Genomic DNA, 57671 nt, shown 5'->3' on the forward strand with positions numbered 1-57671 from the left:
CAGGGCGCGACCCGCGAGTACCTCCTCGTCGAGTACGCGCCGGCCAAGCGCGGCCAGCCCGGCGACCGCCTCTACATCCCCACCGACCAGCTGGAGCAGGTCACCAAGTACGTGGGCGGCGAGGCCCCGACCCTGCACCGCCTCGGCGGCGCCGACTGGACCAAGACCAAGGCCCGCGCCAAGAAGGCCGTCAAGGAGATCGCCGCCGACCTGATCAAGCTGTACTCGGCCCGGATGGCGGCCCCCGGCCACACCTTCGGCCCGGACACCCCCTGGCAGCGCGAGCTGGAGGACGCCTTCCCGTACGCGGAGACGCCCGACCAGCTCACCACCATCGCCGAGGTCAAGGAGGACATGGAGAAGTCGGTCCCGATGGACCGGCTGATCTGCGGCGACGTCGGCTACGGCAAAACGGAGATCGCCGTGAGGGCGGCCTTCAAGGCCGTCCAGGACGGCAAGCAGGTCGCCGTCCTCGTCCCGACCACGCTGCTCGTCCAGCAGCACTACGGCACCTTCACCGAGCGGTACGGCCAGTTCCCGGTCAACGTCAAGGCGCTCTCCCGCTTCCAGACCGACACGGAGGCCAAGGCGACCCTGGAGGGCCTGCGGGACGGCGCCGTCGACGTCGTCATCGGCACCCACCGCCTGTTCTCCTCCGAGACCAAGTTCAAGGACCTGGGCCTGGTCATCGTCGACGAGGAGCAGCGCTTCGGCGTCGAGCACAAGGAGCAGCTGAAGAAGCTCCGCGCCAACGTCGACGTCCTGACCATGTCCGCCACCCCGATCCCCCGCACCCTGGAGATGGCGGTCACGGGCATCCGCGAGATGTCCACGATCACCACCCCGCCGGAGGAGCGGCACCCGGTCCTGACCTTCGTCGGCCCCTACGAGCAGAAGCAGATCGGCGCCGCGATCCGCCGCGAACTGCTCCGCGAGGGCCAGGTCTTCTACATCCACAACCGCGTGGAGTCCATCGACCGCGCCGCCGCCCGCCTCCGCGAGATCGTCCCCGAGGCCCGGATCGCCACCGCCCACGGCCAGATGTCGGAATCCGCCCTCGAACAGGTCGTCGTCGACTTCTGGGAGAAGAAGTTCGACGTGCTGGTCTCCACGACCATCGTCGAGTCCGGCATCGACATCTCCAACGCCAACACCCTGATCGTCGAGCGCGGCGACAACTTCGGCCTCTCCCAGCTGCACCAGCTCCGCGGCCGGGTCGGCCGCGGCCGCGAGCGCGGGTACGCGTACTTCCTCTACCCGCCCGAGAAGCCGCTGACCGAGACCGCCCACGAGCGCCTCGCCACCATCGCCCAGCACACCGAGATGGGCGCCGGCATGTACGTCGCCATGAAGGACCTGGAGATCCGCGGTGCGGGCAATCTCCTCGGCGGCGAGCAGTCCGGCCACATCGCGGGCGTCGGCTTCGACCTGTACGTGCGGATGGTCGGCGAGGCGGTCGCGGACTACCGGGCGTCGTTGGAGGGCGGCGTGGAGGAGGAGCCGCCGCTCGAAGTGAAGATCGAACTCCCCGTCGACGCGCACGTCCCGCACGACTACGCCCCCGGCGAGCGGCTCCGCCTCCAGGCGTACCGTGCGATCGCTTCCGCGAACTCCGAGGAGGACATCGCCGCGGTCCGCGAGGAGCTCACCGACCGCTACGGCAAGCTGCCCGAGCCGGTCGAGAACCTCCTGCTCGTCGCCGGCCTGCGGATGCTCGCCCGTTCCTGCGGCGTCTCGGACATCACCCTCCAGGGCGCCAACATCCGCTTCGGCCCGGTCGAACTCCGCGAGTCCCAGGAACTCCGCCTGAAGCGGTTGTACCCCCGTACGGTCCTGAAGCCGGCCGCTCAGCAGATCCTGGTTCCGCGGCCCACCACGGCCAAGATCGGCGGCAAGCCGGTGGTGGGGCGTGAGCTGCTCGCGTGGGTGGGCGAGTTCCTCACGACGGTTTTGACCTAGCCGTACGTCGTCGGCTTTCCCGCCGTGGGGGTCGCTGTTTCTTTCGCCTTCGGCGGGGTGGGGTCAGGGCCGGGGCGCCTGGTGGGTGGTGGGTCGCGGGGGCGGCCCTCCGGCACCACGACGAAAGCGAGCGCCCCGGCCCGGCCAACCCCGTCCCGCCGCAGGCGGCCGTGGTGCCGCAGCCGACGCTGGTCAGCGGGCCGACGTACGGCGGAGTACCAGGACGTCCGCGGCGCCGCCCTGCACGACATAGTGCGCCCGCGGATGCCGGGCCACCGCGTCCGCGACCGCCTGGCGCACCGTGTGCCCGTCCCGTAGCTGGACCGCGATGTAGCCGGGCGCCAAGCCTCCCGTGTTGCCGAGCCAGAACACGCGCGTGTGGTCGGTGAGGCGGCTCAGAGGGCGTATGTCGGATTCGACGGTGGCGCCGTCGGGGATCCGGGAGAGCAGCCGCGCGGCGGCCGCGACGTCCGGCGGCGTGCGGTACGTCGCGGATTCGGTGAGCCGGGCCAGCGGCAGGTTGGCGGTCAGCGCGAGGGCCGCGGCGAGGGCGGCGGCCGGCAGGTGGTGGGCGTAGGAGCGCAGCCAGGGGCGGGCCGAGACCCGGGCGCCGGGGAGCGCGTCGATCAGGGCGAGGAAGACCACCGGCATCAGGACGGCGTTGTAGTGCCAGTCGATGCCCCAGTAGTGGGGTTCGTGGGAGAGGAACCGCCAGCCCAGGGTGGGCAGCGCGACCAGGAGGAGGGGGGAGCGCAGGGCGAGCAGCCCGGTGGTGGGGAGCAGCACCCACAGCGTGGTGCGCAGCGCGGTGTCGAGGGGGATGGTCGCGCCGCCGCCGTCGGCGCCGAACTTGCTCCAGTAGTCGTACGAGCCGGAGCCGTTGAAGGCGGGGATGAGGACGCCGAGGGTGAGGGCCGCGGCGCCGAGGCCGAAGCCGACCAGGGCGATGGGGAGCGGGCTCGCCCGCCGGGTGCGTATCAGGGCGAGGGCCCCGATGGCGGCGGCGGTGACGCCCAGGTCCTCCTTGACCAGGACCAGCGGCGCCGCCCAGCACACCGCCGCGGTCCAGCGGCCGCGGAGCACCGCTTCGAGGGCGAAGGCCAGCAGCGGCACGGCGAACGCGATCTCGTGGAAGTCGAAGTCGACGGCCTTCTGGAGACCCCAGGAGGTGCCGTACGCGATGCCGAGGGCGAGGCCGGGGAGGCGGCCGAGGGCGCGGGCCGCGGCGCGGGTGACCGGTATGACGGACACCGCGAACAGCGCGGCCTGGGCCATCAGCAGGGTCAGTGAGGAGGGGAAGAGGCGGTAGAGGGGGGCGAGCAGGACCAGTACGGGGCTGAAGTGGTCGCCGAGGATGTTGGTGCCGGGGCCCTTGAGGTCGACGATCGGCGCCTTGAAGTGGGCGTAGCCGCGTATCGCCTGTTCGAAGATGCCCAGGTCCCAGGAGGACGTGGACAGGGTCTGGAAGCGGTGGAGGCCCAGCAGCGCGAAGGCGAGGAAGAAGAGCAGGGCGGCCCAGTACGGGTCGAGGCGCGGGACCCGCAGCGGGGCCGTGCGGTCCCGCAGGCGGCGGGCGGTGTGCCGGAGGGGGCCGGGGGGCGGCCCGGGGGCGGCGGTCGCGGCCGGGTCGGCGGCGGTCCGGGGCGACGGCACGGTGGGGCCGTCCTGCCCCAGGTCCGGTCCGGGGGCACCCCCGGCCGTTGCGGCGGCCGTGTCCATCAGGGTCCTCGCTCACTCTCAACTGCCGGAAAGGTACCTGACGCGGCCGGCCCGGAGGCCGGGTGCCCGTCGGGCAGTGAGTCAGACGCCGCGCCGGCACGGTCCGTTCCCGTCGGCCGGCCGGCCGGACGGCGGCCGGCCCGGCACCGCGGGTCGCGGTACCGGGCCGGGAGGAAGGGGCGGGACGCCGTTGCGTCAGAGCGCCAGCTTCCAGTTCGCCGGGTCGAGCAGCAGATCCGGCGTGATCTTGATGTCGAGCTGCTTGGCGGTCGGCGGGGCGTCGAAGACCATCTCCACGCTGTCGGACTCGTTGGGGTCGAGCTGCTTCTCCCAGTCGTGGTGGAGGATGCCGTGCTTGTCGTCGTCGACCTCCTCGGCCTTCTTGCCGTCGGCCTCCGCCTCGGTCGTCATGAGGGGGTTGGTGGCCGCCTTGGAGCCGGTGTTCTTGAGGGTGACGGTGACCTTCCAGGCCTTGTTGCCCTCGGTGTGGCCGCTGATGAGGGTGTTCTTGTCGACCGTGTACGGGGTCGGCTTCGAGACGGACACCTCAAGGCCGTTGTTGTACTTCGCGGCGGCGCCCGCGCCCAGGTCCTTGATGTTGTTGCTGCTGCCCGACTGCTTGTCGAACTCCTTGTGCACCTCGTCGACGGCCTTGTTGACCGCCATCAGGGTGACGATGACCCCGACGACCGCGAGGATGAGCGCGAGGGCGCCCAGGATCGTGCCGGTGATCGCCACGCCCTTGTTGGTGGCCTGGCCCTTCTTGGCCCGGCTCATGCCCACCAGGCCGAAGATCAGGGCCAGGATGCCCAGGGGCCCGGCCAGCCAGAACAGGATCATCGGGATGCCGCTGAGGGCGCCGATGATGCCGAGGATCAGGGCGGCGATGCCGAGACCGTTGCGGGCCTGCTGCGGGGCGGCGTGCCCCTGCGGGGCGGGCTGGTAGTGCATCTGCTGGGACATGCGTAGGAGCCCCTTCCGGGCTGGTTGATCGAAGACCGTTGCGGTGATGGGTCAATAACAGCAGAGGCTGTGAACCGAGTCAACATGAATGAAAGGAGGGGATTGGTTCACGCTGTGAAAGGGGAGGAACTTGACGGATGGGTATGCTGGCCGACACAGCGTCGGGGGTCACAGGAGGTCGGGGGTTCACGGAATGGGAGTCAGCCAGGTGCCGCACAACGCGTCAGCGGACCAGGGGGCGGACGGCCGCCCGACCGAGGTGACCGCCGCCGGCATCGCCCGGCTCGCCGGCGTCGGCCGGGCCGCGGTCAGCAACTGGCGGCGCCGCCACGCCGACTTCCCCAAGCCCGTCGGCGGCACCGAGACCAGCCCCGCCTTCGCCCTCCGCGACATCGAGCAATGGCTGCGCGACCAGGGCAAACTCGCCGAGGTCCCGCTGCGCGAGCGGGTCTGGCAGCAGCTCGTGGGGCACCCCGCGGGCGCCGCGGCCGCGCTCCGCCAGGCCGGCGCCGTCCTGCTCCTCGCCCACGACCGGCCCGCCGCCTGGCAGCAGCTGCGCGGCGCCGCCGACGACACCGAGCTGACCGGCGTGCTGCCCGCGATGCTCGACTCCGTGCTCGCCGCCCGGCTCGGTCCCGGCCACCCCGTCCGCGGCCTCACCCGCGAGGCGCTCGCCCCCTCCGCCGCGCTCGTCCGCTCCACCGGCGAGCTCGCGGCCGTGGACGGCGCCCCCGAGGCGTACGCGTTCCTGCTCGGCCGCCACCTCGACGCCAACCCCCGGCAGTACACCCTGACCCCGCCGGGACCGGCCGCGCTGATGGCCGAACTCGCCGCCGTGGCAGGCCCGTTGACCACCGTCCTCGACCCGGCCTGCGGCGCCGGCGCGCTGCTCGCCGCCGCCCGCGAGCGCACCGCCGACGAGACCGACGGCGCCCCCGTCACCCTCCACGGCCAGGAGTCCGACCCCGACCTCGCCGCGCTCGCCGCGCTCCGCCTCGCCCTCGGCGCCCCCGATGCCGAGGTCCGGGTGCGCGCCGCGGACACCCTGCGCGCCGACGCCTTCCCTGAACTCGCCGCGGACGCCGTGCTCGTCCACCCGCCGTTCAACGAACGCAACTGGGGCCACGACGAACTCGCCTACGACCCGCGCTGGGAGTACGGCTTCCCGGCCCGCACCGAATCCGAACTCGCCTGGGTCCAGCACGCCCTGGCCCGGCTGCGCGAGGGCGGCACCGCCGTCGTGCTGATGCCGCCCGCCGCCGCGTCCCGCCGCTCCGGCCGCCGGATCCGCGCCGACCTGCTGCGCCGCGGCGCCCTGCGCGCGGTCATCGCGCTGCCGGCCGGCGCCGCCCCGCCCAACGGCGTCCCGCTGCACCTGTGGGTGCTGCGCAGGCCCGGCGGCGCCACCCCGCCCACTCCCCAACTCCTCGTCGTCGACACCGCGGGCCCCGCCGCGGGCCCCGCCGCCGGCGCCGCCGCCGGCGCCGCCGCCGGCCGGGACCGGCCCGACTGGCAGACCGTCCGGGACACCGCCGTCGAGGCCTGGCGGGCCTTCGACCGCGACGGCGAGATCGAGGAACGGCCCGGCGTCCGGCGCTCGCTGGCCGCCATCGACCTCCTCGACGACGACGTCGACCTGGCCCCGGCCCGGCACCTCCCGCCGCCCGCCGCGGCCGGCGGCCCGGCCGCACTCGCCGAGGTCCACGACCGGCTGACCGAAACCCTCGCCCGGACCACCCAGCTCACCCCGCGGCCCGCCGACGCCGACGCCGGACCGGCCCGCTGGCCGCTGACCACCGTCGGCGAACTCGCCCGCTCCGGCGCCCTGGTGCTGCGCACCGGCGGCCCCGGCACCGCCCCCGCCGAGGCCGCGGACGCACCCCCGGTCCTCACCGACCACGACGTCATCGCCGGCGGCGCCCCCTCCGGCGCCCTGCCCGAAGCCCCCGCCTCCGGACCCGCCGAGGAACCCGTCCTGATCCGCGAGGGCGACATCATCGTCCCGGTCCTCGGCGGCGGCGCCGTCGCCCGGGTCGTCGACGCGGCCACCGCCGGCGCCGCCCTCGGCCGCAACCTCACCCTGCTGCGCCCCGACCCGGCCGCCCTCGACCCGTGGTTCCTCGCCGGCTTCCTGCGCGGCACCGCCAACAACCGCCAGGCCAGCAGCTACGCCTCCACCGCCACCCGGCTCGACGTCCGCCGCCTCCAGCTGCCCCGGCTCCCGCTGGCCGAACAGCGCCGCTACGGCCACCGGTTCAGCGACCTGGCCGCCTTCGAAAGCACCCTGCGCCAGGCCACCCGGCTCGGCGAACAGCTGGTGCAGGGCCTCTACGACGGACTGACGGACGGCTCGGTCACGCCGGAGTGACGGACGGCCCGGCGGAAGGGCGGGACCCGGGGCGGTTCCCGGCCCGCCGCAGGTCGCAGAATGGGCCCGGCACATCGCCCGGCCCATTCCGTACAACCCCGCACACGCGCCCGGTGTCGTATATACGCTCGCAAGGCACGTGCGGCGACGGGCGCACCACCGTCGGCGTGCCAGGCCGCCGTGTCAGCACGGCCCCACCGGCCACGAACCGATCCGTCAGGAGCACTGATGCACGGCCCCGTCCCGGCCCACCCCCCGCACCGTCCCCCGGCGCAGGGGACGGTCATCCTGCTGCGGGTGGTGTTCGTGGCCATCGCGGTGCTCAGCCTGGGGCTGCTGGCCTGGGTGCCGATGCTGCGGGCCGCGTTCGTGCAGCGCGGGCAGCTGGGCTGGTGGCTGTTCTGCGGGGACCTGGTGGCCGTCATCGGAGCCTGCGTGCTGATCGTCAGTTACGCCGAGACGGACTGGCGCACCAACGTCGGCGTGGGCCTGCTGCTGATGCAGATCGCGGCGGCCGTGGCCTACTACCTCGTCGTCGACACCCGCGCCCGGCGCACCGCCGTCCCCGCCACCGGCCATGCCCCGGCGGCCTACCCGGGCACCCCGGCCACCCCGGGCGCCCCCGGCCTCCCCGGGGTGCCGCCCCTCGCGCACCCCTACGGCCCGCCGCAGCCGGCCGCCCCGGGCGCCTTCCACAGCCGGGAGACCCAGCCGTACCAGGGCGCCCGCCCGGCCAACCCGTACGCGGTGACCGAGACCCGGCTGCCCCCGCCGCCGGCGCCCGGCCACCACCCCGCGCCCTACCTCCCCGCGCCCGCCCCCCAGGAGCGTCCGCAGCCGCAGCGCATCGACCGGGTACGGGCCGAACTCGACGAACTCAGCGACTACCTCCGCAAGGAGGAAGGACGGTGAACGGCCGGGTCATCGGCGACCGGTACGAACTCTCCGCGCTGCTCGGGCAGGGCGGGATGGGCCAGGTCTGGATCGGCTACGACCGCCGGCTGGACCGCCGGGTCGGCGTCAAACTGCTGCGCCCCGACCGGGTGGCCGGCACCCCCGACGGCGAGGAGATGCGGCGCCGCTTCGTCCGCGAGTGCCGGGTCACCGCGCAGGTCGACCACCCCGGGCTGGTCACCGTCCACGACGCCGGCAGCGACGGCGAGGACCTCTATCTGGTCATGCAGTACGTCGAGGGCGCCGACCTCTCCGACCACCTCGCCGAGCACGACCCCTACCCCTGGCCCTGGGCGGTCTCGGTCGCCGCCCAGCTCTGCGCCGTGCTCGCCTCCGTGCACGCGGTGCCGATCGTCCACCGCGACCTCAAACCCCGCAACGTCATGATCCGCCCGGACGGTTCCCTGGTCGTCCTCGACCTCGGCATCGCCTCCGCGCTGGACACCGACACCACCCGCCTCACGCACACCGGCTCACCCATCGGCAGCCCCGCCTACATGGCCCCCGAGCAGGCCATGGGCGGAGCCGTCGGCCCGTACACCGACCTCTACGCACTGGGTGTCCTGCTGCACGAACTCCTCAGCGGCGAGGTCCCGTTCGCCGGCTCGACGGCCCTCGGCGTGCTGCACCGCCACCTCCACGAGGAGCCCGTCCCGGTGCGGAAGCTCCGCCCCGACGTCCCCGAGGCCCTCGAAGCGCTCGTCCTGCACCTCCTCCGCAAGGACCCGCAGGCCCGCCCCGCGGACGCGCAGGAGGCCTACCAGGCCCTGGCCCCGCTCCTGCCGACCGCCACGGTGGGCTCCCCGGCGAACCCGCCCGCACCACTCGCCCCGATGGACCCCACCCGTCCCTTCCGCCACCCCCAGGCCCCCTGGCCTCTCCGTTCCTCCCAGACCCCGACCCCCACCGCCCTCGCCACCCCCCAGGTCCCGGCACCCGCACCCGCACCGGCTCCGGCCGCCGGCCCCGCCGACCCCCGCGTCTCCGCCCTCTCGGGTGCGCTGACGCCGAAGTCCGCCGGAAACCCCGACGGTGGCGGATGGGACCGCACCCCCCACACCTCCCGCCCACCCGGCGCCTGGACCTCCGCCGCCACCCCCCTGGTGCCCCCGCCCCCGTCGTCTCCCCCCTCCACCGGACCGGATGTCGCGGCCGCCGTCGACGAGGTCAAGAACCTGCTCGACCAGGGCCGGATCACCCACGCCGTGGACATCCTCGGCAACATCCTCCCGGCCGCCGCCGAACGGCACGGCGCCCACTCCCCGGTCGTCCGCACCCTGCGCAAGCAGTACGCCGCGACCCTCATGGACGACGGCCAGTACCGCCGCGCGCTGCCCGAACTCCGCCTGCTGGCCGAGGAGTACGCCAAGGAATCCGGCGCCGGCGCCACCCGCCAGGCCCTCCAGTTCCACTACGAAGCAGCCCAGTGCCTCGAACAGCTCGGCGAGGTCACCCAGGCCCTGGAGGAATTCCGCGCCCTGCTCCCGTACTTCGAGCACTACGCCGACGACCCCCTCCGCCCCCTGGAGATCCGCCGCTCCATCGGCCATCTGCTGCTCGCCCAGGGCGAACGCGGCGCCGCCCAGGAAACCCTCTCCCGCCTCCTCTACGACGCCGAACGCCTCCACGGCCCCCACCACGCCTTCCCCACCGAACTCCGCCGCACCCTGTACTGGCTGAGCCAGGTCCAGGGCTAGGACGGGCCGGGAGGAGAGCGCGCCTGGCCTCCCCACTACGGGCACCTCGGCGCCCGGCGGGGGCTACGGCTCCGGGGCCGCCGCCGCCACGTCGTCGACGGTGCCCGACATGATCGTGCGCAGGTGCGCGGTGAGGCCCGGCATGGGGTGCAGGACGGTCGGGTCGGCGGGGACAGCGGTCATGGGCCTCACTCCTCGGGCGGTTGCGCGCGCGACGGCTCACGCGACGCGGCGAAGGGGGCTTTGCGGCAGTGGCTCCGCGCGCGGGCCGTGACCGCCTACTTGGCCGCCGGCCGCCCCGGGTTCTCAGAGCCCGGCCGGCTCACAGGTGACCAGGTAGTCCGCGGTGTCCAGGGGCTGGTCGGTGAAGAACCGGACGACCAGGTCGACCACCGCCTGGGCGCGTTCGAGGGCGACCCAGTGGTCGGACTCGGCGATGGTCAGGAAGCGGCTGTCCTCGATGGTGGCCGCGAACGCCCGCTGCTTCTCGGGCGAGGAGACCGTGTCGTGCTCACCGCAGAAGACCAGCGCGGGCACCCCGGTCAGCCCGCCCGACGGGTTCAGCTCCTCGGTCGCGGAGCGGTCCAGGACCGTGAAGCCGTGCGGGATGTGCGTGACGGCGTGCATGATCAGGCGCTTGACGTAGCGGTGCACCAGCTTGCGGTGGCGTACGAAGCGGTTCTCGTCCTGGCACAGCCACAGTTTCAGTGCCAGGTCGACGAACTCCTCCGGCTCACCGGCCGCCATCCGGGCCGCGGCCTGGCGCCACAACGCCAGCTGGGCGTGGGTCACGTGCGCCGGCACGCCGCCGAGCAGCAGCCGCGCGATCCGGTGCGGCCGGCGTTGCGCGAAGGCGAAGGCGATCGCCGAACCGAAGGAGTAGCCGAAGAGGTTGACGCGGGCCACGCCGAGGTGGTCGAGGACGTGCTCGACCGCCCGGCACATGGTCTCCAGGCCCTGGTCGGGCCGGAGCGGATCGGCGTTGCCCGAGCCCGGCAGGTCCAGGGTGATCAGGCTCGCCACCGGCGACACCGGCTCGTCGAGGTGCTGCCAGCCGTATTTGTCCTGCAGCGCGCCGCCCAGCACCATGACCGGTTCGGTCCGGGGAGCCGGCTGCCGCACCAGCCGGTAGGAGTAGGACAGCCCGTCCACCCTCAGGGCGTGGACCGCTTCGTTGGTCATGCGTCTCCTTCGCGTGGGTGCCACGCCGGGACCGGCGGTGGGTTCACCCGCGGCTGACGACCAGGGCGGCGTTGTGCCCGCCGAACCCCAGTGAGGTCTTCACCGCGCAGTCCAGCCGCGCCGGCCGGGCTTCCTTTGCCACCACCTCGACGGGGATGTCGAGGTCGGGCGAGGCGAGGTTCGCCGTCGGCGGCACCAGCTGGTGCTGCACCGCCAGCACGGTGAACGCGGTCTCGATGGCGCCGGCCGCGCCGAGGGTGTGGCCGGTCATGGCTTTGGTCGAGGTGACCAGGGGGTGTTCGCCGAGCACCCGGCGCAGCATGGTGCCCTCGATCAGATCGTTCAGGACGGTCGAGGTGCCGTGCGCGTTGACGTGCCCGACGTCGGCGGGGCCGGCGCCGGCATCGGCCAGCGCGGCGCGCAGCGCGCGTTCGGCGCCGGCGCCGTCGGGATGCGGGGCGACCGGGGCGTATGCGTCGTTGGACGAGCCGTAGCCGGTGATCTCGGCCCTGATCCGGGCGCCCCGGGCCCGGGCGTGCTCGGGCCGCTCCAGGACGAGCAGCCCGGCGCCCTCGCCGAGGACGAAGCCGTCCCGGTCGGCGTCGAACGGGCGGCAGGCCGCGGCCGGGTCGTCCCGCCGGGTCGAGAGACCCTTCATCTTGCACATGCTCGCCACCAGCAGCCGGGAGCAGGCCGATTCGGCGCCGCCGGCCAGGGCGATGTCGCACATGCCGGCGCGCAGCAGCTGACGGGCCAGGCCGATGGCGTCGGTGCCGGAGGCGCAGGTGGTGTTCACCGCGAGGCTCGGTCCGCGGGCGGCCAGATCGCGGCAGACGCTCGCCGCGGCGCTGTTGCCGGTGGTGAGCGCGGCGAGTGTGGGGGAGACCCGGCGCGGCCCGCGCTCCAGGAGGGTGGTGTGCTGCTCGTCGTAGGCGGGGAGCCCGCCGTTGGCGGTCCCGATGAGGACCGCGACCCGGTCGCCGTCCCACTCGGCGGGGTCCAGCCCGGCGTCCGCCACGGCCTCGCGGGCGGCCAGCACCGCCAGTTGGGAGAAACGGTCCATCAGGCGGCGGGCGGCCACGTCCAGGGCCTGGTCGAGGTCCAGTCCGTCGACGAGGTACATGAAGTCCGTGGGCAGATCGCGCAGTTCAGCCGGCCGCCGCACCCCGGACGGCGTGGTGGCGCGGGTGATCTCCCGCCAGCTGGCGTCCGCCCCGGCGCCGGCGGCGGTCAGCATGCCCAGACCGGTCACGGCGGCCGCGTACGGCTGCTGCGCGGGACCGGGCGCGTACCCGCCCGGGCCCGGGCGGGGCTCCCGGTCCGGGCGGCTCATGCGGCCGCCACGTGCACGGCCGCCAGCAGCTGGCCGTAACTGTCCCGGGGCGTCAGCTCGACGTCCTCCAGATCGACCTGGAGACCGTCCTCGATGAGCAGCCGGAGCTCCTCCAGCGCCAGCGAGTCGACCCCCAGCTTCCGCAACGGGATCTCCGGGCTCATGGAGAGGGGATCCACTCCGAATTTCGTCGTCAACAGGGTCCGCACCTGTTCCGCGATGTCCACTCCAGCCACCTTTCTCACCGGTTGGGGCCCGCCGGACTATGGGGACAACGCCACAGACGCCCGTTGAGTCACGCCGCGCCCGGCGTTCGTGCGGTGCGCGGTGAGGGGCCGGCCGCGGTCCGTGCGGAGCGGGCGGGCGGGGGCCGGGGGCGGGACGCAGAAACCGAGCCGGGCGCAGATCGTTGGCCGAAGCAGTGGCCTGGGCCACGCCGACTTCATAGCATCGATCACTCAAGGTCGTAACTCCGTCGCACGATCTGCCGGGAGGCCATGTGTTCCGCCGTAGGACAGCGCTCTCCGTATCCACCACCGCCGCTCTGCTGGCCGCGGCCCCGCTGCTCGCCGCCTGCGGGAGCGGGGCGCACCCCGGTGCCGCCGCCATCGTGGACGGGAAGCGGATCACCGTCGCCCAGCTGCAGGCGAAGGTCCGGGACGTCCGGGCCGCGCAGGCGAAATCCCCGCAGGGCGGCCAGCTGATCATGAACACCGGCCGGCTCAGCCTGGCCACCCTCAACGGCATGATCTTCGACGAGGTGCTGGCGCGCGGCGCCGAGGACGCCGGCGTGACGGTCACCCGCAAGGACGTCCAGAGCTGGCGCGGCAAGGCCGAGAAGCAGGCCGGCGGGGCCGAGCGGCTGAAGGCGATGTGGCTGCAGCAGGGCATCGCCCCCGACGAGGTCGACGGCATGGTCCGCAACCAGCTGCTGCTGGACGGGATCGCCGAGCACCTCGGCGCGGACCGCGGCAAGCCGCAGGGCCAGCGGAAGCTGGCTCAGTCGCTGGCCCGGACGTCCCGGTCGATGGGGATCGACGTCAATCCGCGCTTCGGCAAGTGGGACGACCAGCAGGTCATCCTCGGGGAGACCAAGGACCCGTGGATCGCCACCACCCCGGTGCGGCAGCAGGCCTGATCCGGGCCGGCGGCGGCGCGGGCGCCGGGACGGCTGCCGGCCGGACCGGGCGGCCCTCGGGCCCGCCATGGCCCACGGGGGCCACCGCCGCCGGGCGGTGCCGACGGGGCTGTCGGTGGGGTGCGTTACGTTCGATGGGTGAACGCTGACGCCTCCGCCGCCGCCTCCGCCGCCGCCCGCCCCGAGGGCCCCGGCACCGGACGCCTGGTCCTGCTCACCACCAGCCACCGGGTCGCTCCCGGGCTGCTGTCCTGGCCCGCGTGGCAGGTGCTGCGCGCCGCCGAGCGGGTGCTGTGCGCCGATCCGGACCATCCGCAGCTGCCGTATCTGCGCGAGGCCGGCATCGCGGTGGAGACCGCCGCCCCGACGGCCCGCGAGCTGGTCGACTACTGCGTGCCCGAGGACCGTACGGCCGTCGTGCTGACCTCGGCGGAGGGCGAGAGCGCGCTCACCGACGGGCTGGCCCGGCTGGCCGGCTCGGGCCGCGAGACCATGCCCGACCTGGAGCTGCTGCCCGGCTCCTACGACCTGCCCGGTGCCCGGCTGCTCGACCTCGTCCAGGTCATGGACCAGATCCGCGCCGAGTGCCCCTGGAGCAGCATCCGGACCCACCAGGACCTCGCCAAGTACAGCCTGGAGGAGGCGTACGAGATGGTCGAGGCCATCGAGGCCGGCGACCGGGTCGAGCTGCGCGAGGAGCTGGGGGACGTCCTCCTCCAGGTCGTCTTCCACGCCCGGATCGCGCAGGACGATCCGGAGGAGCCGTTCTCCATCGACGACGTGGCGGGCACGATCGTGGAGAAGCTGATCCGCCGTCATCCGCATGTCTTCGGGGAGGCGGAGGCGGCCACCCCGGAGGAGGTCAGGGCGCACTGGATGCGGACGAAGGCCGTGGAGAAGCAGCGGGAGTCGGTGACCGAGGGCGTTCCGCTGGCCCAGCCCGGCCTGGCCCTGGCGGCGAAGCTGGCGTCGCGGGTGCGCACGGCGGGCCTGGACGTGCCGCTGCCGGCCGGCCGGGGGATCGGGTACGAGCTCCTGGCGATGGCGGTCCGCGCCGAGGCGGAGGGCACCGACCCGGAGGCGGCACTCCGCGCGGCCGCCCGCGCCTACCGCGACGCGGTCCTCGCGGCGGAGGGCGGTACCCCTTAGTACCGTTGGCGCAGGGCGTGTTGAGGGGGCGGGTGTGGAAGCGGAGTTGGCGGCGCTGGCGGGTTCGGGGGCGAGCGCGCTGGTGCAGGCCATGGCGACGGACGCCTGGGCGGACGTCCGGCTGAGGGTCTCGGAACTCTTCCGGCGGGCGGCGGCCGACGCGCCGTCCGAGGCGGCGCACGACAGTCCTCACGAGGCGGCGCACGACAGCCCTCACGAGGCGGCGCACGACAGCCCTCACGAGGCGGCGCACGCGCCGGAGACCGCTGCGCCGCCGCGGCCGGCGAAAGAGCCGTCCACCGGTACGGCGCCGGAGCCGTCGGAGGAAACCACCGCGCGCTGGCAGGCCAGCCTGCGCAGCCTGCTGGAGCAGCACCCCGAGGCCGCGGGTGAACTCCGCGCGCTCTGCGAGGAGTTGGCCGACGGGCCGGCCGTCCGGCCCGCCCCCCGGGTGCGTAACTCCGTCACCGGCGGCAGCCAGGGCCACCTCATCCAGGCGGACACCATCAGCTCGCTGACCGTGCACACCAGCCCGTACCACGGCGCGCTGCCCGACCCCGACGACTGGCCGCGGGCCGAGGACGTCGACCGCGTCGCGCTGGGCGTGCGCCCCGCACACCGGATCCCGGACCTCCCGGCGCTGCCGCCCTACGTCCTCCGGGACCGCGACGACACCCTCCTCGCGGCGATCACCCGGGCCCGGGACGCCGGCGGGCTGGTGCTGGTGCTCGGCGAGCCGTTCGCCGGCAAGTCGCGTACCGCGCTGGAGGCGATGGCCCAAGGGCTCGCCGGATTCCGGGTGTTCGCGCCCGCCCGCGGCGCGGACCTGCGCGGTCTGCCCGCCCTGTTGCAGGGGCGCCCGGGCCGCTACGTGCTCTGGCTGGACGACCTCGACGGGCATCTCGGGGACGCGGCCGGCGGTGGGGGCGGCAGCCTGGAGCCACGGCTGCTGGCCCAGCTGACCGCGCTGGGCGTGATCGTGCTCGCCACGATGCGCGAGGACGCCTACGACGAGCACCGGCACACCCCGCACGGCCGGGTGCTGGACCTGGCGACCGTCGTCGAGCTGGCCCGCGAGTGGAGCCCGGCCGAGCGGGCCCGGCTGGCGCACCGGGGCGGGGAATCCGGGGACCCGAGGCTGGTCGACGCGCTCTGTTCCAGCGGCCCCGAAGGCGCGGCCGCCTATCTGACGCTCGGGCCGCTGCTCTGGGACGAGTGGTGGCGGGCCCGCCGCGCCGACCGCCACCCGCGCGGCCACGCCCTGGTCCGCGCCGCCCTCGACCTGGCCCGCTGCGGGCTGCACGGCCCGCTGCCGATGGACCTGCTGGTCAAGGTGCACGAGTGCTACGCCGGCGTCACCGGCATGGACCGGGAGCCGCTGGCGGACGCCCGCGCGTGGGCCACCGAGCGGCGCCACGGCCTGCTGCGGTTCCTCGTCCGCGGCACCGGCGACACCTGGCGGGTCGCGCCCTTCCTGCTGGAGGCGGCCGAGTGGCACGACACCCTGCCGCCGGTGGACGGCCAGGTCTGGGGCTACGCCCTGGCTGTGGCGCGGGCGGACGACGCATACGACTACCCGGCGTTCGCGGCCGTGGCCCGCGAGGCGTTCCGGCGGGCCGCCGAGGCGGGGGACGGCACCGCGTTGCACAACCTCGGGGTGCTGGCCGAGTCGCTGGGGGAGCGGGCGGAGGCCGAGGAGTGGTTCCGGCGCGCGGCGGACGACGGGCAGCCGCAGTCCGCGTGGCGGCTGGGCCGGATGCTCGCCGACCGGGGCGAGGACAAGGCGGCCGAACCGTATCTCGAACTCGCCGCGGAGGCCGGGGACGCGGAGGCGGCGACGCTGCTGGGAAAGCTGCTGCGAGGGCGGGCGGAGCGGTGGCTGGCCGCCGGGAGGGCCGGCGGGAGCGCGGAGGCGGCGTATCTGTGGGCCGATCTGCGGGTGGCCGCGGGGGACACGAACGAGGCCTTCGACGGCTACTGCGAAGCGATCGAGGCCGGGTGCGCCGACGTCGCGGCCCGCTACGGCAGCCTCCTCCTGCTGTGGAACCACGGCAGGGCCGCCGAGGTGTGGTTGCGGCGCGCCGCGGACTCCGGCGACGAGCGGGCGGCGCAGCGGCTGCGCGAAATCTCGGAGACGATCGCGCCCGGGGAAACCGAAGTGGAATTCCGGTGGGACGCCAACGAGGGCAGACCCCTCGCCGCCGCCAACTACGGCGTCTTCCTGGAGACCAAGGGCGATCCGGAGCGAGCCCGCCCCTGGTACCTCAAGGCCTACGAGTCCGGCGACCCCTACGGCGCCTTCCGCCTCGCCGAGTTGCACAAGAAGGCCGATGAGCCCGGCGAGGCTCAGGCCTGGTACCGCAAGGCCGCCGCCATGGGCCACCCCGGTGCCAAGCGGGCCCTCGACGAGGAGGACGGCACCATCATCGTGTGACCGTTACCGTCACCGCGGCCGGCTCCTGCGCCCGCGCCGCCCGGTCCCGCCGGGGACGGCGGCGCGCCGGCCGGTCCAGCAGCCAGACCGCCACCACGGCCGCCGCCAGCCCGGCCCCCATGGCGCACACCCCGGCCCAGCCCCCGGCGGACCACACCACCGAGGTCAGTGCCGAGCCGGCCGCGCCGCCCGCGAAGTAGCTGGTCATGTACGCGGAGTTGAGGCGGTTACGGGCCTCGGGGCGGACGCCGTAGACCAGGTTCTGGTTGCTGACGTGCAGGGCGTGCGCGGCGAGGTCCAGCACGATCACCCCGGCCAGCAGCGCCGCCAGCGACCAGCCGCCGCCCGCCCCGCCCAGGGCCAGCAGCCCCCAGGAGCCGAGCAGCAGGAACGCCGCGGCGCCGGCGACGTGGTGGACCAGTCCGCGGTCCGCCAGCCGGCCGGCGGCGGAGGCGGAGAGCGAGCCGGCCGCGCCGACCAGTCCCAGCAGACCGATGGCGGACTCCTGCCAGCCGTAGGCCGGCCCCGACATCAGGAACGCCAGTGCCGTCCACAGTGCGCTGAAGCCCGCGAAGGTCAGCGCGCCCAGCGCCGCCCGCCACCGCAGCACCGGCTCGTGGACGAACAGCGCGAGGATGGAGCGCAGCAGTGCGGGGTAGCGCAGCCCGGCCGTGGTGCGCAGGGCCGGCAGCCGGAGCCGCAGCAGGACGGCCGTCAGCGCCATCAGCCCGGCGTTGACCCAGTACGCGGTGCGCCAGCCGCCCAGTTCGGCGAGGGTTCCGGAGGCCGTACGGGCGAGCAGGATGCCCAGCAGCAGACCGGTCATGACCGTGCCGACGGTCCGGCCGCGCTCCTCGGGGGCGGCGAGGGTGGCCGCGTACGGCATGACGACCTGCGCCGCGACCGAGGTCAGGCCGGTCAGCGCGGTGCCGGTCAGCAGCAGGGCGGCGTTGGTCGCGCTCGCCGTCACGGTGAGGAAGACGGCGGTCGCCGCGCACAGCGTGACGGCGAGCCGGCGCCGCTCCAGCAGATCGCCGAGCGGGACGAGCAGCAGCAGTCCGAGGCCGTAGCCGGTCTGTGCGACGGTCACCACCAGCGCGGCGGTGGATGCCGAAAGCCGCAGGTCATGGCCGATGACGTCGAGCAGCGGCTGGGCGAAGTAGTTGCCGGCGACGGACAGACCGGTGGCGACGGACATCAGCAGCAGCGTGCCGCGGCCCAGCCGTCCCGGTCGGTGCTGCGCGGACCGGTGTGCGTCCTCGACCGTCATGCCTGACCTCCCCCTTCGTTGCCCGCGGCCACCGTGGCGGCGGGCACCCCCAGCCTCGGCCCGGCAGTATCGATGAGTCCAACACATCGTTTTCATGGCATCCATCGCGTATCACGATCGATGGCCTCCGTCGGTGGCAGGATCGGCGGACATGGAGCTCCAGCAGATGCGCTATGCCGTGGCGGTGGCCGAGACCGGCGGGTTCACCCGGGCCGCCGAGCGGTGCCACGTCGTGCAGTCGGCCCTCAGCCACCAGATCGCCCGGCTGGAGAAGGAGCTCGGTGCGCGGCTCTTCGACCGGACCAGCCGCAGCGTCCGGCTGACCGCCGCCGGCGAGGCGTTCGTGCCCGTGGCGCGGCAGGCGCTGGCGGCGGCCGAGCGGGCCCGGGCCGAGGTGGCGGCGGCGACCGGGGAGGTGCGCGGCCGGCTGGCGGTGGGTGCCATCTCGACCGTGGCGGCCGTCGATCTCGCCCGTGAGCTGGGCGATTTCCGCGCTCGCTATCCGCAGGTGCGGGTCGGCCTGCAGACGGAGATGAGTGATGCACTCATCGAGAAGGTGCGGGAGGGGACGCTGGACGTCGCCTTCGTCGGGCTGGTGCCCGCCGCCCGCCCGGCCGGCGTACGGGAGCGGGTGCTGGCCCGCGGGGAGCTGGTGGCCGTCGTACCGCCGGGGCATGCTCTGGCGGGGCGGGAGTGGACGACGCTGGCCCGGCTGGCGCGGGAGACCTTCGTGGACTTCACCGCGGGCTCGGCGGCCCGGCGCCAGCGCGACGAGGCGTTCCGGGCGGCCGGGTTGGCGTCGGAGGTGTCCTTCGAGGTGACCACCGTGGAGTTCCTGGCGAAGCTGGTGCGGGCCGGGTTGGGCATCGGCATGGTCCCGGAGGCCATCGCCTCCGAGCTGTCCGGGCTGCGCATCGTGCGGGCGCGGCCGGCGCCGGAGCGTACGGAACGGGTGGTGTGGAGCGCCCTGGGGCCGTCACCGGCGGCGGTGGCCTTTCTGGAAGGGCTGGGGGTGGATCCGAGCGGGTCCTAGCGACGGCCGCCGGGAGGCCCCGGGGCCGGTCCGCCGTCCGTGCGCGGGGCGTCTTCCGGGGCGGTTACGGTCAGAGGGTGCACGACAAGCCTCGCCCCGCCCCTACGGACCCGGCCCCCGCGGACGCCTCCCCGGACCGTCCCGCCGGCTGCCCGGCCAACCGGTCGGTCCCGCCCGCGCCCGAGCTGTTCACCTGGGAGTTCGCGTCCGATCCGTACCCGGCGTACGCCTGGCTGCGCGAGCACGCGCCGGTGCACCGCACGGAGCTGCCCAGCGGGGTCGAGGCATGGCTGGTGACCCGCTACCCCGAGGCGCGGCAGGCGCTGGCCGACGCCCGGCTGTCCAAGAACCCGGTGCACCACAGCGAGTCCGCGCACGGCAAGGGCAAGGTCGGCATCCCGGGCGAGCGCAGCGCCAACCTGATGACGCACCTGCTCAACATCGACCCGCCGGACCACACCCGGCTGCGCCGGCTGGTCAGCAAGGCGTTCACGCCCCGGCGTGTCGCCGAGTTCGCGCCCCGGGTGCAGGAGCTGACCGATCACCTCATCGACGGGTTCGCCGCTCGCGGCGAGGCCGACCTCATCCACGAGTTCGCCTTCCCGCTGCCCATCTACGCGATCTGTGACCTGCTGGGCGTCCCGCGCGAGGACCAGGACGACTTCCGGGACTGGGCGGGCATGATGATCCGGCACGGCGGCGGCCCGCGCGGTGGCGTGGCCCGCTCCGTGAAGAAGATGCGGGGCTATCTCGCCGACCTCATCCACCGCAAGCGGGAGGCGCTGCCCGACGGGCCGACGCCGGGGGAGGACCTGATCTCGGGTCTCATCCGGGCCTCGGACCACGGTGAGCACCTCACCGAGAACGAGGCCGCGGCGATGGCGTTCATCCTGCTCTTCGCCGGTTTCGAGACCACCGTCAACCTCATCGGTAACGGCATCCACGCCCTGCTGGGCCACCCCGCCCAGCGGGAGCTGCTGCAGAAGGCGCTGGCGGCGGGCGACACCGAGCTGCTGACCACCGGGGTCGAGGAACTCCTCCGCTTCGACGGCCCGGTGGAGCTGGCGACCTGGCGGTTCGCCACCGAGGAGCTGGCCCTCGGCGGGCAGCGGATCGCCGAGGGGGACCCGGTCCTGGTCGTCCTGGCCGCCGCCGACCGCGACCCGGCGCGCTTCGCCGAGCCGGACGTGCTCGACCTGACCCGGCGTGACAATCAGCACCTGGGATACGGGCACGGCATCCACTACTGCCTGGGCGCCCCGCTCGCCCGGCTCGAAGGTCAGACCGCGCTCGCCACCCTGTTGACCCGGCTTCCGGACATCCGGCTTGCGGTGGAACCGGATGAATTGCGGTGGCGGGGCGGGCTCATCATGCGCGGACTGCGGTCGCTGCCGGTGGAGTTCTCGCCCGAGCGGTCCTGACCAGCGGCGGAGGCCGGTGGTGACAGAGCGTCAGGACGTAACCTGCGCGTGATCTCCGCTACACCGACTTGTGACTACCCGTGACCCCCGCTACCTTTCGATCCACGATCGACGGTCCCTCGAACACATTGCCGAGGAAGGCCGCCGGTCGGGACAACTCAACCGCCGCGCGAAAGGCATCCGCATGCGTTCCGGGAACGGCCGACACCGTCGCCCCCGTCAAGCACCGGCCATCTTTGTCACGGCGGGAGTGACCGGCTCGGCACTGGCACTGCCCCTGCTCTCCGCCAGTGGCGCCCACGCCGCCGACACCGCGACCTGGGACCGGGTCGCCCAGTGCGAGAGCGGCGGCGTCTGGAGCTCGGACGCCGGCAACGGCTTCTACGGCGGGCTCCAGCTCACCCAGGAGATGTGGGACCGGCACGGCGGCGGGGCCTACGCCTCGCGGCCGGACCTCGCCAGCCGCGCCCAGCAGATCGCGGTGGCCGAATCGATCCTCGACGACCTCGGGCCGGACGCCTGGCCGAGCTGTGCGGTGAACGCGGGCCTGAAGAAGGACGGCCGGGCGCCGCAGGTGAACCCGGGCGGCACCAGCACCCCGATACCCGACCCGTCGGACGATGACGACACCGCCGGCCGCGGCTCCTCCGGCTGGCACGACGGCACGGCCGACGACCCGGGGGGCGACGAGGGTGACGAGCCGGCCGGTGACGAGCCGTCGCGGACCACGCCGTCCCCGTCCACTCCCGCCCCCTCGGACTCCACCGGGACCGACGAGACGTCCCCCGACCCCGACCGGACCTCCGGGCCCTCCGGTGACGCCACGCCGGGCGACCGTGACGAGGACCCGTCCGGCACCCACGGTCCTTCCGGCACCACCGACCCCTCCGACGACGGCAACGGCGACGGCCGGGGTGCCGGTGACGGCAGCGGTACGGACAACGGGGGCGGCGCGTCCTCCGACGGGACCCAGGGCGGTACGGCGACGGACAGCGTGCCGGGCGGTACCGGCCGGCACCGCGGCGGCGCGGACCCGGGCGAGGGCGAGGGCGACGGCGGCGGCCGGACGTCCGGCGGGCGGCACGCCTCGCGCGGTGACGACGCGCACCGGACGCCCCCGGCGGACGGTGGCGGGTACACCGTGCGGCCGGGTGACAGCCTGTCAGCGATCGCCCGGGCGCACCGGCTGCCGGGTGGCTGGCCGGCGCTCTACGACCGCAACGAGGACGTCATCGGGTCCGACGCGGACCTGATCCAGCCGGGTCAGCAGCTCGATCTCGGGCAGTCCGCAGGGTAGTTCGCCGGTTTCGGCCCGCTTTGGCGAAAGTGAGACAAGCGTCTCGTTGTGGGGCGGTGGACCCCAAAGGGTCCACCGCCGTCACACCGGTCCCCACCTGCGGCTTTACGTCCCCTCCGTGATCAAAAACGGTCAACTCGGTTCAGATGAGGGGGTTTGAACCCCACGGGATTCCTGTTTACGGTCATCACCGCTCGCCAAAGCGGGCCCCTTCGACCACACGCCGAATCCTGCCGGTGGCCGGAGGCAGTTGACGCGCAAGCGCCGTAGGCAGGAGCGGGGGAACCAAGGTAGGCGCCGGCCCGGCCCGTGAAAGCGGGTCAGCCGGCTTGGGGTGAAGCCCGGTGCTCACGGCACCGGCCGGGCGACTCATCAGTCCGAACCCGACAGCTCACCTCGCAGGCGTCGGTGAGGAAACGAACGAACCATGCTGATCAACAAGGGCAAGCACCGTCGTCCCTCCAAGGCCGTCCGCGTCGCCGCGCTCGCCGGTGTCGCCGGTGCCGCCGTCGCCGCCCCGCTGATGGGCGCCACCTCCGCTTCCGCCGCTTCCGTCGCCACCTGGGACAAGGTCGCCCAGTGCGAGTCCGGCGGCAACTGGTCGATCAACACCGGTAACGGCTACTACGGTGGCCTGCAGTTCTCCAACTCCAGCTGGGCCGCCGCCGGCGGCACCAAGTACGCGCCGCGCGCCGACCTGGCCACCAAGGCCCAGCAGATCACCGTCGCCGAGAAGCTCCTCGCCCTCCAGGGCCCGGGCGCCTGGTCCTGCGCCGGCGCCGGCGGCCTGACCTCCGGCGGCCCGTCCCCTGACCTGGACACCAGCACCCCGGTGGCCAAGTCCGCCCCGCAGAAGAGCGACGCGGCCGTCAAGCGCACCCCGGCCGCCCCGAAGCACGAGAGCGCCCCGGCGGCCCCGAAGAAGAACCAGGGCCACGGCAACTACACCGTCAAGGCGGGCGACACCCTCGCCAAGATCGCCAAGGCGCACGGCACCAACTGGAAGGCCGTCTACGCGGCCAACAAGTCCGTCATCGGCGGCAACCCCAACCTGATCTTCCCGGGTCAGAAGCTCCACGTCTGAGCCGTCCCCGCACCGGGACAGCTCTGGTGAGACCGGCCCCGTCCGGCGCGCCCCTCCCCCCGGCGCGCCGCGGCGGGGCTTCTCCGTGTCCCGCCGCCCGAGCCGCCGCCGGCCGGGCCCGCCGCCGGACTTTCCCCGCTTGGCGAACATCGCGGCAAACCTCCCGTGACCTGGTCCTTTGTTCTGCTTGTGGGGTTATTCCGTCCCACGGAGCGGGCCAAGGGGAGGCGGACGCTCCCCGGGCCGTTAGGCTCGTGCTGCAGAACTCCAGACACCCATGAAGGAGACAACGTGCCGTCCATCGACGTCGTCGTAGCCCGCGAAATTCTCGACTCGCGAGGTAATCCCACGGTCGAGGTCGAGGTCGGCCTCGACGACGGCAGCACCGGCCGTGCCGCCGTGCCGTCCGGCGCCTCGACCGGCGCCTTCGAGGCCATCGAGCTTCGCGACGGCGACCCCAACCGCTACCTCGGCAAGGGCGTGGAGAAGGCCGTCCTGGCCGTCATCGAGCAGATCGGCCCGGAGCTCGTCGGCTACGACGCGACCGAGCAGCGGCTGATCGACCAGGCCATGTTCGACCTGGACGCCACCGACAACAAGGGCTCGCTCGGCGCCAACGCCATCCTCGGCGTCTCCCTCGCCGTCGCGCACGCCGCCTCCGAGGCCAGCGACCTCCCGCTCTTCCGCTACCTGGGCGGCCCGAACGCGCACGTCCTGCCCGTGCCGATGATGAACATCCTGAACGGCGGCTCGCACGCCGACTCCAACGTGGACATCCAGGAATTCATGATCGCCCCGATCGGCGCGGAGTCCTTCTCCGAGGCCCTGCGCTGGGGCACCGAGGTCTACCACACCCTCAAGAAGGTCCTGAAGGAGCGCGGTCTGTCGACCGGCCTGGGCGACGAGGGCGGCTTCGCCCCCAACCTCGGCTCCAACCGCGAGGCCCTCGACCTCATCCTGGAGGCCATCAAGCAGGCCGGCTACACCCCCGGCCAGGACGTCGCGCTCGCCCTGGACGTCGCCGCCTCCGAGTTCTACAAGGACGGCCGCTACCTCTTCGAGGGCAAGGAGCGCTCCGCCGCCGAGATGACGGAGTACTACGAGGAGCTCGTCTCCGCGTACCCGCTGGTCTCCATCGAGGACCCGCTGTTCGAGGACGACTGGGCCGGCTGGAAGGTCATCACCGACAAGCTCGGCGCCAAGGTCCAGCTGGTCGGCGACGACCTGTTCGTCACCAACCCCGAGCGCCTGGCCCGCGGCATCGAGGAGGGCTCCGCCAACGCCCTGCTGGTCAAGGTCAACCAGATCGGCTCGCTGACCGAGACCCTGGACGCCGTCGAGCTGGCCCAGCGCAACGGCTTCAAGTGCATGATGTCGCACCGCTCCGGCGAGACCGAGGACGTCACCATCGCCGACCTGGCCGTCGCCACCAACTGCGGCCAGATCAAGACCGGTGCCCCGGCCCGCTCCGAGCGCGTCGCCAAGTACAACCAGCTGCTGCGCATCGAGGAGATCCTCGACGACGCCGCGGTGTACGCCGGCCGCTCCGCCTTCCCGCGGTTCCGCCAGGGCAGCTGACCCGCGGCGCGAAAGGGCTGATCGGGCGAGCAAACCGCCCAGCACCCCGTACGTCCCCGGTGACGGTCCCGTACCGTTGCCGGGGACGTACCTGCTTGAAGCAGACCGGCGTCCGTCAGTGAAGGGGAGACGACGTGCCCGCGGACCGGTTCTCGACCGCGACCCGACTCAAGGCGCTCGGCGAGCAGGCCGCCGCCCGCGTCTACCGCGCCCGCCCGGCCCGCCGCAACCGCCTCACCGGCCGCGCCGCCCTGCTCGCGCTGGTGATGTGCTCCCTGGTGGTGGCGCTCGCGTACCCGATAAGGCAGTACGTCTCCCAGCGCTCCGACATCGCCGACCAGCGCCGCAAGGCCCGGGACGCGGGTGCCGAGCTGGACCGGCTGCGCGAGCAGAAGGCCCGCTGGCAGGACCCGGAGTACGTACGCCAGCAGGCCCGCCGCCACCTGCACTACGTCATGCCGGGCGAGACCGGATACATCGTCCAGGACGGCTCCGGCACCGCCGCCGCCCCGAAGGGGACACGGGCGGCCGAGCGCCCCTGGTACGACAATCTGTGGCAGGCGGTCGACGCGGCCGACAAGCGGTAGCGCCGGCCCCGGCCGTGCCGCCGCGGTGCCCGGCCCGTACCGCCGGCGCGCGCGGCCCCGTACTGTCGACAGGGACGGCGCGCACCGCCGTCCCGCCGTCCCGTCGTTTCATCCATCACCTCACCGAAAGCGCACATGGAAACCCCTCCGCCCCAGACCGAGCCCACCGAGCCCACCGCCGCGGACATCGCCGCCTTCAAGGAGCAGCTCGGCCGTCCGCCGCGCGGCCTGCGCGCCATCGCGCACCGCTGCCCGTGCGGCCAGCCGGACGTCGTCGAGACGGCGCCGCGCCTTGAGGACGGCACGCCCTTCCCCACGCTCTACTACCTCACCTGCCCGCGCGCGGCCTCCGCGATCGGCACGCTGGAGGCCAACGGCGTGATGAAGGAGATGACCGAGCGGCTGGCGACCGACCCCGAGCTCGCCGCCGCCTACCGCGCGGCCCACGAGGACTACATCCGGCGGCGGGACGCCATCGAGGTGCTGGAGGGCTTCCCGAGCGCGGGCGGCATGCCCGACCGGGTCAAGTGCCTGCACGTCCTCGTCGGCCACTCGCTGGCGGCCGGGCCGGGCGTCAACCCGCTCGGCGACGAGGCGATCGCCATGCTGCCGGAGTGGTGGAAGAAGGGCCCGTGCGTGAGCCCGTGCGGCGAGAACGACACCAGGACCGACAGCGGGACCGACGAGGGAGAGTCCGAGTGAAGCGCGTCGCCGCCGTCGACTGCGGTACGAACTCCATCCGCCTGCTGGTCGCGGACGTCGACCCCGCGACCGGCGAGCTGAAGGAGCTCGACCGCCGGATGCAGATCGTCCGGCTGGGCCAGGGCGTGGACCGCACCGGGCGGCTGGCGCCGGAGGCGCTGGAGCGCACCTTCGCGGCCTGCCGGGAGTACGCCGCGGTGCTCAAGAGCCTGGGCGCCGAGCAGGTCCGTTTCGTGGCGACCTCGGCCTCCCGGGACGCGGAGAACCGCGCCGACTTCGTGCGCGGCGTGGTGGACATCCTGGGCGTGGAGCCCGAGGTGATCACCGGTGACCAGGAGGCGGAGTTCTCGTTCAACGGCGCCACCAAGGAGCTCACCGGCCGTGCGGATCTCGCCAGGCCGTTCCTGGTGGTGGACATCGGCGGCGGCTCGACCGAGTTCGTCCTCGGTGACGGCTCCGTCCGCGCCGCGCGCTCGGTCGACGTCGGCTGCGTCCGGATGACCGAGCGGCACCTGGTGCACGAGGGCGGGATCAGCGACCCGCCGACCGCCGGCCAGATCGCCGCCATCAAGGCCGACATCGCCAGGGCCCTGGACCACGCGGAGGAGACCGTCCCGCTGTCCGAGGCCGGCACCCTGGTGGGCCTGGCCGGCTCGGTCACCACCGTCGCCGGGATCGCCCTGGACCTCGACCACTACGCCTCCGAGGCCATCCACCACTCCCGCATCCCCCTGGCGAAGGTCCGGGAGATCACCGACCGCCTGCTCACCGCCACCCACGCCGAACGCGCGGCCCTCCCGGTCATGCACCCCGGCCGGGTCGACGTGATCGGCGCAGGCGCCCTCGTCCTCCTCTCGATCATGGAACGCACCGGCGCCGAAGAGGTCGTGGTCAGCGAACACGACATCCTGGACGGCATCGCCTGGAGCATCGCGGACTGAGGCCGGGACGGGGCGCCCCGGGACCGTACGGACGGTCCGGCGGACGACCGGCAGAGGTGCGGCAACGCCCTCTGCCGAGCGGCTTTTTGAGTCGGTGTTGTGGCGGCCGGGCGGCGTTCGCGGGCGCCCGGTGAAAGAAAGTTCGTGAAATCCTTCACATGAAAAAACCTCCTGTCGGGCGAACAATCGGTCCCTGGGACGCTCATTCGAAGGCTTCAGGGCCCTTCGACCCGGAGGATGCGCGGGTTCCGGCGGTTCGGTGATGCGCTCCCGCAGGGCCTGGTTCGCCACTCGGATGGCCTACAAGGCCTGATCAACGGGGGTCTCCAACGCCTGGCGTACTACGGTGGTTCCACCCCGCGCTATGGCGTCCGTCACGAAGCCGGCGGAGTGTAGCAGATGCCCCTCCGGTCCTTGTGAAGGGGCTCACGAGCGACCCCCCATGTGGGGGTGGATACTCGATTGCATGAGCACCACGGAGCGTCCCAGGATCCTCGTAGTAGGCGGTGGGTACGTAGGCCTGTACGCAGCTCGGCGCATCCTCAAGAAGATGCGCTACGGCGAGGCGACCGTCACGGTCGTCGACCCGCGGTCGTACATGACCTATCAGCCCTTCCTCCCCGAAGCCGCCGCCGGCAGCATCTCCCCCCGGCACGTCGTCGTCCCGCTGCGACGCGTGCTGCCGAAGGCGGAGGTCCTCACCGGCCGGGTCACCACCATCGATCAGGACCGCAAGGTCGCCACGATCGCCCCGCTGGTCGGCGAGGCGTACGAGCTGCCCTTCGACTACCTGGTCATCGCCATGGGCGCGGTCTCCCGCACCTTCCCGATCCCCGGCCTCGCCGAGAACGGCATCGGCATGAAGGGCATCGAGGAGGCCATCGGCCTGCGCAACCACGTCCTGGAGCAGCTGGACAAGGCCGACTCCACGACCGACGAAGAGGTCCGCCGCAAGGCGCTCACCTTCGTCTTCGTCGGTGGTGGCTTCGCCGGCGCGGAGACCGTCGGTGAGGTCGAGGACATGGCCCGCGACGCCGCGAAGTACTACAACAACGTGAAGCGCGAGGACATGCGCTTCCTGCTGGTCGACGTCGCCGACAAGATCCTCCCCGAGGTCGGCCCGAAGCTCGGCTCGTACGGCAAGGACCACCTGGAGTCCCGCGGTGTCGAGGTCTACCTCAAGACCGGCATGGACTCCTGCGTCGACGGCCACGTCAAGCTGAACAACGGCCTTGAGGTCGACTCCAACACCATCGTGTGGACCGCGGGCGTCAAGCCCAACCCGGCGCTGGCCCGCTTCGGCCTGCCGCTCGGCCCGCGCGGTCACGTCGACACCGCCCCGACCCTCCAGGTGCAGGGCACCGACTACATCTGGGCCGCCGGCGACAACGCCCAGGTCCCGGACCTGGTCGGTCGCAAGAACGGCAACGAGAACGCCTGGTGCCCGCCGAACGCGCAGCACGCGCTGCGGCAGGCCAAGGTCCTCGGCGACAACGTGGTCTCCGGCATGCGGGGCTTCCCGCAGAAGGAGTACAGCCACGCCAACAAGGGTGCGGTCGCCGGTCTCGGCCTGCACAAGGGCGTCGCGATGATCGTCATGGGCAAGATGAAGATCAAGCTCAAGGGCCGTCTCGCCTGGTACATGCACCGCGCGTACCACGGCATGGCGATGCCGACGTTCAACCGCAAGATCCGGGTCTTCGCCGACTGGACGCTGGCCATGTTCCTCAAGCGCGAGGTGGTCTCGCTCGGCGCCATGGAGAACCCCCGCGAGGAGTTCTACGAGGCGGCCAAGCCGGCCCCCGCACCGGCCGCGGCCGGCTCCGGCGACAAGCCGAAGGCCAAGGCAAGCTGATCCACCGGTCGGGTACGGGAGTACTCCGACCAGCCCGAAGGGCGTCCGCCATCCGTGGGGCGGGCGCCCTTCGGCATGTCCGCAAACGTGTCCGCTCTGGCGAAAAGCATCCCGGGTGCTGTTCTCTTACCAGCGAACGGGACTAACGGGACGCCCCGTTGGCGTTTACGTGGTGGGTGAAACTTCTTTGCCCGACTCGTCAACACGGAGGTGTGCGACATGGCCGACGCCGCTGGACGGCTCACCAAGCTCGCCGAGGAGGTGCTGGGAGCCCCGCTCCCGGTGCGCATCCGCGCCTGGGACCGCAGCGAGTCCGGCCCGCCGGGGGCACCCACGCTCGTCTTCCGCAACCGCCGCGCGCTGCGCCGGCTGCTGTTCAAACCCGGCGAACTCGGTCTGGCCCGGGCCTGGGTGGCCGGCGACCTCGACATCGACGGCGACCTCTACGCAGCGCTCGACCTCCTCGCCGGACTGGTCTGGGAGCGCGGCACCGCCGCCCCCAAACCGCAGCGGGCCGCCGTCCTGCGCGCCCTGGCCCGCCCGGAGGTCCGCACCGCCGCCCGCGAACTGCTGACCCTGGCCGGCCCGCCGGTCCCACCCGCACCGCCCGCCGAGGAGGCCCGCCGGCGCCGCGGACCGCTGCACACCCTGCTGCGCGACAAGGAAGCCATCAGCCACCACTACGACGTCGGCAACGACTTCTACGAGCTGGTCCTCGGCCCGTCCATGGTCTACTCCTGCGCCTACTGGGCGGCACCGGACGCGACGCTGGAGGACGCCCAGCGGGACAAGCTCGACCTGATCTGCCGCAAGCTCGCCCTGAAGCGGGACCAGCGGCTGCTGGACGTCGGCTGCGGCTGGGGCTCGATGGTGCTGCACGCGGCCCGCGAGTACGGCGTACGGGCGGTCGGCATCACCCTCTCCGAGGAACAGGCCACCTACGCGCGCAAGCGGATCGCCGAGGCCGGGCTCGCCGACCGGGTCGAGATCCGGGTGCAGGACTACCGCGAGATCAAGGACGAGCCGTTCGACGCGATCTCCTCGATCGGTATGGCCGAGCACGTCGGCCATACCCGGTACGCGGAGTACGCGGCCGCGCTGTACGCCCTGCTGCGCCCCGGCGGGCGGCTGCTCAACCACCAGATCGGCCGGCGGCCGCTGGCGGACGAGGAGGCGTACCACGTCGACGAGTTCATCGACCGGTACGTCTTCCCGGACGGCGAGCTGGCGCCGGTCGGCCGGACCGTGGCGCAGCTGGAGGAGGCCGGGTTCGAGGTGCGGGACGTGGAGGCGATCCGCGAGCACTACGCGCTGACGCTGCGCCAGTGGGTCGCCAACCTGGAGCGGCACTGGGACGCGGCGGTACGGCTCACCTCGCCCGGCCGGGCCAGGGTGTGGCGGCTCTACATGGCCGCCTCGGCGCTGTCGTTCGAACGCAACCGGATCGGGGTCAACCAGGTGCTGGCGGTGCGTACCCCGGAAGCCGGCGCCTCCGGTCTGCCGCTGCGGGCGCGGACCTGGAGGGGCTGACCCGCCGTGCCGCGAGCGCGTGTGCCGGGCCCCGCACGGGACCCGGCACACCCGCTTCCTCCTGCGGCTAGTCCGCCTTGATCGACGCCAGCATGTTCAGCCGGGCCGCCCGCCGCGCCGGCCAGAGCGCGGCCAGGGCCCCGATCAGCGCCGCCGCCGCGAGGAAGAGACCGAGCCGGCCCCAGGGCAGCACCAGCTCGAACCCCGTGACCGACTTGCTGAGCACGTCTCCGCCCGCCCAGCCGAAGAAGACGCCCAGGCCGACGGCGAGCACCCCGCCGAAGAGCGAGATCACCAAGGACTCCAGCCGCACCATCTGCTTGATGCCGGGGCGGTCCAGCCCGATGGCGCGGAGCATGCCGATCTCCTGCGAGCGCTCGAAGACCGACATCGCCAGGGTGTTGATGACGCCGAGCACCGCGACGATCACGGCCATGGCGAGCATCGCGTACAGCAGGTTCAGCATCTGGGTCATCATGTCGGCGATCTCCGCGGAGACCTGCTGCTTGTCGGCGACGGAGATCGCCGGGTTCTTGCCGAGCGCCGTGACCAGCGCGTCCTTGGCCGTGTCGGTGGCGCCGTCCTTGGTCTTCACCAGCACCTGGGTATCGACGGTCTGCTTCTGGTGCGGGGCCACGGTGGCGTTGTCCACGACGACGCCTCGGAGCAGGTCCGTGCCCTGGTAGACACCCGAGACGGTGAGGGTGCTCTTGGTGCCGTCCTCGAAGGTCACCGGGAGGCGGGAGCCGGGGTGCAGGCCGTTCCGCTTGGCGGAGGCGTCGTCCACAATCACCCGGCCGCCCCGGAGCTCGCCCAACGAGCCCTGGACGAAGTCGAGTTGGGTGAGCTTGCCGAACTCCTTACCGTCGACCGCGGTCAGGAACTGGGGGTCGGTGCCGGTGGTGGTGGACCGGCGCAGCGGGCTGACGGCGGCGACCTCGCCCAGCGGGCGGAGATGCTTCGCCACATCGGGGGAGAGTGGCCGCATGCCCTGGCCGGCCATGGAGACCACGTAGTCGGCCTTGAGCGAGGCGACGGCCCTCTTCTCGATCGTGGTCTGGGCACTGACCGCGATCACCGTCAGTCCGGTGATCATGGTCAGTCCCACCATCAGCGCGGAGGCGGTGGCGGCCGTCCGGCGCGGATTGCGGACCGCGTTCAGCCGGGCGAGGGTGCCGGCGACCCCGAAGGTCCGCAGGACGGGCGCGGCCAGAGCGATCAGCGGGCGGGACAGCAGCGGCGTCAGGATGAACACGCCGACCATCACCACTGCCGCACTCAGGCTCAGTGCGTTCATGCTCGCCTGGTCGTCGGTGATCCGGATGGCGGCCAGCACTCCGGCCGTACCGGCGCCGGTGATGAGCGCACCGAGGGTGTTGCGCAGCACCAGGGACTTGGTGGTGGGGGTGGCGTGCACACTGCTCATCGCGGCGACCGGCGGGATCTTCGCGGCGCGCCGGGCCGGCAGCCAGGCGGACAGGACGGTGATGAGGGTGCCGACGAGCAGGGAGGTCAGCACGGCCGAGAACGGGACCACCAGGGGGCCGTCGGGATTGCTGCCGCCCAGGCTGCCGACCAGGGTGCGCATTCCGGCGCCGACGCCGATACCGGCGACCAGGCCGATGACGGAGGCGATCACGCCGACGACGGACGCCTCGATCAGCACCGAGCGGGTGACCTGGCGACGGCTGGCGCCGACCGCACGCAGCAGCGCCAGTTCCTTGGTGCGCTGAGCGACCAGCATCGTGAAGGTGTTGACGATGAGGAAGATGCCGACGAAGAGCGCGATGCCGGCGAAGACCAGGAAGAACTTCTGCAGGTCGGCGGCCTTCTGGGCGATCATCTCCGCCAGGTCGTCGGCGAGTTGCTTGCCGGTGCTGGCCTCGGCGTGGCCCTTGGGCAGCACGGTCTCGACCGCGGACCTCAGGGCCGACTGGGACGTACCGGCGGCTGCCTTGATCCGGATCTCGCTGAATCCGCCGGGGGTGCCCAGCAGCTTCTGGGCGGTCGGGGTGTCGAACAGGGCGAGGCTGCTGCCGGCCGCTACCTCGCTGTCGTCGGTGGAGAAGATGCCGGTCAGCTTCATCTCGCGGACCGGTCCGTTGGTGGAGATCCGTACGGTGTCGCCGACCTTGTAGCCGGCCTGGTCCGCGGTGTGGGCGTCCAGGGCGAACTCGTGCGGGCCGTGCGGTGCCGCGCCGCCGCGCATCGGGTAGCGGGCGTCCTTGCCGTCGGCGCCGGGGAAGTAGTTGCCGCCCCTGCTCCGGTCGGCGTCGCCGACGAGCTTGCCGTTCTTGTCGGCGACGGCGGTGAAGCCCGAGACGATGCCGGTGGCGGAGGCCGCGCCGGGCACCCGGGCGGTCTTGTCGAGGAGCTTCTGGCCGAGCACGGGCGCTGCCCCGGAGTCGCCGTCGGACTGCGGCCGGACGGCCACGTCGACGTTGCGGAAGCTCCGCTGCATCTCGGCCTGGGAGGCGTGGGATGTGGTCGAGGTGAAGACCAGGGTGCCGGAGACGAATGCCACGCCGAGCATCACGGCGAGGACGGTCATCAGCAGCCGGGCCTTGTGCGCAAGCACGTTGCGCAAGGCGGTACGGAACATGAGTGGGTCAGTCCTGGAGGAGAGGTCCGGAAGGTCCGGGGTGCGGGTGGCGGCTGCTGCGGATCAACTCGTACGCCCCTTGGCGTCGAAGCCCTTCAGGCGTTCCAGCACCAGGTCGGCGGTCGGGTTCGGCATGTCGTCGACGATCCGGCCGTCGGCGAGGAAGACGACCCGGTCCGCGTAGGAGGCGGCGACCGGGTCGTGGGTGACCATCACCACGGTCTGGCCGAGCTCGCGCACGGAGTTGCGCAGGAAGCCCAGCACCTCGGCACCGGCGCGCGAGTCCAGGTTGCCGGTGGGCTCGTCGGCGAAGATGATCTCGGGCCGGGAGGCCAGTGCGCGGGCGACCGCGACCCGCTGCTGCTGGCCGCCGGAGAGCTGGCTGGGGCGGTGCTTGAGGCGGCCGGCCAGGCCGACGGTCTCCACCACGCGGTCCAGCCAGGCGCGGTCCGGCTTACGGCCCGCGATGTCCATGGGCAGGGTGATGTTCTCCAGTGCGGTCAGGGTCGGCAGCAGGTTGAACGCCTGGAAGACGAAACCGATCTTGTCGCGCCGGAGTTGGGTGAGCTTCTTGTCCTTCAGGCCGGTCAGTTCGACATCGCCGATCCGGGCGGAGCCGCCGGATATCGAGTCCAGGCCGGCCATGCAGTGCATCAGGGTCGACTTGCCGGACCCCGAGGGGCCCATGATCGCGGTGAACTGCGCCTGCCGGAAGTCGACGGAGACCGCGTCCAGGGCGACCACCTGGGTCTCGCCCTGTCCGTAAACCTTGGTGAGGTCCGTGGCGCGGGCGGCCACCGCGGTGGTGCGGCCGGCGGTCGGGACACCGGAGTGGGTGGTGGTCACGGGAACGAGCTCCTGTCGGGACGAGGGACCATCGGCGCCGCACGCGGCCGGTCGGCACGCCGCGGACGTCATGCGGACGTTTCCATCGTGGGTCAGCGCAAGGGGCGCGGACGTCAACCCCTGCGACCGTCCTTGACCACCCCTGGGACGTACCGGCGGTCCGCCCGGTCATCCCAGAGGAGGAGACGAACCCTGAGGCCGAAGCGGCGTGGCGGCCGGTGCGACGGGGTTCCCCGGCCGGGTGACGGGGGCGGCGGGCAGGCGTCGAGTTTCCGTCAATTCGGGTACTGATTTGCGCCGCGGCGGGGTGTGGCAGAGGGGGGTGCCAGGCATGTGCCTACGGCCTGTACCCAGCGCTGATGCTCCCTCAGTTGCCAATAAAATAAGACAACCTCGGGATGAGCGGCCGATCTGCGTCGTGCGCTGCGGGCTACGCTCGTGCTGCCCTCTTTGGGGCGGCATGGGGGATCCCCAGCCCGGATGGTGGAATGCAGACACGGCGAGCTTAAACCTCGCTGGCCTACGGGCCGTGCCGGTTCAAGTCCGGCTCCGGGCACTCCGCACGTGACCAAGGCGGGGTCCGAAGTCGGGTGCTTACCTGAATTTTCAACGAGAAGGGCCGCCGGGGCAAACCGGCGGCCCTCGTGCTTTGTTCGGCGGACTCAGCGCTCCAGCAGAGCGAAGAGGTTCTCCCAGCGGCCGACAATCTCGTCGGTGGAGAACCGCTGGATGTTCTCCCGGGCGGCTTCGCCCATCGCGTCCCGCAGGTCCTTGTCCGACATCAGGGTGTCGAGATGCCGGGCGAATTCGGTGATATTGCCCGGGGGAGCGAGGAAACCGTCCTCGCCGTCCGTGATGATCTCGTGAACGCCCGGCGCCACATCGAACGCCACACACGGCACGGCCGTCGCCATCGCCTCCATCGGGGCCAGCGGAAAGCCCTCACCGCGCGAACTGAGCGCGAACACCGCGCTCTCCCGCAGCGCCCCCGGGACGTCGGAGGTACGCCCCATCCACTCCACGGACGAGGTCACCCCCAGCTCCGCCGCCAACTTGCGCAGCGCCTCCGCCTCCTCGCCGGAACCGTAGATCCGCAGCGTCCAGTCCGGGTGCTCCGGGGCGACCTGCGCCCACGCCTCCAGCAGCAGGTCGACGCCCTTCTCCTCGTGCAGCCGGCCGATGCTGACCACGCACTTGCGGGAGCGGTCGGAGGGGACGTCGGGGAAGAACGGCAGGGGGTTGGGCATGAAGCCGACGTTGTCCATCCGCTGGCGGATCCAGCGGTCGGCGTCCTCACGGGTGAGCGTCAGCATCCGGTCGACGTCCGCGTAAAACCGCTTGACCCGGCCGAAGCGGGACGACTTGCGGCAGGTCTCGAACGACTCATGGCTCATTCCGACCACCGTCAGCCCCGCCGTGTCGGCCAGCGCGACCCACTCCATCGCCCACACCTGGGTGACGATCACCACCCCGCCCGGCTCCGCCGCCCGGAACAGCGCACTCATCTTCGCCGCCTGCTCCCGCATCCCGGCCTCCCGGGCGGCCCGCCGACGCTGCTCGGCGACGTTCAGCCGGTCCTTCAGACCGCGCACCGGACGGACCGTCGGCGGATGGTCGCGGTACAGCGTGGTGGCCTTGAACGGCGCGTCGTCGGCCAGCTCATGGGCGCGCCCCTCGGGTGCCGGCACGATGCCGATGAGGTGCACCCGGTGGCCCCGCTCACTGAACAGGCGCGCCATCTGGTGCGACCAACTGGTGATGCCGCCCATCTCGTTGACGCTGTTGGAGACGAAGAAGATGTCCCGCGGCCCGGCTGCGTACGACTTGGTCATCAACGGCTCCACTGCGCAAAGAACTGGTCGACAATGCTCCGGGCGGCTTCGCCCCGGTCGTATTCCCCGAACCTGGCGACGAATTCCGCGCGCCGGCGGGCGTATTCGAGGGACTGCGTCTCGAACGACTTGATCGTGTCGTGGAAATCGTCCTCGGTACGGACCACCGGGCCCGGCGCATGCGCCAGCAGATCGAAGTACGTCCCCCGGCCCTCGTGGACGTATTCGTCGTAGTCGTACGTGAAGAACACCAACGGCCGGTCCAGCAGCGCGTAGTCGAACATCACCGACGAATAGTCGGTGATCAGCCCGTCGGCCAGCTCCAGCAGCGGCGTCACGTCATGGCGCGCCGACACGTCGATGACCCGGCCCTGCACCGTCGGCGGCAGCACCACGTGATTGAGGTAGTGCGAACGCACCAGCAGGACGTAGCGGTCACCGAACTGCTCCGCGAACCGCTCGACGTCGAAGGGCAATTCGAAGCGCCCGTGCCGCCCGCCCGCCTTGCGGAACGTCGGCGCGTACAGCAGCACGGTCTTGTCCTCGGCGATGCCCAACTCGGCGGCCAGCGGCCCGCGTTCGCGCCGCCCCAGCTCCTCCTCGCGCTGCCGGGCGCGCACCAGCGCGTCGTTGCGCGGGTACCCGACCCGCAGCAGCGTCCGCTCCTTGAGCCGGAACGCCTTGGCCAGGGTCTGCACATCGTGCTCGGAGCGGACCAGGAAGCGGTCGAAACGGTCCAGCGAACGCTGCTGCTCCTCCTGCTGCTGCCGGGTCTGCGCCTTGAGGGCGGGCTGGTCGAAGCCCATCTTCTTCAGCGCCGAACCGTGCCAGGTCTGGAGGTACGTGGTCTCCGGGCGCTTGGTGAGCTTGAGCGGGTAGCTCTGGTTGTCCACCCAGAACTCGGCCTGCGCCAGCGCCTTGAGGTACGGCAGCGACCAGCGCTTGACGAGCGTGACGCCCTTCGGGAAGTCCTTCGGCGAGCCGGCGTACGACCAGATCGCCTCGAATTCCAGCCCCTGCCGGCGCATCTCCTCGTAGATCGCGCGCGGGCTGTCGCTGTACTGCTTGCCCAGGTGGCTCTCGAAGACCACCGTGCGCTTCTTGATCGGCAGCCGGCAGAACACCTCGTGGTACGCCCGGAGCTTGTTGTCGCCGGAGGTGACCTTCTTGCGCAGCGCCTTGGCCTTGCGGTAGCCGGTCTTGGCCAGCGTGCCCGGCGTCCCGCGCACCCCGCGGGTGATCAGCTCCTGCATCCGTTCGGCGTTCGCGCCTTCGCTGACCAGCCGGAACGCCAGGTGCCCCTTGGCCGAGGCGTGCGGCTGCAGCCGGTCGGCGACCATCCGCGTCAGCCGCGGCCGGACCGGCAGCGAACCGGTCAGCTCGGTGTCGGCGACGGTGAGCCGGGTGGTGGTGCGCACCCCGTCCACGTCCAGCCGCAGCCGTACGTCCCAGATGGAGTCGACGATGCCCAGCGGGCGCAGCCGGGCGGTGAGGTCCGCGGTGGCCCGCCAGTGGATCGCGTCACCCTCGTGGCGCAACTCCTGCACCGGGAACTGGAAGGACTGCAGGCTGCGCCGCCGGGCGCTGAACTCCAGCTCGCCCTTCAGCCGCGCACCCGGCGGAATGACGCCCAGCGGGTTGGTGATCCGCCCGGACAGGGAGACGGCCCCGCCGGAGCCGTCGTAACGGGTGAGCTGGTTCCGCAGGAACAGCTGGTTGACCGGCTTCTCGTGGTAGCCGATGTCGGTGACGTCCAGTACGGAGCGGCCGAAGGCGTCGCCGAAGTGGCCCCCGCACCAGTAGATCCGGCCGTCGTGCTCGGCCAGTGGTGAGGAGACCTTGTCCCGGTTGATCAGCGTGTCCACGGCCGGGATCAGGTTGTCCCAGTCACCCCGCTGGAGCAGATAGGCGCAGATGGCCTGGATGGCCGGCACCCGCTCGTACGCCTCGGGGGCGATGCCGGCGAGGTATTCCCGGGAGAGTTCGGCGAACTCCCGGCGGTAGGACTCGTCCCGGAACGGCAGGTCACGCAGATGCAGCACCAGGTCGTGCTTGAGGAATTTGACGTCCTTGGCGAGCTTCATCTCGGTGAGCCCGCGCTCGGCCAGCAACGCGTCGATGCGCCGGTGGATCTCCAGCCGGTGCGCATAGTTCGTCATTTCGTGCCGCCGGTTCGTCACCGATTTCACGGCGGCCCGCTCGTATACGTGCCAGAAATAGACCTGATTGGGGATCAGCGTGATGCGCTCCGCCGCGAGATAGGCATCGGCGATGAACATCAGGTCCTCGTAGAACATGCCCTTCGGGAAACGCAGGTCATGTTCGATCAGGAAATCGCGGCGATAGCATTTGTTGGTGGAGAGGGTGTCCCAGACGAAAAGGTCCGGCAATTCCGTGACCGACTCCAGGGTCCGGGTCGTGGAATACAGCCAGGAATACCATTCGTCCCGCTTCTGATTGCGGGTGTCCTTGTGCAGCCGGACGCACAGACCGGAAACGATGTCCGAGCCGGATTCTTCGGCGGCCTCCAGCATGTTCCGGCAGGCGTTGACCTCCAGGACGTCGTCGCTGTCCAGGAACATGACGTAACGGCCCCGGGTGTGCTGGATGCCGGCGTTGCGCGGCTCGCCGCCCGCCCCGCTGTTCTCCGGCAGCTGGAAGGCTCTGACTCTCTCCGGGTGCGTGGCGGCGAGCTGCTGCGCCACTTCGAAGGAGCGGTCGGTGCTGCAGTCGTCGACGATCACCACCTCGACGTCCCGGAGCGTCTGGTCCAGTACGGACTGGACCGCGGTCGGCAACCGGTCGGCGTCGTTGTAGACGATGACGACTACGGAGACGTCAGGCACAGGGACCTCAACCTCTTTCGCTGCTGTTTCCCGCCAGAATAGCCCCGTCTGTCCCCCCGATTACCACGAATCGCGCCCATGGCACTACGCACAGTGAGCTACCGGGGCGTGGGGAAGGGGCCCTCCGGCATACGGACCATGACCAGGTGTCATCTCCGCCGAGCCGCCCAGCGGGCACTTCCGGCCGGCAGGAAAGACGGCCGCTCCGGTGAATCGGTTGCCTGCTCGGATGTGACGTCCGCGGTGCCCGGGTGCAAAGCCGGGGGCGGTCCCCGGGCACGTCCGCGGCATCCCGAACGTCCTCCTCTCGGAGGACGTGTCGCGCCGAGTGCGGGGAAAGATCCTGCCCAAGAACGAGCGACGTGTCTTTGCCAAGCCATTACGCTTGCCGTCAAGGCCGCGCAGGGCGGCCATGGAGGAGTGAGATGAGGAGCAGCAACCCGGTCTTCTCGCGACGGGGGTTCAGCCGCGACACCGGCTACGCGGGCTTCAACGCGCAGGCCGGGGGCCCCCACGCGAACCCGTACGCCGGCACCAACCCCTACGCACAGGGCACCAACCCCTACGCGCAGGCCCCCACCGACCCCTACGCCCAGGGCCAGCCCGTCACCCAGGCGCCGCCTCAGTACGCGCCGCAGACCCGGCCGATGACGATGGACGACGTCGTCGCGCGCACGGGCCTGACGCTCGGCACGGTCATCGCCGGCGCCACCGTCGGCTGGCTGTTCCTGACCCAGAACCTCGGCTTCGCCGTCGGCGCGGGTCTGGTCGCGATGGTGCTGGGCTTCGTCCAGTCCTTCAAGCGCAAGCCGTCGCCCGCGCTGATCCTCGCCTACGCGGCACTGGAGGGCGTCTTCCTCGGCGCGCTCAGCGGCTTCCTCAACAGCCTGCCGAAGATGGCCGGCGCCCCCATGCAGGCGGTGCTGGGCACCATGGCGGTGTTCGTCGCCATGCTGGTCGCCTACCGGACGCGACTCGTCCGGGTCACCGCCCGCTTCACCCGCTTCGTGCTGATCGCGGCCATGGGCTTCGTCCTGCTGTCGCTGGTCAACGTGCTGTTCATGGTCTTCGGCGGCGGGGAAGGCCTCGGCTTCCGCAGCGGCGGCCTGGGCATCCTCTTCGGCATCGTCGGCGTGGTCCTCGGCGCGCTGTTCCTCGCCCTGGACTTCAAGCAGGTCGAGGACGGCATCGCCTACGGCGCGCCGCGTGAGGAGTCCTGGCTGGCGGCGTTCGGCCTGACCCTGACGCTGGTGTGGATCTACATGGAGATGCTGCGGCTGATCTCCATCCTCCGGGGCGACTGACCGCGCCCCGCGGCGTACGGAACTCCGTGAGGAGCCCCGTGAGGAGCGCCGCCGCAGGGAGCACCGTAAAGAGGGGCCCGCAGGCAGCAGCCTGCGGGCCCTTCGGGGTTGAGGACGGCGCCTCATCGCGGATCAGAACTTCCGCGCGGCGCGCCTGAGGTCGTGTTCATGGACGATCGCCTTGGCGTGCCCGTGGGCGAGGTTGTGCTCGCCACGGAGCCAGCTGACCTTTTCGTCGAAGCGGAAGAGAGCGGGGCCTTCGTCAACGGTGCGGAGCCATTCGGAGATTTCCCGGCCCGTGCACGCGGGGATGCGGGAGAGCATGTTCCGGTGGGTCTCTTCGGAGAAGAGCTGAGACATCGGCGCCTCCGGACGCGGTCGATGCTGGTTCTTCAGCACACCGTGCCTGAGGGTTCCGCTGTTGGCAACCACCCGGGAGTGGCGCATAGGCTCACGACGTGCTTGACGTGACCCCTTTGCAGACCGCGGTGGACGCCCTCGCCGACCGCCTCCGAGCCCTGCCGCAGAGCCGGCTCAGCCAGGGCGCGGCGGCCGAAGGGCTCGCGCTGGCACGGGAGTTGGCGACCCGTGCGCAGCTGATCGAACGGCCCGGGGAGCCGCCGCGCCCCTTCCCGGACGCCGGGATGTTCGCGGTCGGCGACCAGCTCGCGGTGGCCGGACACGATCTCGTCGAAGCCCTGCGCGCCGCGGCCGCCCGCCAGGTCGGCACCGTTCCGGATCCTGACGCGAAAGTGGCCCCCGCCGAAGAACTGGCGGAGGCCGTACGACACGTACGGGCGGCGGCGGAACGCTGCTAGGGGCGGCTGCGTGCCCGGGGGGGGGGCGGGCCTCGGGGTCCGGGCGGGGGACCGGCCGGAACGCGGCTAGGGGTTCCGGGCGGAACGCGGGGAGGGGGGCCGGTCGGAATGCGGGACGGGGGTTCCGGGCGGCATTCCGGTCAGAGGGACGCGATGACGCGGTCGGCGAGGATGTAGACGCTGTCCTCGCGGCTCTCGCCCCAGGAGAAGGTCAGCGCGTACGCGCCGGAGACGCCGGAACCGCCCAGCAGCACCGGGGTGCGCCCGGCGTGCAGCGCGTCGGCGACCCGGTCCGCGGCCTCGCGCTGGCCCGGGGTCAGACAGAGCGTGGTGCCGTCGGCGAAGACGTACACGTCCAGGGTGCCCAGCGGGCCCGGGCGGACGTCCGCGACCGCGGTGCCCTCCCGCGCCAGCTCCTCCAGCCGCGCCACGGTGCGCTCGTAGTCGCTGATCACCGGGGACGGCGAGAAGTCCGGGTGCGAGGGGTGCCGGCGGCGGGCGGCGGCCAGTTCGGCGGACTCGGTGCCCTCGACGGGCTCCAACTCCGGCGCGTCCAGGGCCTCCAGAGCCTCCACGGACTCCAGGGTGTCCATCGCCTCCAGGGCGTCCGGGCCCAGCAGCGGCTCCAGGCCGGCCAGGTCCGCCTGGCGGGGCACGAACGGCTGGAGGTCGAGCCGCTCGGACTCCGGCCGCCCGTCGCGCATCAGCCGGCCCTCGCGGCCGTCCAGCGGGCTCTCGTCACCGAGACCGCCGAGCAGCGACGGGGCGTCCGCGGCGTCACGGGCCTCCTGAGCGGCCCAGAACGCCCGGGCCTCGGCCAGCTCGCGCTCGCGCTCCTCCGCGAGCGCCTCGGCGACGGCGGCGCGTATGTCCGCGAGGGGGGTCGCCTCGGCCGGGCTGGTACGGGCGGCGGGAATGGTCGCGGCGGCCACCTCGGCCGCCTCCGCGCGCGCAGCGGCGTCCCGGCGGGCGGCGACGAGCTCACCGTGCAGCTCGGTGAGCTGGCGGCGCAGCGCACGGGCGGTGCCCAGCGCGACGGCGCCCAGCGCCACGGCGACGGCCGCGGCCACGAGCAGGACGAGGGTGGTGACGCTCATGCGCCGACCTCCACTTCGTTCGGCGGCCCACTTCCCACGGGCCTGCATCGGTACATGGACTTCCCCCGGCAGTCGGCCGGGGCGACCCCCTTGATGCGCCGCTCCCGGAGGTCACCATTGGTGGCGGCTCGCGCACCGGTGGACTCCCGTTAGCAGAATGTTCTCCGACTTCCTACATCAGCCTGCCGGGGGTCGGCGACCGCTCTGGGGGCGCTATGTCCCGAAATGCTGGGGGCCATGGGCCTCGTGCGGTGTGGTGCCCCCATGCTGACCTGCAACAACGCCTCTCCCCCAGGACGTTCATCACAATCCTGGGGGAGATTGGGTCGCGATCTTGTTAACGAGTGAGGCAGGTCACGCGCCGTCGCCGACGGTGTCCGGACGACAGCGAAGGGTGTGCGCCGGGCGGGAGTTGGACGGTTCCGCCGCGCGCACACCCTCCAAGGGCTTCCTGCCGGAGATCCTGGCCTCAGCCCCGCCGCCACGGGCTCGTGGTCACGCTGCCCCTCGCTTCCGCTTCGCTGCGGCTCAGCTCAGTTCAGTGCAACTCGGCTCAGCCGCACGGGCCCGTGGTCGCGCTGACCTTCGCCTCCGCTTCGCTGCGGCTCAGCTCAGCCGCTCGATGACCATCGCCATGCCCTGGCCGCCGCCCACGCACATGGTCTCCAGGCCGAACTGCTTGTCGTGCCACTGGAGGGAGTTGATGAGCGTGGTGGTGATGCGGGCGCCGGTCATGCCGAAGGGGTGGCCGACGGCGATCGCGCCGCCGTTGACGTTCAGCTTGTCCAGCGGGATGTCCAGGTCGCGGTAGGAGGGGATCACCTGGGCGGCGAACGCCTCGTTGATCTCGACCAGGTCGATGTCGGAGATGGACAGGCCGGCGCGGCGCAGCGCCTGCTTGCTGGCCTCGACCGGGCCGTAGCCCATGATCTCGGGGGACAGGCCCGAGACGCCGGTGGAGACGATCCGGGCGAGCGGGGTCAGGCCCAGCTCGCGGGCCTTGGTGTCGGACATGATGACCAGCGCCGCGGCACCGTCGTTGAGCGGGCAGCAGTTGCCGGCCGTCACCAGGCCGTCGGGGCGGAAGACGGGCTTGAGGCCCTGCACGCCCTCCAGCGTGACGCCGGCGCGCGGGCCGTCGTCCGTCGAGACGACCGTGCCGTCGGGCAGCGTGACCGGGGTGATCTCCCGCTCCCAGAAGCCGTCCTTGATCGCCTTCTCGGCGAGGTTCTGCGACCGTACGCCGAACTCGTCCATGTCCTGGCGGGTGACGCCCTTGAGGCGGGCGAGGTTCTCCGCGGTCTGGCCCATCGCGATGTACGCGTCCGGGATCAGGCCGTCCTCGCGCGGGTCGTGCCAGTCCGCGCCCTCCTGCTCGGCGCGGGCCGCGGTACGGGCCTCGGCGTCGGCGAAGAGCGGGTTGTGGGTGTCCGGGAGGCCGTCGGAGCTGCCCTTGACGCTGCGCGAGACCGTCTCGACGCCGGCCGAGATGAAGACGTCGCCCTCACCGGCCTTGATGGCGTGCAGCGCCATCCGCGTCGTCTGGAGCGACGAGGAACAGTAGCGGGTGATCGTGCAGCCCGGGAGGTGGTCCATCCCCATCTGGACGGCGACGATGCGGCCGAGGTTGTGGCCCTGCTCGCCGCCGGGGAGGCCGCAGCCCAGCATCAGGTCGTCGATGTCCTTGGGGTCCAGCTCGGGGACCTTGGCCAGGGCGGCCTCGATGATCTTCGCGGTCAGGTCGTCCGGGCGCACGTCCTTCAGCGAGCCCTTGAAGGCGCGGCCGATCGGGGAGCGGGCGGCTGAGACGATCACGGCTTCGGGCATCACGGCTCCAAGAAATCAAGGTCGCGCCCTACGCCTCGTTGAGGGGCGGCGGTCGGGCGACGGGCGGGAGAAGGTGCGAGGACTGTGAGGGAAGTTACCTGCACGTACTGCTGAGGTCACGCGGTGCGCGTTGTGATGCGGACCTCTTTTCTAAGCGAGCGCTTATGGAACGGCAAGGGGCCGCCGGGTATTCCCCGCGGTCCCTTTGCCTGCGGCCCCTTCGCCCGCGGTCCCTTTGCCTGCGGCCAGGTGCCTGTCCGGTGCGCGCTTCGGTGCCCGCCCCGTTCCGCCCCCGCCCTCAGCGGGGGACCGACGGCCCTCAGCGGGGGATCGACGGGCGGTCCGCCGACTCCTCCGCGTCCGGCAGCTGGCGCCGCCGGCGGTGCTTGAGCAGCGCCCAGGGCGCGCGGGAGGCGGTGACCTCCGTACCGCCCTCGGAAGCCGCCTCGGCGGCCGCCTGCTCGACCGGGAGGATGCCCTCGCCCCTGGTGGGCTCCGGCCGCTCCTCGTCCGGCCACAGGCCCAGTGCGGCGCACAGCGTCGGCAGCACGGCCATGGCGGCGGTGGCGTACCCCTCCGCCGACGGGTGGTAGTTGTCCGGCCCGAACAGCTCCCGCGGACGCGCCTCGAACTCGGGGCCCAGCAGGTCGCCCAGCGAGACCGTACGGCCGCCGTTCTCGACCACCCCGATCGTCTGCGCGGCCGCGAGCTGCCGGGACAGCCGCCGGGCCACCCACCGCAGCGGCTGGTAGACCGGCTCGATCGTGCCCAGATCAGGGCAGGTGCCCACCACCACCTCACAGCCCTCGGCCCGCAGCCGGCGCACCGCCTCCGAGAGGTGGCGGACGGACTGCGCGGGCGGCATCCGGTGGGTGACGTCGTTGGCGCCGATCATGATCACGCAGACGTCCGGGGTCCGTGAGCCGTCCGCGAGCATCAGCTCCACCTGGCGCGCCAGATCGTCCGACTGCGCCCCGGGCAGCGCCACGTTGCGGAAGTCGACGGGGAGTTCGGCGACCGCGGCGAGGCCGGAGGCGAGCAGCGCGCCCGGGGTCTGCGAGACGCGGTGCACGCCCTGGCCGGCGGCGGTGGAGTCGCCGAGGAAGCCCAGGCTGAGCGGCGGGCGGTCGGTGCGGTGGCCGAAGGCGGCGCCGTAGCGGCCGTCGGCGCACGGCGGGATGTCGCTGGAGCCGCCGACCGTACGGCGGGCCAGCCGGACCTCGGTCAGCAGCACGCCGACGGTGGCGACGCCGAGCAGCCCGACCCCGCCGCCGCCGACCGCGGCGGCGGTCGCGATCCGCCGCGCCACCCTCGCCCTGGACATCGTCATCGGCATGGGCCGGGCACCTCCCCGTGCAGTGCGGGGCGCGCCGGACCGGGGGCCGACGCGCTCGTGGATCGGACGAGAACTCCTACAACAGGGTGTTGCCCGTTCCCGCACGGAACGCAACTCCTCCGTCTTCCGCGCCACCCGGGCAATAGGCTGGCGGCACGGGCGCAGGAGAGCGTGCCCCCGACCGCGGAGACCACCGTGCAGTTTTACGATTCGATGATTGAGCTCGTCGGCAACACCCCGCTCGTGCGGCTCAACAGCGTGACCAAGGGCATCCAGGCCACCGTCCTGGCGAAGGTCGAGTACTTCAACCCCGGCGGTTCGGTGAAGGACCGGATCGCCGTGCGGATGATCGAGGCCGCCGAGCAGTCGGGTGAGCTGCAGCCGGGCGGCACCATCGTCGAGCCGACCTCCGGGAACACCGGGGTGGGCCTGGCGATCGTGGCCCAGCAAAAGGGTTACAAGTGCATCTTCGTCTGCCCGGACAAGGTGTCCACGGACAAGATCAACGTGTTGCGGGCGTACGGCGCCGAGGTCGTGGTCTGCCCGACCGCGGTGGACCCCGAGCACCCGGACTCGTACTACAACGTCTCGGACCGGCTGGTGCGCGAGACGCCGGGCGCCTGGAAGCCCGACCAGTACAGCAACCCGAACAACCCGCGCTCCCACTACGAGACCACCGGTCCGGAGCTGTGGGCCCAGACGGACGGGCGGATCACGCACTTCGTGGCGGGCGTCGGCACCGGCGGCACCATCAGCGGCACCGGCCGCTACCTGAAGGACGCCAGCGAGGGCCGGGTCAAGGTCATCGGCGCCGACCCGGAGGGCTCGGTCTACAGCGGCGGCTCCGGGCGCCCGTACCTGATCGAGGGCGTCGGTGAGGACTTCTGGCCGACCGCGTACGACCGCACGGTCGCCGACGAGATCGTCGCGGTGTCGGACAAGGACGCCTTCCAGATGACCCGGCGGCTGGCCAAGGAGGAGGGCCTGCTGGTCGGCGGCTCCTGCGGCATGGCCGTGGTGGCCGCGCTGGAGGTCGCCTCCCGGCTCGGACCGGACGACGTGGTCGTCGTGCTGCTGCCGGACAGCGGCCGCGGCTACCTCTCCAAGATCTTCAACGACGAGTGGATGGCCGACTACGGCTTCCTGGAGGAGGGCGGCACCGCCGCCCGCGTCGTCGACGTGCTGGAGCACAAGGAGGGCGCGCTGCCCTCCCTGGTCCACATGCACCCGGAGGAGACCGTCGGCGAGGCGATCGACGTGCTGCGCGAGTACGGCGTCTCGCAGATGCCGATCGTCAAGCCCGGCGCCGGCCACCCGGACGTGATGGCCGCCGAGGTCGTCGGCTCCGTCGTCGAACGCGAGCTGCTGGACGCGCTGTTCACCCAGCGGGCGTCGCTGACCGACCCGCTGGAGAAGCACATGTGCCCGCCGCTGCCGCAGGTCGGCTCCGGCGAGTCGGTCTCCGACCTGATGGCCGTCCTGGAGAGCGCCGACGCGGCGATCGTCCTCGTCGAGGGCAAGCCGAAGGGCGTGGTGAGCCGGCAGGACCTGCTGGCCTTCCTGGCCCGCGAGGCCGGCAAGTAGCACCGGAAGCGGCGGCCGTCCCCGGTGGCGGCCGCCGCGTCACGCCGTGCCCGTCACGGCCGTCGCGACATTGCCGTGCCCGTCACGCCGTGCCCGTCGAGGCGTCAAGTGGCCGTCAGGAAACGGTCCGTCGGCGCAAGGTGTACGTATGCGTCATGTGCTGGCAGCACGGGCTTAACACTCGTCCGGCACATTGATGTGCACGGCGATACGGACCTCCGGAGCGGCTCCCGGACCTCCCAGGTCGCCACCGGACGCGACGACCGGCCCTGACCCGGAGCGCGTCCCTGGCGGGGACCGCCGTCGTCCCGCCCCCGGCCTGTCCGGGGTGCGGCGGTCCCCGCCACAACGTCCCCTCCCGGGCTCAGTCCCACTCCCCGTCACGGCGCTCCCCGCGCCCGCCGAGCAGCAGGCTCCGCACGCCGACGCTGTGCACGGCGTTGACGCCGACGATGCCGGCCCAGCACACCAGCAGCCCCGGGATCCCCGCGTCGTACGTGCAGATCGCGGTCAGCGGGATGGCCAGCACCAGGGAGAGGGCGGCGACCCCGAACCGCTCCCAGAAGCCGCTCCCACCGCCCTCCGGCCGCGGCGGGCGGCCGCCGCGCGCCACCTGGACCTGCTGCTCGGCGAGCTGCCGCCGGACCCTGCGGTCGATGGTGTGGTCCAGCTTCTCCAGGAAGGAGTCCACCAGTTCCGCCTCGTACTCGGGCCCCAGCTCCTTGCGGGTCTGGAGCGTCGCGTCGAGTTCCTTGCGCAGATCGGGGTCGTGTGTCGCCATGGTGCGAGCGTACGGAGCGCCGGGAGGCGGCACGCTGGGGCTAACCCCCCAATCCGGCCGGGCTCTGCTGCCCCCGTCCGTCCGTGGCCGCGTCGGGGCCGGGGAGGGCAGCGGCGCCGCGGCGGGCGACGAGCCCGTACAGGACGGCCGGTACGGCGAGACCGACGAGCCAGGAGACGTCGGCGCCGCCGAGCGGGCCCACCAGGGGGCCGGTGTAGAAGTGCGTGGACAGGAAGGGGAGTTGGGCGAGCACGCCGAGGGCGTAGACGGTCAGCGCCCGGGCGTTCCAGGCGCCGTAACGGCCGGCCGGGTCGCTGAGCGCGGCGATGTCGTAGCGCTCCTTGGAGATCAGGTAGTAGTCGGTGAGGTTGATCGCCGACCAGGGCGTGAAGAAGGTCAGCAGGAACAGCAGGAAGTCCTTGAAGGACGTCAGGAACGAGTCCTTGCCCAGGAGCGCGACCGCCGTCCCGGCCACCATGATCCCGGCGATGTACCCGGCCCGGCCGCGCGGCGACAGCACCCGCTGGCCGCGGAACCCGCTGACGCTGGTGACCAGCGACATGAAACCGCCGTAGGTGTTGAGGACGTTGATGGTCAGCTTGCCGAGCGCGATGACGAAGTACAGGAACGAGGCGACGAGTCCCGCGCCGCCCAGGCCGACGACGTAACCCACCTCGTGCCCGACGAACGCCTCCGGCGCCGCGGCCGCGGCCAGCGCACCGAACGTCATCGACCACTGCGCGCCGAGCACCGAGCCGGACAGCGTCCACCAGAACGTGGCGCGGGCCGAGGTGTGCCGGGGCAGATAGCGCGAATAGTCGGCGACGTACGGGCCGAACGCCAGCTGCCAGGAGGCCGACAGTGAGACGGCGAGCAGGAACACCGGCAGCCCGAAGCGGTGGTCGTGCAGCAGCGTGCCCAGGTCGGCGCGCTGGAGGAGGCGGACGCCCAGATAGACGAAGGCCAGCGCGCACACCAGGCCGGCGATCCGCCCCAGGGCGTGGATGAGGCGGTAGCCGACGGCCGCGGCGAGCGCGGTGACCGCCGCGAACAGCACGATCCCCGGCGTCTCGCCCAGATGCGTCAGCTCGCCGACCGCCTGCCCGGCCAGCACGCTGCCGCTGGCGAAGAACCCGATGTACATCACGATGACCAGCGCCAGCGGCACCACCGCGCCGCGCACCCCGAACTGGGCCCGGGAGGTGATCATTTGGGGCAGGCCGAGCCGCGGCCCCTGGGCGGAGTGCAGCGCCATCACCGCCCCGCCGAGGAGGTTGCCGAGCAGCAGCCCGACCACCGCCCAGAAGGCGTTCGCCCCGAACACGACCGCCAGCGCGCCGGTGACGACCGCGGTGATCTGGAGGTTCGCGCCCAGCCAGAGCGTGAACTGGCTGACCGGGCTGCCGTGCCGTTCGTCGTCGGGGACCACATCGATCGAGCGACGTTCCACCACACCTGCCATGCATCCGCCCCGGGTCGTTGCCTGTATGGATTCATGCAGGATCCGCGCCGATGAATGGAAGGTCAATAGGTGGGACGGGGAAAGCGTGGTGATTCGCGCTGACGGGGCACTGGGGCGCCGGGTGGGTTGGGTTGGGCTGGGGGGACTTGGCTGGGTTGGGCTGGGATGGGCCGGGCTTGGCTGGTCTGGGCTGGGCTGCCTCGGTCTGGCTGGGCTGGCTCGGCCTGGGCTGGTCCGTGACCGGTCCGCGGGGCGGGCGGCGGGTCGGGTGACGGGCTGGATGGCGGGTCGGGTGAGGGGCCAGGTGACGGCTCACGCGGCCGAGGAGGCCGGGTCGCCGATCGGTCGCAGCTCGTCCGCGTACGACACCGAGACCCGGCGCAGCAGGCCGTCCTCGGTGATGTCGTACTGGCCCAGCCGCCACAACGGCGGCGAATAGGCGTGCACCGACACCGCGTCATCCGTCGCCCCGGTGAGCCGGTGGATGTGGTCCGGGCCGAAGCAGAACGACGAGCCGGCGCCGACGGCGGTGGCCGGATGCTCCCCGCCGATCCGCGGATTGGACTCGGTCAACACGCCCTGCACGACACGGACGGCACCGGAGGAGATGTCGTGGTCGTGCCAGCCGGTGTCGTTCTTCCGGGTCCAGCACAGCAGCCAGACGTCGACGAACTCGTCGCGGTACAGGGACGCGTAGTGCCGCTCGGTGTCGGAGAACGCGACCTGCCCCCGCCACAGATCCGGGCGGTCGGCCAACCCGTCGACCAGCGCCCGCAGTTCACGTTTGTCGAGGTTGCGCTCGGGCAGCGCCGCGAACGGCTGCCCGGCGTCCACGGCCGGACCGGTCCCGGTGACGACCTCGGTCCCGGTGGCGGCCTCGGTCTGGGGGGCGGCCTCGGTCCGGGCGACGGCCTCGGTCCCGGTGGCGGCCTCGGTCTGGGGGGCGGCCTCGGTCCGGGCGACGGCCTCGGTCCCGGTGGCGGCCTCGGTCCGGGCGACGGCCTCGGTCCCGGTGGCGGTCTCGGTCCCGGAGGCGGCGTGCGTCATGGTCGGACTCCTTTCTGCGGGCCCAGCAGGCGGGCCGGATTGACGGTGCGCAGGGCATGCGCGGCGGCCTCGGAACCGAGATCGGGGATCACGGGATCAGGGGGTGCGGCGCACAGCGCTTCCCGCGGAGGGTGGTGGCGGGCGACGGGTCGGGCATAGGGGCGGTCGCTGCCGCTGACGACGACGTCGATGCCGACGGCCCGTACCAGCGCGTCCACCGCCCGGGTCCCGTACGAGGACGTCTCGTAGAACGCGCCGGGGTCCACCCGTCCCCGCTCCCCGCCGCCACCACGGGCCACCAGCCGCTCACCGTGCAGCGGCGCCAGACCCGCCAGCGCCGCGAAACAGACCCGCAGCTCCGGGTGGCGCGGCCGCCCGAAGGCCCGGAACGCGAACCAGGAGGCGTGCATCTGCTGGACGTACGGGACCAGCGCGGGCCACCAGGCGGGCGCGGCACCTTCGGTGGGCGGGGCCGCTCCCGGGTGCACGAAAAGCGGCTTGTCCAGCGCGGCGAGAACGTCCAGCAGGGGCGCGCAGCGGGCCCAGCCGGCGGCGTCGAGCAGGGCGGTGGCGGGCAGTTGGAGGCCCACGCAGCCGCGTCGCAGCGCACGGCGGAGCGCCTCGGTGTCCGGTTCGGGCGTGCTGAGGCAGACCGAGGCCCAGACGCCGAAGGGGGCGGGCAGCTCCAGTGCGCCGTCGTGGAACGCGGCGAGCAGTGGTGCGGCCTCCTCGGGCGGCAGGTATTCGATCCCGAGCGGACTGGAGAGCGAGACCAGCGCCCGGTCCAGCCCGTCGGCCCGCGCCAGCTCGACCCGGGCAGCGATGTCGTGGTCGGTCGGATCGACGGCGTACGGCGGCTCGCCGGGCAGCTCCAGAGTCCAGCCGTCCAGCCGCGGCGACGCACTGCGCGCCCGCAGCAGCGCCACGAACGCGGGCGGCCAGAGGTGCTGATGGACATCGGTGGGCACGGCGCGGAAGCCTCCTCAACCGCTTCACTTAATCGATTAACTGATGCGGTTAAGTGAAGCGGTTAACAGCTTCGCTGTCAAGGCTCCGCCTCCGAGCGGCCAGCTGGTCGTGGCCGATGACCGGTGGCGGGTGGCCGGTGGCCGGTGGCCGGTGGCGGGTGGCGGGTGGCCGGTGGCCGCGGGGCGCGGACGGTCGCCCCCACGGGTGTGACCGGTGCGGTTCACCGGCGGTGCGGGCGGGGGGGCGGATGTTGTCCCTGCCACCGGCGTCACGCGACCGCTACCGGCTGCCCTGTCCGCCACGCGGCCCGTGGAGCCGCCGCGGCGATCGGCAGGAGCTCGCGCCCGTCCCCGCCTCTCCCCGAGACCGTTCGAAGGGTCATCGAGCCGTCGCCGGCCCGGTCCACAGGGCCTCGGCCGACCCCGGTCGACCGTGCCAGGAACGGTAGGCTTCCGGCATGGCCAGGCCCAACAAACGCACCACCCTCCGCGAGGTGGCCGAGGCCACCGGACTCTCCACCGCAGCCGTCTCCTACGCACTGCGCGGCAAGCACGTCTCCAAGGAGACCGAGGAGCGGGTGCGCAAGGCCGCCGCCGAACTCGGCTACGAGGCCGACCCGATCGCCCGCGCTCTCGCCAGCGGCCGCACGAGCACCGTCGGGGTACTCGCCGGCGACCTCCAGGACCTCTGGCAGCAGCAGCTGATGGCCGCCATAGGGCGCGAACTGCTGGCCGGCGACCGCTACGCGCTGATCCTCGACGCCGGTGGTGACCCCGAACGCGAACTGGTCCTCGCCAAGCAGCTGCGCGACCAGCGGGTGGACGGACTGCTGGTCTCCCCGGTCGATCCCTCCGCCGAGGGCTGGGCGGCGATCGCCGAAGGCGTGCCGGTGGTCTCCATCGGCGACGCGCTGAGCCGGGCCCGTACGGCGGGCGAGGTGCTCTTCGACAACCGCGCCGGCATCGACGCGGTCCTGGACTACCTCCGTGGCCTGGGCCACCGCCAGGTCACGGTCCTCACCCCCACCGGTCCCTCCACCCCGGACCGCCCCGCCGACGTCTACGTCCGCGAGGCCGCCGACCGCCTCGGCATCGACGCCCAGGTCCTGCCCTGCCCCCAGGAACTGGGCGAGGCGACCGCGGTGGCCCGGCGGGTGCTCACCAACAGCCCCGACGGCCGCCGGGCGGCCGGTGCCCTCCCGCCGCCCGCCGCCGTCTTCTGCTTCTCCGACTCCATCGCCTACGGCGTCTACGCGGCCGCCGCCGAGGCCGGGCTGACCGTCGGCCGGGACCTGTCCGTCGTCGGCTTCGACGACCACCCGGTCTCCCGCGTCCTCACCCCACCGCTGACCACCGTCGACTGGGGCCTCAGCGACATCGCCAAGGAGGCCGCCCGCCTGGCGGTCGCGGCGATCGAGGGCCGCCGCGTCCGCCGCAAACGCATCGTGTGCGCACCGCGCCTGTCCGAACGGAGTTCGGCCAGCGTGCCTCGGTAAGGCGCCTCCCACGTACTTGGCTGTCCGGCCGCGGGTGTTTCTCGCCGTGGCGCCTGCGGCGGGCTGGGGGGTGGGTGCGGTGACGGACCTCCGGGGCCTTGTTCGTGGACTGCTTCGCTTTACGTCCACACAACCGGCCCCTCCGGCCCGTCCCCTCCCGTGGGGGGAGTGTGCGGGTGTGTGGGGGCGCGCGTTGTTGCGCGAGCACCTGACGGCACCCGTGAGCGGGAATGGCTCTCCCGGCTGTGCAGTTGTGGCCCCGCAGGGGGCGCTCACAACCCTTACGGGATCTGTTCGGCCCTCCCCTACGGGACCCCAGGCCCCCTTGCATGCCCCAACGTCCACCCCCACCCACCGCATTCCCACCCCCCCCAACGGGAGGGGACGGGCCGGAGGTGCCTTGTTCGTGGACGTAAAGCGAAGCAGTCCACGAACAAGGCACCGCAGGACCGTCACCGCACCCACAACAACCCAGCCCGCCGCAGGCGCCACGGCGAACAACCCCCACAACGGGACAGCCGACAACGTACGCGGCGCCGCACAGCGCATCGGCGAGACGACCCGCGGCGGGACGGCCAACGACGTACGCGGCGCCGCAAAGCGCGCCACGGTGAGAAACACCCGCGGCGCCGCAGACGAATACGTGGGGATCAGTCCAGCTTCCGCTGGGAGAGCCAAGCGGCCGCCACCCGGTCCGGGTCCTGCTTGTCCTTGTCGACCTTGCGGTTGAGTTCCGTGAGGTCGGCGGTGGTGAGCGCGTTGCCGAGGGTCGCCAGCGCCCTGCGGACCTTCGTGTCGGCCTTGCGGGCGGCGATCAGCGGGACGATGTGCTGGGCGGGGACCAGGTGCCGGGGGTCGGCCAGCAGTACCCAGCCGTTCTCCTTGATGTCGACGTCGGTGGTGAAGACGTTGGCCACGTCGACGTCGCCCTTCTTCAGGGCGCCCTTGACCAGCGGGCCGGACGAGTCCAGCGCCTTGAACTCCTTGAATTCCACGCCGTAGCGGTCCTTGAGGCCGACCAGGCCGACCACCCGCTTCTTCATCTCGGCGGCGGCGCCGAACACCAGCTTGCCGCTGACCTTGCGCAGGTCGTCGAGCGTCTTCAGGCCGTAGCGGTCGGCGGTCTCGCGGGTCACGGCGAAGCTGTCGCGGTCCTCGGCGGCCGCGTAGGGGAGGACTTCCAGGCCGTCGGGCACCACCGTGGCCAGCGCGTTCTGCATCGCGCCGGCCTCGGTCTCGGTGGCCTTCTTGTCGAGGTAGAGCAGCAGACTGCCCTGGTACTCGGGGAGCAGGTCGATGTCGCCGGAGCGCAGCGCCGGGACCACGATCTCGCGGGAGCCGAGGTTGGGCCGGACGGTGGCCTTGACGCCGGCCGCGGACAGTACCCCCGCGTACAGGTAGCCCAGGATCTGGTTCTCGGTGAAGTTGGCGGTGCCGATGACCAGTCCGCCGCTGCTGTTGCCGCTGTCGCCGCCGGCGCCGCTCCCCTTGAGGGAAGTGATGCCGGAGGAACAGGCGGCCAGCAGCGGGGCCGAGGCGCCGGCGAGCAGGGTGGTCAGGGCGGTGCGGCGGTTCATGGCAGGGCTCCTCGGGAGGGGCGGGCGTAGGGGCGCGGGGCGTGGCGGTTCAGCGGGCGGCGGCCGGGCGGCCGCGGAACAGCAGCCGGGTCAGCCCGCCCAGGGCCAGATCGGCGACGACGGCGAGCACGGCGACCAGCACCGCACCGCCGAGCACCTGCACCAGATCGCGCTGGGCCAGGCCGTCGAAGACGTAGCGGCCCAGCCCGCCGAAGCTGACGTAGGCGGCGATGGTGGCGGTGGCCACGACCTGGACGGTCGCCAGCCGGATGCCGGTCATGATCAGCGGCAGCGCCAGTGGGACCTCGACCTGCCAGAGGATCTGGCGGCCGCGCAGCCCGACGCCCTTGGCGGCGTCCTTGACCTCCGGGTCGACGGCCGCCATCCCGGCGTACGTATTGGTGATGATCACCGGCACGGCGAGCGCGACCAGCGAGACGTACACCGGCCACACGCTCAGCCCGCCGGCGAGGAAGACCAGGGTGACCAGGCCGACGGTGGGCAGCGCCCGGCCGAAGGAGGAGAGGTTGACGGCGAGGAAGGCGCCGCGGCCGGTGTGCCCGATGAGCAGTCCGACGGGCAGGGCGATCAGCGCCGCGGCCAGGGTGGCGAGCACCGAGTACTCCAGGTGCTCCAGGATGCGGGTGGCGATGCCGTCGGGGCCCGTCCACTGTGCCGGGCCGGTCAGCCAGGCCGCGAGGTTCTTCAGGAGTTCGAGCATCGCGCCGTCACGCTCGCTTCCACAGCTTGGGGGCGGACCGGGCCGTGCCGCGCTGCCAGGGGGTGCACAGCCGCTGGACGGTCACCAGCAGGGCGTCGGCGACCAGGGCGAGCAGCAGGGTCAGGAGCACACCGGCGATGACCGGGGTGGGGAAGTTGCGCTGGAAGCCGTCGGTGAAGAGCTGGCCGAGCCCGCCGTACCCGATGTAACTCGCCACGCTCACCAGGGAGATGGACATCACCGTCGCCACCCGCACGCCCGCCATGATCACCGGGAGGGCGAGCGGCAGCTCGACGGTGAGCAGGGTGCGCAGCGGCCGGGTGCCCATCGCCTTCGACGCCTCGCGCACCCGGGCCGGGACCGCGTCCAGGCCCTCGACGGTGTTCCGCACCAGGACGACCAGGGTGTACGCGGTCAGGCCGGTGATCGCGGTGGTGCGGGTCAGCCCGGTGACCGGCAGCAGCAGCACGAAGAAGGCGAGCGAGGGGATGGTGTAGAGGATGTTGGACGCGCCGAGGACGAAGCCGCGCAGCGGGCGGACGCGGTGGGCGAGGACCGCCAGTGGCAGCGCGATCAGCAGGCCGAAGAGGACGGCGGGGACGGCGGTGGCGAGGTGGTCCGCGGTGAGGCGGGTCAGTTCGTCGGCGTGATCGGGGAACCAGCCCCATTCGACGGTCATGCGGGGCGCTCCGCCGGGGCGGGCGCCTCGGGCGGCGCGGGCTCGTCGGCGGCGGCCCCTTGGGGCTTCCCGTCCGCGGCCTTCGCCGGTGCCGGCGGTGCCGGTGCCGCCGGAGCGGCCGCCCGGGCGGCGTCGGCGTGGCTGCGGCCGGCCCGGTCGTGGATGGCGTCGCGGGAGGTGACGCCGGTCAGGACGCCGTCGGCACTGACCCGGGCGACCGCCCCGGCCGGTGAGGAGACCGCCTCGTTGAGCGCCGAGAGCAGCGAATCGGTGTCCCGCAGCGGCCGGACCGCCGCCAGGTCCGCCTCGCCGGCCGTACCGCCGGCCGGCAGTGCGTCGGTGTCCAGCCAGCCCAGTGGTTCGCCGCGCGGCGAGGTCACCAGGCGCCAGCGCCCGCCGTCCCGGCCTAGCGCGCCGACCGGTTCGTCCGCGCGTATCGCCCGGCCGGGCGCGTACGGCACATCGGCGAGGGTGGTGAGCGAGAGCAGCTTCAGACCGCGCTCGGCGCCGAGGAAGTCGGCGACGAAGTCATCGGCGGGGCGGGCCAGCAGTTCGGCGGGTTCGGCGCACTGGACGAGCCGGCCGCCGGTGCGGAACACCGCGATCCGGTCGCCCAGGCGGACCGCCTCGTCGATGTCGTGGGTGACGAAGACGACGGTCTTGCGGAGCTCCTCCTGCAGCCGCAGCAGCTCGTTCTGGAGCTGGGTGCGGACGACCGGGTCGACCGCGCCGAACGGCTCGTCCATCAGCAGCACCGGGGGGTCGGCGGCGAGCGCCCGGGCCACCCCGACGCGCTGCTGCTGGCCGCCGGAGAGCTGGTGCGGATAGCGCTTGCCGGTGTCCGCGGGCAGGCCGACGAGTTCCAGCAGTTCCCCGGCGCGGGCACGGGACTTGCGGCGGCCCCGGCCGAGCAGCAGCGGGACGGTCGCGATGTTGTCGAGGACCGTGCGGTGCGGGAAGAGGCCGGACTGCTGGATGACGTAGCCGATGCCGCGGCGCAGCTCGGCGGCGTCCACCTCCAGGACGTTGCGGCCGCCGACGCTGACCGTGCCGGAGGTCGGCTCGACCATGCGGTTGACCATCCGCAGGGTCGTCGTCTTGCCGCATCCGGACGATCCGACGAGGACGGTGACGCCGCCCTCGGGGAGGTCGAGGGAGAGGTCGTCCACGGCTGTGGTGCCGTTCGGGTACCGCTTGCTGACTGCGTCGAATCTGATCATCCGCTGCCCCCTTGCCCGCCCTGCATAGCGTCATGCAGAGTCTTAGGCATGTGAATAGATGTCAATGGGTGGGAGTAAACCGCGTATGACAACGTGGATTACCCGAGAGTTCTTCCAGCTCTCCGCTCGGCCACCGTACGGAACCAGGTGTCGGAATTCGGTCCACAAAGCGCGTTATAAGAGGGAGTTGAGCCCCTTGATTTCCCACATGCTGGACAATGCCCGCCGGTCCGGCAAGCGCATCACCCTCGACGGCACCGGCCTGCGCACCGCCGACGTCGCCGCCCTGGCAGACCGCACCGCCCGCCCCGCGGCACCCGACCCCAAGGCCCTCGCCCGCGCCGCGGAATCCTGGGACACCGCCCGCCGCCTCGCCGCCACCGGACGCGTCTACGGCCGCAGCACCGGCGTCGGCGCCAACCGCACCGAGGACGTCGAGGCCGCCGACGCCGCCCACGGCCTCCGGCTGCTGCGCAGCCACGCCGGCGCGATCGGCGACCCGCTGCCGGGCCGCGAGGTCCGGGCGATGCTCGCGGTCCGCGCCAACCAGCTGCTCGCCGGCGGCGCCGGCCTCAACCCCGCGGTCATCACGGCCCTGGTCGCCGCCCTGGACGCCGGCGCCCACCCGGTCGTCAACGAACACGGCGCGGTCGGCACCGGCGACCTGGCCGCGCTCGCCCAGACCGGTCTGGCGCTGGCCGGCGAACACCCCTGGCACGTCACCCCCGGCGGCCGCGCCCCGGCCCCCGTCGCCCTCGACAACAACGACGCGCTCGCCCTGATCAGCAGCAACGCCCTCACCCTCGGCCAGTCCGCGCTCGCCCTGGACGAACTGCGCCGGCTGCTGGCCGCGTCCCTGCCGGTCGCCGCGCTCTCCCTGCTCGCGGTCGGCGGCTCCTACGAACCGTTCGCCGAACCCGTCATGCTCGCCCGCCCGCACCCCGGCTCCGCGGCCGCCGCCGCCCGGCTGCGCACCCTCTCCGGCGTGCCACCGCGGCCCGGACCGCCGCTGGGCCGCATCCAGGACCCGTACGGCTTCCGCTGCCTCCCCCAGATCCACGGCCCGGCGCTGGACGCCGCCGACACCCTGGAATCCGTGCTGACCGTCGAGCTCAACGCCGCCGGCGAGAACCCGCTGATCAGCGTCGAGGACCAGGCCGCCTACCACCACGGCAACTTCTACGCCGCCCACGCCGCGCTCGCCCTGGACACCTTCCGGCTGGCCGTCCTGCAGACCGCCCGGCTGTCCACCGCCCGCCTGGCCGCCCTCTCCGAGCCGGACTTCACCCGGCTCCGCCCCTTCCTGGGCGATGCCGCCCCCGCCAGCTCCGGCGTCATGATCCTCGAATACGCGGCCGGCGCGGCCCTCGGCGAGATGCGCGCCGTCTCCCACCCGGCCTCCCTCGGCCACGCGGTGCTCTCCCGCGGCGTCGA

The 57671-nt window shown here is 72.6% G+C and carries 44 protein-coding genes, 1 tRNA gene and 1 riboswitch (2 of these 46 cut by a window edge); of the genes, 23 read left to right on the forward strand and 22 right to left on the reverse strand.

Annotated elements, in window-relative coordinates:
- On the forward strand, window positions 1–1959 hold the 3' portion of the coding sequence (gene mfd, locus AB0G35_RS07200) for a transcription-repair coupling factor (RefSeq protein ID WP_360945036.1). 1593 nt of this gene lie to the left of the window's left edge; 1959 of the gene's 3552 nt are visible here — the last part of the coding sequence; its start codon lies off the left edge, out of view; its stop codon occupies window positions 1957–1959.
- Between the two features lie 192 nt (window positions 1960–2151).
- On the opposite strand, the gene AB0G35_RS07205 is transcribed toward mfd, so the two are convergent.
- Window positions 2152–3678, reverse strand: a complete 1527-nt coding sequence (locus AB0G35_RS07205; protein WP_360945039.1) for a DUF2079 domain-containing protein — start codon at window positions 3676–3678, stop codon at window positions 2152–2154.
- Between the two features lie 195 nt (window positions 3679–3873).
- Window positions 3874–4641: a DUF4190 domain-containing protein gene (locus AB0G35_RS07210; protein WP_360945042.1), complete on the reverse strand. Its 768-nt coding sequence runs from the start codon at window positions 4639–4641 to the stop codon at window positions 3874–3876.
- 193 nt (window positions 4642–4834) lie between these two features.
- Between AB0G35_RS07210 and AB0G35_RS07215 the strand changes: the two genes are divergently transcribed.
- The 3 genes from AB0G35_RS07215 to AB0G35_RS07225 all read left to right on the forward strand — a co-directional run bounded on the left by AB0G35_RS07215 (window position 4835) and on the right by AB0G35_RS07225 (window position 9660).
- A complete protein-coding gene (locus tag AB0G35_RS07215) occupies window positions 4835–7009 on the forward strand; it encodes an N-6 DNA methylase (protein ID WP_360945045.1) in 2175 nt (724 codons plus the stop codon).
- A 228-nt stretch (window positions 7010–7237) separates the two neighbouring features.
- Window positions 7238–7921, forward strand: coding sequence for a hypothetical protein (locus tag AB0G35_RS07220; RefSeq protein WP_360945048.1), 684 nt, complete (start codon window positions 7238–7240; stop codon window positions 7919–7921).
- Window positions 7918–9660 carry a serine/threonine-protein kinase gene (locus tag AB0G35_RS07225; RefSeq protein WP_360945051.1) on the forward strand — a complete coding sequence of 581 codons (1743 nt, stop codon included), beginning with the start codon at window positions 7918–7920 and terminating at the stop codon, window positions 9658–9660. The genes AB0G35_RS07220 and AB0G35_RS07225 overlap by 4 nt, the downstream gene beginning before the upstream one ends.
- A gap of 306 nt (window positions 9661–9966) precedes the next feature.
- Here the strand turns inward: AB0G35_RS07225 and AB0G35_RS07230 are convergent, their stop codons facing one another.
- From AB0G35_RS07230 to AB0G35_RS07240, 3 genes are read right to left on the reverse strand one after another with little or no spacing between them, the layout of a single operon-like run.
- Window positions 9967–10842, reverse strand: a complete 876-nt coding sequence (locus AB0G35_RS07230) for an alpha/beta hydrolase (RefSeq protein WP_360945054.1) — start codon at window positions 10840–10842, stop codon at window positions 9967–9969.
- 43 nt (window positions 10843–10885) lie between these two features.
- On the reverse strand, window positions 10886–12175 hold the full coding sequence (locus AB0G35_RS07235) for a beta-ketoacyl-[acyl-carrier-protein] synthase family protein (protein WP_360945057.1): 1290 nt from the start codon (window positions 12173–12175) through the stop codon (window positions 10886–10888).
- A complete protein-coding gene (locus tag AB0G35_RS07240) occupies window positions 12172–12402 on the reverse strand; it encodes an acyl carrier protein (RefSeq protein WP_360945060.1) in 231 nt (76 codons plus the stop codon). Before AB0G35_RS07240 ends, AB0G35_RS07235 begins: the two co-directional genes overlap by 4 nt.
- Window positions 12403–12674: 272 nt before the next feature.
- Here AB0G35_RS07240 and AB0G35_RS07245 point away from each other — a divergent pair, with 272 nt between their 5' ends.
- From AB0G35_RS07245 to AB0G35_RS07255, 3 genes are all read left to right on the forward strand, one after another.
- The gene (locus AB0G35_RS07245) at window positions 12675–13313 is read left to right on the forward strand and encodes a SurA N-terminal domain-containing protein (RefSeq protein WP_360945063.1); all 639 of its coding nucleotides are present in this window, start codon (window positions 12675–12677) and stop codon (window positions 13311–13313) included.
- 138 nt (window positions 13314–13451) lie between these two features.
- Window positions 13452–14462, forward strand: a complete 1011-nt coding sequence (locus AB0G35_RS07250) for a nucleoside triphosphate pyrophosphohydrolase (RefSeq protein WP_360945066.1) — start codon at window positions 13452–13454, stop codon at window positions 14460–14462.
- Window positions 14463–14496: 34 nt separating this feature from the next.
- Complete coding sequence (locus tag AB0G35_RS07255) at window positions 14497–16896, forward strand: tetratricopeptide repeat protein (RefSeq protein ID WP_360945069.1); 2400 nt, start codon at window positions 14497–14499, stop codon at window positions 16894–16896.
- On the opposite strand, the gene AB0G35_RS07260 is transcribed toward AB0G35_RS07255, so the two are convergent.
- Complete coding sequence (locus AB0G35_RS07260) at window positions 16886–18166, reverse strand: MFS transporter (protein WP_360945072.1); 1281 nt, start codon at window positions 18164–18166, stop codon at window positions 16886–16888. The two genes, AB0G35_RS07255 and AB0G35_RS07260, sit on opposite strands and share 11 nt — an antisense overlap.
- A 151-nt stretch (window positions 18167–18317) precedes the next feature.
- Here AB0G35_RS07260 and AB0G35_RS07265 point away from each other — a divergent pair, with 151 nt between their 5' ends.
- From AB0G35_RS07265 to AB0G35_RS07310, 10 genes are all read left to right on the forward strand, one after another.
- Window positions 18318–19199: a LysR family transcriptional regulator gene (locus AB0G35_RS07265; protein WP_360945075.1), complete on the forward strand. Its 882-nt coding sequence runs from the start codon at window positions 18318–18320 to the stop codon at window positions 19197–19199.
- A gap of 185 nt (window positions 19200–19384) precedes the next feature.
- Window positions 19385–20620 carry a cytochrome P450 gene (locus tag AB0G35_RS07270; RefSeq protein WP_360945337.1) on the forward strand — a complete coding sequence of 412 codons (1236 nt, stop codon included), beginning with the start codon at window positions 19385–19387 and terminating at the stop codon, window positions 20618–20620.
- Window positions 20621–20870: 250 nt separating this feature from the next.
- A complete protein-coding gene (locus tag AB0G35_RS07275) occupies window positions 20871–21917 on the forward strand; it encodes a transglycosylase family protein (RefSeq protein ID WP_360945078.1) in 1047 nt (348 codons plus the stop codon).
- A gap of 211 nt (window positions 21918–22128) precedes the next feature.
- Window positions 22129–22337, forward strand: a riboswitch (cyclic di-AMP (ydaO/yuaA leader).
- 7 nt (window positions 22338–22344) lie between these two features.
- The gene (locus tag AB0G35_RS07280) at window positions 22345–23001 is read left to right on the forward strand and encodes a transglycosylase family protein (protein ID WP_360945081.1); all 657 of its coding nucleotides are present in this window, start codon (window positions 22345–22347) and stop codon (window positions 22999–23001) included.
- A gap of 291 nt (window positions 23002–23292) precedes the next feature.
- Entirely contained in the window at window positions 23293–24579 is a 1287-nt protein-coding gene (gene eno, locus AB0G35_RS07285) for a phosphopyruvate hydratase (protein WP_360945084.1), read from the forward strand.
- 134 nt (window positions 24580–24713) lie between these two features.
- On the forward strand, window positions 24714–25166 hold the full coding sequence (locus tag AB0G35_RS07290) for a septum formation initiator family protein (protein WP_360945087.1): 453 nt from the start codon (window positions 24714–24716) through the stop codon (window positions 25164–25166).
- 135 nt (window positions 25167–25301) lie between these two features.
- Entirely contained in the window at window positions 25302–25868 is a 567-nt protein-coding gene (locus AB0G35_RS07295; RefSeq protein WP_360945090.1) for a DUF501 domain-containing protein, read from the forward strand.
- Window positions 25865–26809 (forward strand): Ppx/GppA phosphatase family protein, encoded by a 945-nt coding sequence (locus AB0G35_RS07300; protein WP_360945093.1) that lies wholly within the window; start codon window positions 25865–25867, stop codon window positions 26807–26809. Before AB0G35_RS07295 ends, AB0G35_RS07300 begins: the two co-directional genes overlap by 4 nt.
- 466 nt (window positions 26810–27275) lie before the next feature.
- Window positions 27276–28664 (forward strand): NAD(P)/FAD-dependent oxidoreductase, encoded by a 1389-nt coding sequence (locus tag AB0G35_RS07305; RefSeq protein ID WP_360945096.1) that lies wholly within the window; start codon window positions 27276–27278, stop codon window positions 28662–28664.
- Window positions 28665–28883: 219 nt separating this feature from the next.
- Window positions 28884–30194 carry a class I SAM-dependent methyltransferase gene (locus tag AB0G35_RS07310; RefSeq protein ID WP_360945099.1) on the forward strand — a complete coding sequence of 437 codons (1311 nt, stop codon included), beginning with the start codon at window positions 28884–28886 and terminating at the stop codon, window positions 30192–30194.
- 67 nt (window positions 30195–30261) lie between these two features.
- On the opposite strand, the gene AB0G35_RS07315 is transcribed toward AB0G35_RS07310, so the two are convergent.
- Together AB0G35_RS07315 and AB0G35_RS07320 are read right to left on the reverse strand one after the other, a co-directional pair.
- The gene (locus AB0G35_RS07315; RefSeq protein WP_360945102.1) at window positions 30262–32796 is read right to left on the reverse strand and encodes an FtsX-like permease family protein; all 2535 of its coding nucleotides are present in this window, start codon (window positions 32794–32796) and stop codon (window positions 30262–30264) included.
- Between the two features lie 63 nt (window positions 32797–32859).
- Window positions 32860–33642: an ABC transporter ATP-binding protein gene (locus AB0G35_RS07320; protein ID WP_360945105.1), complete on the reverse strand. Its 783-nt coding sequence runs from the start codon at window positions 33640–33642 to the stop codon at window positions 32860–32862.
- 474 nt (window positions 33643–34116) lie between these two features.
- On the opposite strand from AB0G35_RS07320, the gene AB0G35_RS07325 reads away from it, so the two are divergent.
- A tRNA-Leu gene (locus tag AB0G35_RS07325) sits at window positions 34117–34198 on the forward strand.
- Between the two features lie 106 nt (window positions 34199–34304).
- On the opposite strand, the gene AB0G35_RS07330 is transcribed toward AB0G35_RS07325, so the two are convergent.
- Both AB0G35_RS07330 and AB0G35_RS07335 read right to left on the reverse strand, forming a co-directional pair.
- Window positions 34305–35474, reverse strand: coding sequence for a glycosyltransferase (locus AB0G35_RS07330; RefSeq protein WP_360945108.1), 1170 nt, complete (start codon window positions 35472–35474; stop codon window positions 34305–34307).
- Window positions 35474–38320, reverse strand: a complete 2847-nt coding sequence (locus tag AB0G35_RS07335; protein WP_360945111.1) for a bifunctional glycosyltransferase family 2 protein/CDP-glycerol:glycerophosphate glycerophosphotransferase — start codon at window positions 38318–38320, stop codon at window positions 35474–35476. Before AB0G35_RS07335 ends, AB0G35_RS07330 begins: the two co-directional genes overlap by 1 nt.
- A 425-nt stretch (window positions 38321–38745) precedes the next feature.
- Between AB0G35_RS07335 and AB0G35_RS07340 the strand changes: the two genes are divergently transcribed.
- Window positions 38746–39624: a Bax inhibitor-1/YccA family protein gene (locus AB0G35_RS07340; protein WP_360945114.1), complete on the forward strand. Its 879-nt coding sequence runs from the start codon at window positions 38746–38748 to the stop codon at window positions 39622–39624.
- A 132-nt stretch (window positions 39625–39756) separates the two neighbouring features.
- On the opposite strand, the gene AB0G35_RS07345 is transcribed toward AB0G35_RS07340, so the two are convergent.
- Complete coding sequence (locus AB0G35_RS07345; protein ID WP_360945117.1) at window positions 39757–39984, reverse strand: DUF4287 domain-containing protein; 228 nt, start codon at window positions 39982–39984, stop codon at window positions 39757–39759.
- Window positions 39985–40082: 98 nt separating this feature from the next.
- On the opposite strand from AB0G35_RS07345, the gene AB0G35_RS07350 reads away from it, so the two are divergent.
- Window positions 40083–40442 carry a hypothetical protein gene (locus AB0G35_RS07350; protein ID WP_360945120.1) on the forward strand — a complete coding sequence of 120 codons (360 nt, stop codon included), beginning with the start codon at window positions 40083–40085 and terminating at the stop codon, window positions 40440–40442.
- A gap of 140 nt (window positions 40443–40582) precedes the next feature.
- Here the strand turns inward: AB0G35_RS07350 and AB0G35_RS07355 are convergent, their stop codons facing one another.
- The 3 genes from AB0G35_RS07355 to AB0G35_RS07365 all read right to left on the reverse strand — a co-directional run bounded on the left by AB0G35_RS07355 (window position 40583) and on the right by AB0G35_RS07365 (window position 44702).
- Window positions 40583–41539 (reverse strand): hypothetical protein, encoded by a 957-nt coding sequence (locus AB0G35_RS07355; RefSeq protein WP_360945123.1) that lies wholly within the window; start codon window positions 41537–41539, stop codon window positions 40583–40585.
- A gap of 606 nt (window positions 41540–42145) precedes the next feature.
- On the reverse strand, window positions 42146–43366 hold the full coding sequence (locus tag AB0G35_RS07360; RefSeq protein WP_360945126.1) for an acetyl-CoA C-acetyltransferase: 1221 nt from the start codon (window positions 43364–43366) through the stop codon (window positions 42146–42148).
- Window positions 43367–43685: 319 nt separating this feature from the next.
- Entirely contained in the window at window positions 43686–44702 is a 1017-nt protein-coding gene (locus tag AB0G35_RS07365) for an SGNH/GDSL hydrolase family protein (RefSeq protein WP_360945129.1), read from the reverse strand.
- A 195-nt stretch (window positions 44703–44897) separates the two neighbouring features.
- Here AB0G35_RS07365 and AB0G35_RS07370 point away from each other — a divergent pair, with 195 nt between their 5' ends.
- Window positions 44898–46286 (forward strand): cystathionine beta-synthase, encoded by a 1389-nt coding sequence (locus AB0G35_RS07370; protein WP_360945132.1) that lies wholly within the window; start codon window positions 44898–44900, stop codon window positions 46284–46286.
- Between the two features lie 364 nt (window positions 46287–46650).
- Here the strand turns inward: AB0G35_RS07370 and AB0G35_RS07375 are convergent, their stop codons facing one another.
- The 4 genes from AB0G35_RS07375 to AB0G35_RS07390 form a co-directional block, all read right to left on the reverse strand.
- Complete coding sequence (locus tag AB0G35_RS07375) at window positions 46651–47067, reverse strand: hypothetical protein (RefSeq protein ID WP_360945135.1); 417 nt, start codon at window positions 47065–47067, stop codon at window positions 46651–46653.
- Between the two features lie 40 nt (window positions 47068–47107).
- A complete protein-coding gene (locus AB0G35_RS07380) occupies window positions 47108–48529 on the reverse strand; it encodes a cytosine permease (protein WP_360945138.1) in 1422 nt (473 codons plus the stop codon).
- A gap of 312 nt (window positions 48530–48841) precedes the next feature.
- Window positions 48842–49576, reverse strand: coding sequence for a cysteine dioxygenase family protein (locus AB0G35_RS07385; protein WP_360945141.1), 735 nt, complete (start codon window positions 49574–49576; stop codon window positions 48842–48844).
- Complete coding sequence (locus tag AB0G35_RS07390; protein ID WP_360945144.1) at window positions 49573–50544, reverse strand: amidohydrolase; 972 nt, start codon at window positions 50542–50544, stop codon at window positions 49573–49575. Before AB0G35_RS07390 ends, AB0G35_RS07385 begins: the two co-directional genes overlap by 4 nt.
- Before the next feature lie 458 nt (window positions 50545–51002).
- Here AB0G35_RS07390 and AB0G35_RS07395 point away from each other — a divergent pair, with 458 nt between their 5' ends.
- Window positions 51003–52040 (forward strand): LacI family DNA-binding transcriptional regulator, encoded by a 1038-nt coding sequence (locus AB0G35_RS07395; protein WP_360945147.1) that lies wholly within the window; start codon window positions 51003–51005, stop codon window positions 52038–52040.
- Window positions 52041–52690: 650 nt separating this feature from the next.
- On the opposite strand, the gene AB0G35_RS07400 is transcribed toward AB0G35_RS07395, so the two are convergent.
- The 4 genes from AB0G35_RS07400 to AB0G35_RS07415 are packed head-to-tail and all read right to left on the reverse strand — an operon-like array spanning window position 52691 to window position 56237.
- The gene (locus AB0G35_RS07400; RefSeq protein WP_360945150.1) at window positions 52691–53617 is read right to left on the reverse strand and encodes an ABC transporter substrate-binding protein; all 927 of its coding nucleotides are present in this window, start codon (window positions 53615–53617) and stop codon (window positions 52691–52693) included.
- A 49-nt stretch (window positions 53618–53666) separates the two neighbouring features.
- Window positions 53667–54338, reverse strand: coding sequence for an ABC transporter permease (locus AB0G35_RS07405; RefSeq protein ID WP_360945153.1), 672 nt, complete (start codon window positions 54336–54338; stop codon window positions 53667–53669).
- 7 nt (window positions 54339–54345) lie between these two features.
- Window positions 54346–55017, reverse strand: coding sequence for an ABC transporter permease (locus AB0G35_RS07410; RefSeq protein ID WP_360945155.1), 672 nt, complete (start codon window positions 55015–55017; stop codon window positions 54346–54348).
- On the reverse strand, window positions 55014–56237 hold the full coding sequence (locus AB0G35_RS07415; RefSeq protein WP_360945158.1) for an ABC transporter ATP-binding protein: 1224 nt from the start codon (window positions 56235–56237) through the stop codon (window positions 55014–55016). Before AB0G35_RS07415 ends, AB0G35_RS07410 begins: the two co-directional genes overlap by 4 nt.
- Window positions 56238–56445: 208 nt before the next feature.
- Here AB0G35_RS07415 and AB0G35_RS07420 point away from each other — a divergent pair, with 208 nt between their 5' ends.
- Window positions 56446–57671, forward strand: the 5' portion of a protein-coding gene (locus AB0G35_RS07420) for an aromatic amino acid ammonia-lyase (protein WP_360945340.1). Its footprint extends 259 nt past the window's final position; the window shows 1226 of its 1485 coding nt (coding positions 1–1226); its start codon is at window positions 56446–56448; its stop codon lies off the right edge, out of view.

The organism is Streptomyces sp. NPDC021749 (genome assembly GCF_040640655.1).
Lineage (GTDB): Bacteria > Actinomycetota > Actinomycetes > Streptomycetales > Streptomycetaceae > Streptomyces.

Bases quoted from the DNA above. Each gene is read 5' to 3' on its own strand.
- AB0G35_RS07205 (WP_360945039.1), bottom strand. From the start codon at position 3,678: ATGGACACGGCCGCCGCAACGGCCGGGGGTGCCCCCGGACCGGACCTG.
- AB0G35_RS07210 (WP_360945042.1), bottom strand. From the start codon at position 4,641: ATGTCCCAGCAGATGCACTACCAGCCCGCCCCGCAGGGGCACGCCGCC.
- AB0G35_RS07215 (WP_360945045.1), top strand. From the start codon at position 4,835: ATGGGAGTCAGCCAGGTGCCGCACAACGCGTCAGCGGACCAGGGGGCG.
- AB0G35_RS07220 (WP_360945048.1), top strand. From the start codon at position 7,238: ATGCACGGCCCCGTCCCGGCCCACCCCCCGCACCGTCCCCCGGCGCAG.
- AB0G35_RS07230 (WP_360945054.1), bottom strand. From the start codon at position 10,842: ATGACCAACGAAGCGGTCCACGCCCTGAGGGTGGACGGGCTGTCCTAC.
- AB0G35_RS07235 (WP_360945057.1), bottom strand. From the start codon at position 12,175: ATGAGCCGCCCGGACCGGGAGCCCCGCCCGGGCCCGGGCGGGTACGCG.
- AB0G35_RS07260 (WP_360945072.1), bottom strand. From the start codon at position 18,166: ATGACGGTCGAGGACGCACACCGGTCCGCGCAGCACCGACCGGGACGG.
- AB0G35_RS07265 (WP_360945075.1), top strand. From the start codon at position 18,318: ATGGAGCTCCAGCAGATGCGCTATGCCGTGGCGGTGGCCGAGACCGGC.
- AB0G35_RS07280 (WP_360945081.1), top strand. From the start codon at position 22,345: ATGCTGATCAACAAGGGCAAGCACCGTCGTCCCTCCAAGGCCGTCCGC.
- AB0G35_RS07295 (WP_360945090.1), top strand. From the start codon at position 25,302: ATGGAAACCCCTCCGCCCCAGACCGAGCCCACCGAGCCCACCGCCGCG.
- AB0G35_RS07305 (WP_360945096.1), top strand. From the start codon at position 27,276: ATGAGCACCACGGAGCGTCCCAGGATCCTCGTAGTAGGCGGTGGGTAC.
- AB0G35_RS07310 (WP_360945099.1), top strand. From the start codon at position 28,884: ATGGCCGACGCCGCTGGACGGCTCACCAAGCTCGCCGAGGAGGTGCTG.
- AB0G35_RS07315 (WP_360945102.1), bottom strand. From the start codon at position 32,796: ATGTTCCGTACCGCCTTGCGCAACGTGCTTGCGCACAAGGCCCGGCTG.
- AB0G35_RS07330 (WP_360945108.1), bottom strand. From the start codon at position 35,474: ATGACCAAGTCGTACGCAGCCGGGCCGCGGGACATCTTCTTCGTCTCC.
- AB0G35_RS07340 (WP_360945114.1), top strand. From the start codon at position 38,746: ATGAGGAGCAGCAACCCGGTCTTCTCGCGACGGGGGTTCAGCCGCGAC.
- AB0G35_RS07345 (WP_360945117.1), bottom strand. From the start codon at position 39,984: ATGTCTCAGCTCTTCTCCGAAGAGACCCACCGGAACATGCTCTCCCGC.
- AB0G35_RS07355 (WP_360945123.1), bottom strand. From the start codon at position 41,539: ATGAGCGTCACCACCCTCGTCCTGCTCGTGGCCGCGGCCGTCGCCGTG.
- AB0G35_RS07360 (WP_360945126.1), bottom strand. From the start codon at position 43,366: ATGCCCGAAGCCGTGATCGTCTCAGCCGCCCGCTCCCCGATCGGCCGC.
- AB0G35_RS07365 (WP_360945129.1), bottom strand. From the start codon at position 44,702: ATGCCGATGACGATGTCCAGGGCGAGGGTGGCGCGGCGGATCGCGACC.
- AB0G35_RS07375 (WP_360945135.1), bottom strand. From the start codon at position 47,067: ATGGCGACACACGACCCCGATCTGCGCAAGGAACTCGACGCGACGCTC.
- AB0G35_RS07380 (WP_360945138.1), bottom strand. From the start codon at position 48,529: ATGGCAGGTGTGGTGGAACGTCGCTCGATCGATGTGGTCCCCGACGAC.
- AB0G35_RS07385 (WP_360945141.1), bottom strand. From the start codon at position 49,576: ATGACGCACGCCGCCTCCGGGACCGAGACCGCCACCGGGACCGAGGCC.
- AB0G35_RS07395 (WP_360945147.1), top strand. From the start codon at position 51,003: ATGGCCAGGCCCAACAAACGCACCACCCTCCGCGAGGTGGCCGAGGCC.
- AB0G35_RS07400 (WP_360945150.1), bottom strand. From the start codon at position 53,617: ATGAACCGCCGCACCGCCCTGACCACCCTGCTCGCCGGCGCCTCGGCC.
- AB0G35_RS07405 (WP_360945153.1), bottom strand. From the start codon at position 54,338: ATGCTCGAACTCCTGAAGAACCTCGCGGCCTGGCTGACCGGCCCGGCA.
- AB0G35_RS07410 (WP_360945155.1), bottom strand. From the start codon at position 55,017: ATGACCGTCGAATGGGGCTGGTTCCCCGATCACGCCGACGAACTGACC.
- AB0G35_RS07415 (WP_360945158.1), bottom strand. From the start codon at position 56,237: ATGATCAGATTCGACGCAGTCAGCAAGCGGTACCCGAACGGCACCACA.